Annotated in this window: 50 protein-coding genes and 1 pseudogene (1 of these 51 cut by a window edge); 16 read left to right on the top strand and 35 right to left on the bottom strand. The window is 73.0% G+C overall.

Features of this window, described 5'->3' with window-relative positions; all coding sequences use genetic code 11:
* Together ACIA6T_RS29605 and ACIA6T_RS29600 are read right to left on the bottom strand one after the other, a co-directional pair.
* Window positions 1-628, bottom strand: the 5' portion of a protein-coding gene (locus ACIA6T_RS29605; RefSeq protein ID WP_399449560.1) for a S1 family peptidase. Its footprint begins 278 nt before the window's first position; the window shows 628 of its 906 coding nt (coding positions 1-628); the start codon lies at window positions 626-628; the stop codon falls past the left edge of the window.
* Between the two features lie 299 nt (window positions 629-927).
* Window positions 928-2,097, bottom strand: a complete 1,170-nt coding sequence (locus ACIA6T_RS29600) for a DUF5685 family protein (protein ID WP_399449559.1) — start codon at window positions 2,095-2,097, stop codon at window positions 928-930.
* A gap of 293 nt (window positions 2,098-2,390) precedes the next feature.
* Between ACIA6T_RS29600 and ACIA6T_RS29595 the strand changes: the two genes are divergently transcribed.
* Window positions 2,391-2,828, top strand: coding sequence for a cell division protein SepF (locus ACIA6T_RS29595; protein WP_399449558.1), 438 nt, complete (start codon window positions 2,391-2,393; stop codon window positions 2,826-2,828).
* Window positions 2,829-2,865: 37 nt separating this feature from the next.
* On the opposite strand, the gene ACIA6T_RS29590 is transcribed toward ACIA6T_RS29595, so the two are convergent.
* Both ACIA6T_RS29590 and ACIA6T_RS29585 read right to left on the bottom strand, forming a co-directional pair.
* Window positions 2,866-4,056, bottom strand: a complete 1,191-nt coding sequence (locus ACIA6T_RS29590; protein ID WP_399449557.1) for an acyl-CoA dehydrogenase family protein — start codon at window positions 4,054-4,056, stop codon at window positions 2,866-2,868.
* Between the two features lie 340 nt (window positions 4,057-4,396).
* Complete coding sequence (locus tag ACIA6T_RS29585; protein ID WP_399449556.1) at window positions 4,397-5,998, bottom strand: MFS transporter; 1,602 nt, start codon at window positions 5,996-5,998, stop codon at window positions 4,397-4,399.
* A 265-nt stretch (window positions 5,999-6,263) separates the two neighbouring features.
* Between ACIA6T_RS29585 and ACIA6T_RS29580 the strand changes: the two genes are divergently transcribed.
* Window positions 6,264-7,631, top strand: coding sequence for a glycosyltransferase family 39 protein (locus tag ACIA6T_RS29580; protein WP_399449555.1), 1,368 nt, complete (start codon window positions 6,264-6,266; stop codon window positions 7,629-7,631).
* Between the two features lie 268 nt (window positions 7,632-7,899).
* On the top strand, window positions 7,900-8,901 hold the full coding sequence (locus tag ACIA6T_RS29575) for a phosphatase PAP2 family protein (RefSeq protein WP_399449554.1): 1,002 nt from the start codon (window positions 7,900-7,902) through the stop codon (window positions 8,899-8,901).
* A gap of 57 nt (window positions 8,902-8,958) precedes the next feature.
* Here ACIA6T_RS29575 and ACIA6T_RS29570 read toward each other — a convergent pair whose 3' ends face one another.
* Window positions 8,959-9,174 carry an I78 family peptidase inhibitor gene (locus ACIA6T_RS29570; protein ID WP_030867007.1) on the bottom strand — a complete coding sequence of 72 codons (216 nt, stop codon included), beginning with the start codon at window positions 9,172-9,174 and terminating at the stop codon, window positions 8,959-8,961.
* Between the two features lie 425 nt (window positions 9,175-9,599).
* Here ACIA6T_RS29570 and ctaD point away from each other — a divergent pair, with 425 nt between their 5' ends.
* Window positions 9,600-11,291: a cytochrome c oxidase subunit I gene (gene ctaD, locus ACIA6T_RS29565; RefSeq protein ID WP_399449553.1), complete on the top strand. Its 1,692-nt coding sequence runs from the start codon at window positions 9,600-9,602 to the stop codon at window positions 11,289-11,291.
* 75 nt (window positions 11,292-11,366) lie between these two features.
* Here the strand turns inward: ctaD and ACIA6T_RS29560 are convergent, their stop codons facing one another.
* Both ACIA6T_RS29560 and ACIA6T_RS29555 read right to left on the bottom strand, forming a co-directional pair.
* Window positions 11,367-12,665, bottom strand: a complete 1,299-nt coding sequence (locus ACIA6T_RS29560; RefSeq protein WP_399449552.1) for an ABC transporter substrate-binding protein — start codon at window positions 12,663-12,665, stop codon at window positions 11,367-11,369.
* Window positions 12,634-13,209 (bottom strand): hypothetical protein, encoded by a 576-nt coding sequence (locus ACIA6T_RS29555; RefSeq protein WP_399449608.1) that lies wholly within the window; start codon window positions 13,207-13,209, stop codon window positions 12,634-12,636. Before ACIA6T_RS29555 ends, ACIA6T_RS29560 begins: the two co-directional genes overlap by 32 nt.
* 82 nt (window positions 13,210-13,291) lie before the next feature.
* On the opposite strand from ACIA6T_RS29555, the gene ACIA6T_RS29550 reads away from it, so the two are divergent.
* Genes ACIA6T_RS29550 through ACIA6T_RS29540 form a run of 3 tightly spaced genes read left to right on the top strand, consistent with a single transcriptional unit; the run spans window position 13,292 to window position 17,512 of the window.
* Window positions 13,292-13,768, top strand: a complete 477-nt coding sequence (locus ACIA6T_RS29550) for a hypothetical protein (protein WP_399449551.1) — start codon at window positions 13,292-13,294, stop codon at window positions 13,766-13,768.
* 10 nt (window positions 13,769-13,778) lie between these two features.
* Window positions 13,779-16,853: an ATP-binding cassette domain-containing protein gene (locus ACIA6T_RS29545; protein WP_399449550.1), complete on the top strand. Its 3,075-nt coding sequence runs from the start codon at window positions 13,779-13,781 to the stop codon at window positions 16,851-16,853.
* Window positions 16,850-17,512 carry an ATP-binding cassette domain-containing protein gene (locus ACIA6T_RS29540; RefSeq protein ID WP_399449549.1) on the top strand — a complete coding sequence of 221 codons (663 nt, stop codon included), beginning with the start codon at window positions 16,850-16,852 and terminating at the stop codon, window positions 17,510-17,512. The genes ACIA6T_RS29545 and ACIA6T_RS29540 overlap by 4 nt, the downstream gene beginning before the upstream one ends.
* A gap of 184 nt (window positions 17,513-17,696) precedes the next feature.
* On the opposite strand, the gene ACIA6T_RS29535 is transcribed toward ACIA6T_RS29540, so the two are convergent.
* Complete coding sequence (locus ACIA6T_RS29535) at window positions 17,697-18,335, bottom strand: transglycosylase family protein (protein ID WP_399449548.1); 639 nt, start codon at window positions 18,333-18,335, stop codon at window positions 17,697-17,699.
* Window positions 18,336-18,874: 539 nt separating this feature from the next.
* Between ACIA6T_RS29535 and ACIA6T_RS29530 the strand changes: the two genes are divergently transcribed.
* Window positions 18,875-19,657, top strand: coding sequence for a hypothetical protein (locus ACIA6T_RS29530; RefSeq protein ID WP_399449547.1), 783 nt, complete (start codon window positions 18,875-18,877; stop codon window positions 19,655-19,657).
* Between the two features lie 88 nt (window positions 19,658-19,745).
* A complete protein-coding gene (locus ACIA6T_RS29525; protein WP_399449546.1) occupies window positions 19,746-20,150 on the top strand; it encodes a hypothetical protein in 405 nt (134 codons plus the stop codon).
* A 61-nt stretch (window positions 20,151-20,211) separates the two neighbouring features.
* On the opposite strand, the gene der is transcribed toward ACIA6T_RS29525, so the two are convergent.
* The 5 genes from der to aroH form a co-directional block, all read right to left on the bottom strand.
* Window positions 20,212-21,702, bottom strand: a complete 1,491-nt coding sequence (der, locus tag ACIA6T_RS29520; protein WP_399449545.1) for a ribosome biogenesis GTPase Der — start codon at window positions 21,700-21,702, stop codon at window positions 20,212-20,214.
* 242 nt (window positions 21,703-21,944) lie between these two features.
* The gene (locus ACIA6T_RS29515) at window positions 21,945-22,592 is read right to left on the bottom strand and encodes a lysophospholipid acyltransferase family protein (protein WP_399449544.1); all 648 of its coding nucleotides are present in this window, start codon (window positions 22,590-22,592) and stop codon (window positions 21,945-21,947) included.
* On the bottom strand, window positions 22,589-23,275 hold the full coding sequence (gene cmk / locus ACIA6T_RS29510; protein ID WP_399449543.1) for a (d)CMP kinase: 687 nt from the start codon (window positions 23,273-23,275) through the stop codon (window positions 22,589-22,591). Before cmk ends, ACIA6T_RS29515 begins: the two co-directional genes overlap by 4 nt.
* A 183-nt stretch (window positions 23,276-23,458) precedes the next feature.
* Window positions 23,459-24,544, bottom strand: a complete 1,086-nt coding sequence (locus ACIA6T_RS29505; protein ID WP_399449542.1) for a prephenate dehydrogenase — start codon at window positions 24,542-24,544, stop codon at window positions 23,459-23,461.
* A complete protein-coding gene (gene aroH / locus ACIA6T_RS29500) occupies window positions 24,541-24,903 on the bottom strand; it encodes a chorismate mutase (RefSeq protein WP_399449541.1) in 363 nt (120 codons plus the stop codon). The genes ACIA6T_RS29505 and aroH overlap by 4 nt, the downstream gene beginning before the upstream one ends.
* A 193-nt stretch (window positions 24,904-25,096) precedes the next feature.
* Between aroH and ACIA6T_RS29495 the strand changes: the two genes are divergently transcribed.
* Both ACIA6T_RS29495 and ACIA6T_RS29490 read left to right on the top strand, forming a co-directional pair.
* Entirely contained in the window at window positions 25,097-25,531 is a 435-nt protein-coding gene (locus ACIA6T_RS29495; protein WP_399449540.1) for a Rieske (2Fe-2S) protein, read from the top strand.
* Window positions 25,532-25,553: 22 nt separating this feature from the next.
* Window positions 25,554-26,297: a DNA polymerase beta superfamily protein gene (locus ACIA6T_RS29490; RefSeq protein ID WP_399449539.1), complete on the top strand. Its 744-nt coding sequence runs from the start codon at window positions 25,554-25,556 to the stop codon at window positions 26,295-26,297.
* On the opposite strand, the gene ACIA6T_RS29485 is transcribed toward ACIA6T_RS29490, so the two are convergent.
* The 12 genes from ACIA6T_RS29485 to ACIA6T_RS29430 all read right to left on the bottom strand — a co-directional run bounded on the left by ACIA6T_RS29485 (window position 26,223) and on the right by ACIA6T_RS29430 (window position 40,001).
* Window positions 26,223-26,975: a DNA polymerase beta superfamily protein gene (locus tag ACIA6T_RS29485; RefSeq protein WP_399449538.1), complete on the bottom strand. Its 753-nt coding sequence runs from the start codon at window positions 26,973-26,975 to the stop codon at window positions 26,223-26,225. The genes ACIA6T_RS29490 and ACIA6T_RS29485 overlap by 75 nt on opposite strands.
* A 3-nt stretch (window positions 26,976-26,978) precedes the next feature.
* Complete coding sequence (locus ACIA6T_RS29480; protein ID WP_399449537.1) at window positions 26,979-28,001, bottom strand: ADP-ribosylglycohydrolase family protein; 1,023 nt, start codon at window positions 27,999-28,001, stop codon at window positions 26,979-26,981.
* Window positions 27,998-28,717 (bottom strand): NUDIX hydrolase, encoded by a 720-nt coding sequence (locus ACIA6T_RS29475; protein ID WP_399449536.1) that lies wholly within the window; start codon window positions 28,715-28,717, stop codon window positions 27,998-28,000. The genes ACIA6T_RS29480 and ACIA6T_RS29475 overlap by 4 nt, the downstream gene beginning before the upstream one ends.
* Before the next feature lie 78 nt (window positions 28,718-28,795).
* The gene (locus ACIA6T_RS29470; RefSeq protein WP_399449535.1) at window positions 28,796-29,911 is read right to left on the bottom strand and encodes a pseudouridine synthase; all 1,116 of its coding nucleotides are present in this window, start codon (window positions 29,909-29,911) and stop codon (window positions 28,796-28,798) included.
* Window positions 29,911-30,564 (bottom strand): SMC-Scp complex subunit ScpB, encoded by a 654-nt coding sequence (gene scpB / locus ACIA6T_RS29465; protein ID WP_399449534.1) that lies wholly within the window; start codon window positions 30,562-30,564, stop codon window positions 29,911-29,913. The genes ACIA6T_RS29470 and scpB overlap by 1 nt, the downstream gene beginning before the upstream one ends.
* On the bottom strand, window positions 30,561-31,862 hold the full coding sequence (locus tag ACIA6T_RS29460) for a segregation/condensation protein A (RefSeq protein ID WP_399449533.1): 1,302 nt from the start codon (window positions 31,860-31,862) through the stop codon (window positions 30,561-30,563). Before ACIA6T_RS29460 ends, scpB begins: the two co-directional genes overlap by 4 nt.
* A gap of 18 nt (window positions 31,863-31,880) precedes the next feature.
* The gene (locus tag ACIA6T_RS29455) at window positions 31,881-32,438 is read right to left on the bottom strand and encodes a hypothetical protein (protein ID WP_399449532.1); all 558 of its coding nucleotides are present in this window, start codon (window positions 32,436-32,438) and stop codon (window positions 31,881-31,883) included.
* Window positions 32,423-33,559 (bottom strand): ParA family protein, encoded by a 1,137-nt coding sequence (locus ACIA6T_RS29450; RefSeq protein ID WP_079194887.1) that lies wholly within the window; start codon window positions 33,557-33,559, stop codon window positions 32,423-32,425. The genes ACIA6T_RS29455 and ACIA6T_RS29450 overlap by 16 nt, the downstream gene beginning before the upstream one ends.
* Window positions 33,560-33,971: 412 nt before the next feature.
* A complete protein-coding gene (ald, locus tag ACIA6T_RS29445; protein ID WP_399449607.1) occupies window positions 33,972-35,087 on the bottom strand; it encodes an alanine dehydrogenase in 1,116 nt (371 codons plus the stop codon).
* A gap of 145 nt (window positions 35,088-35,232) precedes the next feature.
* A complete protein-coding gene (locus ACIA6T_RS29440) occupies window positions 35,233-37,293 on the bottom strand; it encodes a tetratricopeptide repeat protein (RefSeq protein WP_399449531.1) in 2,061 nt (686 codons plus the stop codon).
* 312 nt (window positions 37,294-37,605) lie between these two features.
* A complete protein-coding gene (locus ACIA6T_RS29435) occupies window positions 37,606-38,232 on the bottom strand; it encodes an NUDIX domain-containing protein (RefSeq protein WP_399449530.1) in 627 nt (208 codons plus the stop codon).
* Between the two features lie 119 nt (window positions 38,233-38,351).
* The gene (locus ACIA6T_RS29430; RefSeq protein ID WP_399449529.1) at window positions 38,352-40,001 is read right to left on the bottom strand and encodes a CTP synthase; all 1,650 of its coding nucleotides are present in this window, start codon (window positions 39,999-40,001) and stop codon (window positions 38,352-38,354) included.
* 461 nt (window positions 40,002-40,462) lie between these two features.
* On the opposite strand from ACIA6T_RS29430, the gene ACIA6T_RS29425 reads away from it, so the two are divergent.
* Together ACIA6T_RS29425 and ACIA6T_RS29420 are read left to right on the top strand one after the other, a co-directional pair.
* Complete coding sequence (locus ACIA6T_RS29425; protein ID WP_399449606.1) at window positions 40,463-42,265, top strand: glycoside hydrolase family 15 protein; 1,803 nt, start codon at window positions 40,463-40,465, stop codon at window positions 42,263-42,265.
* 52 nt (window positions 42,266-42,317) lie between these two features.
* On the top strand, window positions 42,318-43,949 hold the full coding sequence (locus tag ACIA6T_RS29420) for a PucR family transcriptional regulator (RefSeq protein ID WP_399449528.1): 1,632 nt from the start codon (window positions 42,318-42,320) through the stop codon (window positions 43,947-43,949).
* Window positions 43,950-44,182: 233 nt separating this feature from the next.
* Here the strand turns inward: ACIA6T_RS29420 and ACIA6T_RS29415 are convergent, their stop codons facing one another.
* The 5 genes from ACIA6T_RS29415 to ACIA6T_RS29395 all read right to left on the bottom strand — a co-directional run bounded on the left by ACIA6T_RS29415 (window position 44,183) and on the right by ACIA6T_RS29395 (window position 49,385).
* The gene (locus ACIA6T_RS29415; RefSeq protein WP_399449527.1) at window positions 44,183-45,301 is read right to left on the bottom strand and encodes a glycosyltransferase family 4 protein; all 1,119 of its coding nucleotides are present in this window, start codon (window positions 45,299-45,301) and stop codon (window positions 44,183-44,185) included.
* A 188-nt stretch (window positions 45,302-45,489) separates the two neighbouring features.
* On the bottom strand, window positions 45,490-47,208 hold the full coding sequence (gene recN, locus ACIA6T_RS29410; protein WP_399449605.1) for a DNA repair protein RecN: 1,719 nt from the start codon (window positions 47,206-47,208) through the stop codon (window positions 45,490-45,492).
* 167 nt (window positions 47,209-47,375) lie between these two features.
* Window positions 47,376-48,281 carry an NAD kinase gene (locus ACIA6T_RS29405; RefSeq protein WP_073933519.1) on the bottom strand — a complete coding sequence of 302 codons (906 nt, stop codon included), beginning with the start codon at window positions 48,279-48,281 and terminating at the stop codon, window positions 47,376-47,378.
* The gene (locus ACIA6T_RS29400) at window positions 48,278-49,093 is read right to left on the bottom strand and encodes a TlyA family RNA methyltransferase (protein ID WP_399449526.1); all 816 of its coding nucleotides are present in this window, start codon (window positions 49,091-49,093) and stop codon (window positions 48,278-48,280) included. Before ACIA6T_RS29400 ends, ACIA6T_RS29405 begins: the two co-directional genes overlap by 4 nt.
* A gap of 7 nt (window positions 49,094-49,100) precedes the next feature.
* Entirely contained in the window at window positions 49,101-49,385 is a 285-nt protein-coding gene (locus tag ACIA6T_RS29395; RefSeq protein WP_399449525.1) for a hypothetical protein, read from the bottom strand.
* A 42-nt stretch (window positions 49,386-49,427) separates the two neighbouring features.
* On the opposite strand from ACIA6T_RS29395, the gene ACIA6T_RS29390 reads away from it, so the two are divergent.
* On the top strand, window positions 49,428-49,775 hold the full coding sequence (locus tag ACIA6T_RS29390; protein WP_399449524.1) for a sterol-binding protein: 348 nt from the start codon (window positions 49,428-49,430) through the stop codon (window positions 49,773-49,775).
* Here ACIA6T_RS29390 and ACIA6T_RS29385 read toward each other — a convergent pair.
* From ACIA6T_RS29385 to ACIA6T_RS29370, 4 genes are all read right to left on the bottom strand, one after another.
* Entirely contained in the window at window positions 49,759-50,637 is an 879-nt protein-coding gene (locus tag ACIA6T_RS29385; RefSeq protein ID WP_399449523.1) for an ABC transporter ATP-binding protein, read from the bottom strand. The genes ACIA6T_RS29390 and ACIA6T_RS29385 overlap by 17 nt on opposite strands.
* The gene (locus ACIA6T_RS29380) at window positions 50,634-51,671 is read right to left on the bottom strand and encodes a FecCD family ABC transporter permease (RefSeq protein WP_399449522.1); all 1,038 of its coding nucleotides are present in this window, start codon (window positions 51,669-51,671) and stop codon (window positions 50,634-50,636) included. The genes ACIA6T_RS29385 and ACIA6T_RS29380 overlap by 4 nt, the downstream gene beginning before the upstream one ends.
* Window positions 51,668-52,711, bottom strand: coding sequence for a FecCD family ABC transporter permease (locus ACIA6T_RS29375; protein WP_399449521.1), 1,044 nt, complete (start codon window positions 52,709-52,711; stop codon window positions 51,668-51,670). Before ACIA6T_RS29375 ends, ACIA6T_RS29380 begins: the two co-directional genes overlap by 4 nt.
* Before the next feature lie 73 nt (window positions 52,712-52,784).
* Window positions 52,785-53,813 (bottom strand): HAD hydrolase-like protein, encoded by a 1,029-nt coding sequence (locus tag ACIA6T_RS29370; protein ID WP_399449520.1) that lies wholly within the window; start codon window positions 53,811-53,813, stop codon window positions 52,785-52,787.
* Between the two features lie 72 nt (window positions 53,814-53,885).
* Between ACIA6T_RS29370 and ACIA6T_RS29365 the strand changes: the two genes are divergently transcribed.
* Window positions 53,886-55,184, top strand: coding sequence for a DUF1015 domain-containing protein (locus ACIA6T_RS29365; RefSeq protein WP_399449519.1), 1,299 nt, complete (start codon window positions 53,886-53,888; stop codon window positions 55,182-55,184).
* 58 nt (window positions 55,185-55,242) lie between these two features.
* On the opposite strand, the gene ACIA6T_RS29360 is transcribed toward ACIA6T_RS29365, so the two are convergent.
* Window positions 55,243-55,971 carry a hypothetical protein gene (locus tag ACIA6T_RS29360; RefSeq protein ID WP_399449604.1) on the bottom strand — a complete coding sequence of 243 codons (729 nt, stop codon included), beginning with the start codon at window positions 55,969-55,971 and terminating at the stop codon, window positions 55,243-55,245.
* A gap of 54 nt (window positions 55,972-56,025) precedes the next feature.
* Here ACIA6T_RS29360 and ACIA6T_RS29355 point away from each other — a divergent pair.
* A pseudogene (locus tag ACIA6T_RS29355) lies at window positions 56,026-56,274 on the top strand (hypothetical protein); the annotation flags it as partial.

Genomic DNA, 56,274 nt, shown 5'->3' with positions numbered 1-56,274 from the left:
TGCCCACGCTCGGGGTGGCCGCGCGGGTGATGTCCACGCCGTTCGCGGTGCCGGGCCGGCTGACGGACCCGGTGTACCGGACGATGCCGTAGTCGTTGCCCGGGAAGCTGGACCCGGCCGTCGAGCCGATGGCCGTGGTGCGCGCGGAGTTGGAGTACCAGGTGCCCGCGCCGTCGGTGCAGTGACCGGCGGTCAGGAAGTACTCGGCACCGCTGCTGCTGCGGACGTTGAAGCCGAGGGAGCAGCGCCAGCTGCTCGCGTAGATGGCGTCGCCGCCCTGGATGAGCTTGCTGATCGTGCCCGGGGTGCGCTTGACGGTGATCGCGGCGGCGTCGTCCCCGGCCTGCTGCTTGATCTTGTTGATCTCGGCCTGGGAGACGGTGCTGTCGACGGTGAGCAGCACTCGGTTGGTCTTGCTGTCGACGGCCCAGGCGGTGCCCGGGACGTCGGCCTCCAGCACCGAACCACTCACGCTCTTGAGTTCGGCGGAGCTGAAGGTGGTGGGGGTCTCGGCCGCGTTCGCGCTGGGGACCACGATCGCGGCAGCGGCCACCAAGCCGGTGGCTACGGCGATCAGCCGAGTCCGTCTCGAGATGCCGCTGCGGGGGGTGGTGCGCTTGATCCTCACTTCTCGTTCCTCCACAAAGGAAGTAGGGGGCCCTCGTGGGGTTTGTGGGCCCGTGAGGCGCAGCCAGGGAGCCGGGTGCCCGGATTCCGAACACGCCGTGCCCCTGACAAGCGCTGTGGGAAGCGAGTATTCGGCCGACCGACCGTTCGGCGCAAGGGTGCCTTTTGGCCGTCAACCTTTGAACCGTCTAGGAGATTTGGTCCGGATACGAGACCGCGTTACCAGTGGTCACACCCGCGGCACGGCCGGTCGAACAGCCGCGCGGTGTCCGGAATTCGCCCCTCCGGATAGCCGGTCCGTCAGCAGTCGCAGCCGCAGTCGCAGCCGCTGCAGCAGCCGTCCTCACCGCAGCAGTTGCAGCACTCGCAGCAGTTGCAGCAGTCGCCGCACCCGCTGCAGTCGCAGTTGGTGCAGGGCCCGTGCTTCTGCTCCCGGCTCCAGGGGTCGTCGTAGGAGTCGCAGCACAGCCGGCAGGTGCAGGCGAGCCCCAGCCACACGGCGCAGCCGGCCAGCAGTCCGCGCCGGTCGCGGCGCGGCGGTCCGGGGGGCAGCGGGGCGCCGGGGCCACCCGGGGTGCCGGGAGGCGCGTAGGGACCGGTTCCGTGGGCACAGGAGACCGTACCGAAGGCGCGATGGACGGAGTTGGGCAATTCATGGACGAGCAGCCGGTGCGCGAGACCGCCGTCCGTGAACTCCACCTCGCGCAGCGCGAGCCGGACGCCGTGCACCGCGTCGTCGGCGAGCCGACGGGCCTCCTCCAGCGGGGTCCCGGTGGCGGCGAGCGGGTTCCAGGCGCCCGAGGCCGCGTCGGCCTCCCGGTCCTCCACCGCGTCCAGGAGATGCGCGAGGCGCCCGAAGAGGCGTCCGGCCTCCGCGAGCGGTACGGCGTTGCGCGGCCGGCCGGCCAGCACCGCGGTGTGCGCGAAGGCCGCGGCCGTCGCGGTCTCGGTCGGCTCGGTGACGGTGAGGATCGGGGTGCCGGGCCCGGCGAGGGTCTCGATGCCGGTCTGCCGGTCCACGGCGTCGACGAGGACGGCGGTGTCGAACCCGACGTCCGAACCGGTCCGCGCGCCCGCCCGGTCCCAGCTCGCGGCGACCCGCCGCGCGGCGAGCGCCACCGGCCTGCGCGCCAGCATCCCGTCGCCGTCGGCGACATGGTCGCGCACCTTGGCGGAGGCGAGGACGAGGGAGACGGCCGCCGCGAGCCGCGCGCCCTCACCGTGCGCGACGGACGCGGTGCGCATACCGCGCAGCGGGCACGGCCCCGCGGTGCGCCGTCCCGCGTCCGGGCGTTCCGCCTGAGCCTCCGTCAGGACGGATATGAGGAGCCCGTCGTAGTTGGTGACGATCCGCGCGAGCTGCCCGTGGTCGCCGCGCAACGCGAGGCACAGCCCGCACAGATGGGCCATCCACTGGGCGGTGAGCTTCTCCCCGAGCCGGTGCCGACAGGGCCTGACCATTCCGAACACGACGTTCCCCCGTGCAGTTGTACGACGTCCAGCGGCGGCATCGTATCGACCCCGCCGTTCACCCGTACGCACCCTTCCTCACCCGTACGCCGGGAAGAATCATATTTCACTCACAGTCAGCAGCCGTTTACACCAGGACCCTTGGGAAACCCGGACTCTCGACGGATCAGCTGTGCACCAGTACCGTCACAAACCCCCCGCGCGGCGTCTATCCACTTGGCGCGACGTCCGCATCATGGACGACCATAGGGATGCGGAAAGCAAAAAAGAGACCGCTGTGAGAGGAGGCGTCCATGGGATCGGTACGCAAGGCGAGTGCCTGGCTCGGCCTCGTCGACGACAACGAAGACGAGCGTTACTACGACGACGACTACTCCGACGGGACCGAGCCCGGCGAGGCCTGGGTCACCGATCCGCGGGTCAGGGTGGCCGCGGACGTCGCCGAGGAGAGGGGGCGCCGGATCGGCACGGTCACCCCGGACAGCTTCCGGGACGCCCGCGCCATCGGCGAGCTGTTCCGCGAGGGCGTGCCCGTCATCATGAACCTCACGGCCATGGACGCCGGGGACGCCAAGCGCGTCGTCGACTTCGCCGCGGGCCTGATCTTCGGTCTGCGCGGTTCCATCGAGCGGGTGTCGAACCGGGTGTTCCTGCTCAGCCCGGCCGACACCGAGGTCGTCAGCGGTGAGCCGGCCGCGCACCGGTCGGACGGCTTCTTCAACCAGAGCTGAGGCAGGGCCGCCCGCCGGCCCTGCCTCCCCCGGAGGCTCACCGGAAGGCGTCGAGCCCGGTGAGCGCCTTGCCCAGCACGAGCTGGTGCATCTCCACGGTGCCCTCGTAGGTGAGCACCGATTCCAGATTGGTCGCGTGCCGCATCACCGGGTACTCGAGCGAGATCCCGTTGGCACCGAGGATCGTCCGCGCCGTGCGGCAGATGTCGATGGCCTCGCGGACGTTGTTGAGCTTGCCGAAGCTGACCTGCTCGGGACGCAGGCGGCCGGCGTCCATGCGCCGCCCCAGGTGGTGGGCGAGCAGGATCCCCTTGTGCAGTTCGACCGCCATGTCGGCGAGCTTGGCCTGGGTCAGCTGGAACCCTCCGATGGGCCGCCCGAACTGCTCCCGTGACTTCGCGTAGTCGACCGCCGCCTCGAAGGAGCTCCGCGCGGCGCCCATCGCGCCCCAGACGATCCCGTACCGGGCGTGCGACAGGCAGCTGAGCGGGCCCTTGAGGCCGGTCGCCTCGGGCAGCACGGCGTCGGCGGGCAGCCGTACGTCGTCGAGGACCAGCTCGCTGGTGACGGAGGCGCGCAGCGACCACTTGTGCTTGATCTCGGGCGCCGAGAAGCCGGGGGCGTCGGTGGGCACGACGAAGCCCCGGATCCCGTCCTCGGTCCCCGCCCACACCACGGCGACCCCGGCCACGGAGCCGTTGGTGATCCACATCTTGCGCCCGTTGAGCACCCAGTCCCCGCCGTCGCGCCTGGCGTGGGTGCGCATCGAGGCGGGATCGGAGCCGTGGTCGGGTTCGGTGAGCCCGAAGCAGCCGATGACCTCGCCGGACGCCATCTCGGGCAGCCACCGCCGCTTCTGCTCCTCGCCGCCGAAGCGGTGGATGGCGTACATGGCGAGCGAGCCCTGTACGGAGACCAGGGACCGGATCCCGGAGTCGGCCGCCTCCAGCTCCAGACAGGCGAGCCCGTACTGGACGGCGCTCGCGCCCGCGCAGCCGTAGCCGTCGAGGGACATGCCGAGCGCGCCGATCCCGCCGAGTTCCCGGGCCAGCTCCCGGATGCCGGGCAGCTCGCCCTTCTCGTACCAGTCGGCGACGTACGGGAGCACGCGGTCGGCGGCCCAGGTGCGCACGGTGTCCCGGACGGCCAGGTCCTCCGGCTCCAGCAGGTCGTCGAGGCCGAGGGGGTCGGCGGGGTCGAAGGGGGGCAACTTCGCGGACGCGGACATGGGGGCACCCTCCGGGAACGACAAAACTAGCAGTGCTAGTTACGGCTCTGGGCCGACGTTACGCGGCAGTCTCCCGCACGTCCACCCTGCTCTCCCAGCCGTGCGGCGCCGGTTCGCCGTTCGTCGGGAGGTGAACCTCTCCCACGGGGTACGCCGCCGGCGGCCTGCGGTGGGCGGGGCGCACGGGCGGCTGTGACGACGAAGGACCGCGTGCGGACGCCGGACGGCGAAGGACCGCGTGGGACCGCGCGCGGACGCCGATGGCGGCCCGCCCCCATGGGAGCCGGCCGTCTCTCGATCGATGGTGAACGGGTGGTGCGCGGACGGGAGACCGGTGCGGTCACACCGAGACGCGCGACTCCACCGCTTCCCGCGGCGCGGGCACCTCCACGGCCGCCCCCTCACACTGCATCGTCCGCGGCAGCCGCAACGCCATCAACGCCCCGAGCAACAACAGCCCCGCGCTGACCAGCAACGTCACATGCAGCCCGTGCACGAACGCGTGCCGCGCCGCATCCCGCAGCGCACTCCCCGCCGGCCCGCCGAGCCGGTCGGCCACCTCGTACGCCTCCCCCAGCGAGTGCGACGCCGCCGAGGACGCCACCCCCGGCACCCCGGGCACCCCGGCAAGGCCGGGCGCATACGCCGCGTTCATCACACTGCCGAGGAGCGCGATCCCCATGCCGGCGCCGAGCTGGTAGGAGGTCTCGCCGATCGCCGCCGCCCCGCCCGCCCGGTCCGGCGGCGCCTCGCTCAGCATCGACTCGTACGCCCCGAACAGCGTGGTCTCCAGGCCGAAGCCGAGCAGGACGAAACCGGTCAGCAGCAGCAGCCAGTCGTCCTGTCCGCCCATCGCGGTCAGGACCACCACCGCGGCGGCCGTCAGGCAGAAACCGGAGCAGACCATGCGGCGCGGGCCGAACCGGCGGAGCATCCGCGCGCCCGCCAGGCCGGCCGCCATCGCCGCGATCGTCAGCGGCAGCAGGCGCAGTCCGGTCTCCAGCGGGGAAAGTCCGAGCACGAGCTGGAGGTACTGGGCCGCGATCAGTTCCAGGCCCACCAGGGCGAGCATCGCCAGCACGATGCAGCCCACCGACGTACTGAACGCCGGCCGGGCGAACATCCGCAGGTCGACCAGCGGATGCGTACGGCGCCGCTGCCGGCGCACGAAGGCGGTCAGCAGTCCGGCGCCCACGAGCAGCGGCAGCACGGTCCACACACCGGCGGCGAAGGCGCCGCCACCGAGCCGCTTCACACCGAGGACCACCGCGAACAGTCCGACGGCGGCCATCAGCGCGCCGGTCACGTCCCAGGGACCGTCGCCCGCGCCCTTCGACTCGGGCAGCAGGAGCCGCCCGACCGGGAGGCTGACCAGCATCAGGGGGATGTTGACCAGGAACACCGAGCCCCACCAGAAGTGCTCCAGCAGGAAACCGCCGAGCAGCGGGCCGACCGCCGCGCCCACGGCGGCGACCGCGCTCCAGATGCCGATGGCCAGCGCCCGCTCGCGCCGGTCCGGGAAGACCTGGCGCAGGATCGACAGCGTCGCCGGCATGATCATCGCGCCGCCGACGCCGAGCAGCGCCCGCGCCACGATCAGCACCTGGGCGTTGTCCGCGAGGGCCGCCATGCCGGAGGCGACGCCGAACAGGGCGTAGCCGAGCAGCAGCACGCGTCTGCGGCCGACCCGGTCGCCGAGGGTGCCGAAGAGGATCAGCAGCGAGGCGCAGACCAAGGGGTAGGCGTCGACGATCCAGAGCAGCTCCATCGCGCCGGGCCGCAGGTCCTCGGTGACGGCGGGGACCGCGACGTGCAGCACGGTGGCGTCGACGGCGACCAGCAGCAGGCTGGCGCAGAGGACGACGAGCACCACCCAGCGGTTGGCACCGGCCCCGGCCGCCCGACGGCGCAGCGCGGCGGCGGCCGTGGTCGTCCCGGACATGTACACGTACCTCCCAGATGTTCCCTCGCGATCGGCGGGCTCACGGGGTCGGGGACTCCCCCGTGACTCGGCCGGAGAGGAGCGGTGGTCTCCGGCCCGCGCAGCGAACGGCGAGTGACACGTCAGAGTACGCGAGTGGGAGCCGGGGTCGAGTGGCGGACGTCTCACAGCTCCGGCGGATCGGTGTGGCGTACACCACTCCCCCCGTCGGGGTCACACGCCCCGCCGGGCGGGCCGGTTCCACTCCGGGTCGATAATCGGGCGCGTGAACGATCTCGACGCGCGCGTCGTCCCGGCCCGCTCCGGCGCACTGCGCCGGGCCGCACCGGCGCTCCTCGGGTACGCCGCCGTGCGTGCCCTGGGCCTGGTCGCGCTGGCCCTGTGGAGCGGGGTGCGCGGCAAGGACGCGTACACCCTGCTGACCGCCCGCTGGGACGCGCTCTGGTACACGAGGGTGGCCGAGCTGGGGTACGGCTACGAGGTGCGGCTGCCCAACGGGGACGTGCACTCCAACCTGGCGTTCTTCCCGCTGCTCCCGTGGCTGGAGCGGCTGGTGGCGGCGGTGTCGCCGCTGTCGTACGCCGACGGGGGCTTCGTGGTGAGCGTGCTCGCCTCGCTCACGGCGGCCTGGGGGATCTTCGCGGTGGCCGACCATGTGTACGGGCGCCGGGCCGGGGTGTGCGCGGTGCTGCTGTGGGCGGTGCTGCCGGTCGGGATCGTGCAGTCGATGGCGTACAGCGAGTCCCTGTTCACCGCGCTCGCCGCGTGGTCGCTGTACGCCGTGCTGACGGGGCGCTGGGTGACGGCGGGCGCCCTGGCGGCCCTGGCGGGGCTGACCCGCCCGGTGGGGCTGGCGGTGGTCGCGGCGGTGTGGGCGGCGGGCATCACCTCGTTCCTACGGGAACAGACCTCCGCGCGGGCGCACGTCTCCACGCGGGAACGCGCCTCCACGCGAGGAGACACCTCCACGCGGGAGTGCTCTTCCCCCGCGCGGGACCGGACCTCTTTCGCGCGGGATCGCAGCGCGGTGCCGGAGGGCGGCGCGCGGGCCGGGGAACGCGCCGGCGCGTCCGTGATCGCCCGGCGCACGCAGGCACCGGAGGGCGCCCCACGTACGACGGACACCTCCGGTGTGCGCCTGCGCCGGGTGCTCGGCATGTTCCTCGCGCCCCTCGGAGCCGCCGGTTACGTCCTGTGGGTGGGGCACCGGACCGGCGACGGGCCGCTGGGGTATCTCGATGTGCAGGCCGGCTGGCGGAACGGCTTCGACGGGGGCTACGCCTTCGCCCGCTTCGTCGCCGACAAGTTCACGTCGTTCCCGTCCGCCCTGGCGGGCCTCGGACTGGTGGTCGGTGTCGGCCTCGTGGTGTGGCTGTACGTCGTCTGCGTACGGCAGCGCCAGCCGCTCCCCCTGCTGGTGTACGCCGGGGTCGTCACCGCGCTCGCCCTGTGCGCGTCGAGCTACTTCGGCTCGAAACCGCGGCTGCTGCTGCCCGCCTTCCCCCTGCTGCTGCCCCTCGCCCTGGCCCTGGCCCGGCTGCGTACGCCCAGGTCCGCGCTGGTCGTGGGGGCGGTCGCGGCGGTCTCGGCGGCGTACGGGGCCTTCTGGCTGAACGGCTCCGGTCCGCCCTGACCCGCCCTGCCCCGCCCTGCCCCGCCCTGCCCCGCCCGGAGCGGCCGATGAGCGCCGAGGAAATTCCGCACCAGCCCCCGGTGAACGAATTCAAAAGCGCGATAAAACCCTCCTCCGGAATGATCAAAGGAATTGAAGTCCACAGCATCCGGGGTTTGTGGATTCGCCGGAGATAAAGGCCCTCCTGAGAGGAATGCCACATCACATCGTCATCACAAAGAGGCTGATTCGACGGGGTTCCGCGCTCACTCGCTGTAACGTCGATTGGGTGCGTACCGAACGGAAGCCCACCCGCCTGGACCGGGTGTTCGCGAGGCTGGATCGTGAGCCGGAACGACCGGCTCACGTCGGCATGCCGCGAATGAGCCGGCACCGCATGGTGCTGTTCGGCGCCGCCCTGGCCTTCTACCTGGCGATCGTGTGGGCCGTACTGGTCACCTCCTGGCTGGTCCGGCTGGACTGGCAGGTGATGTTCTTCCGTCCCTACCAGCAGTGGTCCGAGATCCACGCCTTCGTCGACTACTACGTGGTCCTCGGCCAGCGCGGCCCGACGGCGGTGATGGTGGCGGCCTGGCTGGGCTGGCGCTCCTGGCGGCAGCACACCCTGCGTCCGCTGCTCGCCCTCGGCGTCTCCCTGCTGCTGCTCAACGTCACCGTCGGTGCCGCGAAGTACGGCATGGGGCGCCTCGGACCGCACTACGCGACCGAGATCGGCTCGAACGAGATGTGGCTCGGCGGCGACATATTTCCCAGCGGCCACACCGCCAACGCCGTGGTGACCTGGGGAATCCTGGCCTATCTGGCCTCCACCCCCAGAGCGCGCCGCTGGCTGTCCGCGCTGTCGGCCGTGACCTCGCTCGGTGTGGGGCTGTCCACCGTCTACATCGGGACCCACTGGCTGAGCGATGTGGTCCTGGGCTGGGTCGCGGGCCTGCTGATCCTGCTGGCGCTGCCCTGGTTCGAGCCGGTGATCACCCGCGTGGAGACGCGGATCCTCGCCCTGCGCGCCCGCCGGCGGGTGCCCCGGGGAGACACGGCGGAGGCCGGCCCGCCCGGGCGGCCCGTCGTGCTCAAGCCGCTCCCCGACCGCGCGGGCACGGCTCACGAGCCGGTTCCCACGGGCCGCCCGACCCCCCGGTCGCCCGCCTATCTGGCGCCCGGGCCGCACACGGTCCGCGCGGAGCGTTCCCCGGTCACCCCGGCGGGCAGTCGCCGCCCGCAGCACGCCGAGCGCCACCCGCGCGGTACGACGTCGGCCACCCGTACCTGACGGGCGCGCACGCCACGGCCCCGGTTCCGGTGAGGGAACCGGGGCCGTCGCCGTGTGTCAGCCCTTCCAGGCGCGTGCCACCAGGCCGTCCTTCACCTCGAAGTTCAGCCGGCCCACGCGGTACTCCATGGTGATGATCGTCCCCGGGGCCAGCGCCCGCACGGTCGACCAGCCGCGCTCCCGCGCGAGGTGCTCGGCCCGGTCCGCCGCGAGGCCGACATAGGCGTCAGGACTGTCGTGGGGTTCCGCGGAGGGTGTCGGAATGGGTGCCATGCGGCCACGCTATGCCCTGGTCCGGGAGCGGGGAAGCCGGAAGCGGGAACACCCGGACGGATCCCCCGGCGGTCACACTTCTGTCACAGGATCACGACAGGCGTTCGTGACGGTGGCCGTCACCCGGACGGGCGGTTCGGTACGCCTTCCGCAGGCATTCGAACGTAATTCCCGCGTGTCACACCACTGGCGCGATTAACTCCGGCGGAAAGTGCCGGGGGAAGTACTCCCGGACCCCATCCCTTTTCTGTCGCCGCGCATGATCACGTAAGCCGGTGCGCACAGAAAATACGCCTTTCCGTCACACGATCCGCCACGTCCTCTGCCGGAGACCGGCAGGGGTGAGCATCATGGCGTGGGCCCGGAGGTACCTGTGGCGCGGGCTCCCGGCGGGGCCCGGCGCGCGAGAAGCGAAGGGACGAGCGATGGGGACGCAGACCGTCCAGGCGGCGGCACGACCGGCGCGCCGGCAGCGGCGAGGGCAGGTGGTGATCGACTGGCTGACCACCACCGACCACAAGAAGATCGGCCACCTCTACCTGGTCACGTCGTTCGTGTTCTTCCTGATCGCCGGTGTGATGGCGCTGCTGATGCGCGCCGAACTGGCCCGGCCCGGACTGCAGATCGTCGACAACCAGCAGTTCAACCAGCTGTTCACCCTGCACGGCACGATCATGCTGCTGCTGTTCGCGACGCCCAGCTTCGCGGGGTTCGCCAACGAGCTGATGCCGCTGCAGATCGGGGCGCCCGACGTGGCCTTCCCGCGGCTGAACATGTTCTCGTACTGGCTGTTCCTCTTCGGCGGGCTGATCGTGCTGGGTTCGCTGGTGGTCACCGGGGGGCCGGCCGCCTACGGCTGGTTCGCCTACGCGCCGCTGAACAGCGTGAAGTACTCCCCCGGCCTCGGCCCGGACCTGTGGACCATGGGCCTCGCGCTGTCCGGCTTCGGCACCATCCTCGGCGCGGTCAACTTCATCACCACCATCGTCGGGATGCGCGCCCCCGGGATGACGATGTTCCGGATGCCGCTGTTCACCTGGAACACGCTGTTCACGTCGATCCTGATCCTGCTGGCGTTCCCGGTGCTCGCGGCGGCGCTGCTGGTGCTGGAGGCGGACCGGCGGTTCGGCTCACAGGTCTTCGAGGCCGCCCACGGCGGGGCGCTGCTGTGGCAGCACCTGTTCTGGTTCTTCGGCCATCCCGAGGTCTACATCATCGCGCTGCCGTTCTTCGGCATCGTCACGGAGATCATCCCGGTCTTCAGCCGCAAGCCGCTGTTCGGCTATCTGACGCTGGTGGGCGCCACCATGGCCATCACGGGTCTGTCGGTGGTGGTGTGGGCGCACCACATGTTCGCCACCGGCGCGGTGCTGCTGCCGTTCTTCTCCTTCATGAGCTTCCTGATCGCGGTGCCGACGGGCGTGAAGTTCTTCAACTGGACCGGCACCATGATCAAGGGCTCGCTGTCCTTCGAGACGCCCATGCTGTGGGCGACCGGGTTCCTGGTGTCGTTCCTGTTCGGCGGACTGACCGGGGTGCTGCTGGCGTCGCCGCCGCTGGACTTCCATGTGACGGACTCGTACTTCGTCGTCGCGCACTTCCACTACGTGGTCTTCGGCACCGTCGTCTTCGCGACCTTCGCCGGGTTCTACTTCTGGTGGCCCAAGTTCACCGGGAAGATGCTCGACGAACGGCTCGGCAGGATCCAGTTCTGGACGCTGTTCGTCGGCTTCCACGCCACGTTCCTGGTGCAGCACTGGCTGGGCGCGGAGGGCATGCCGCGCCGTTACGCCGACTACCTCGCGGCGGACGGCTTCACCGCGCTGAACACCGTCTCCACCATCGGCGCGTTCCTGCTCGGCATGTCCACGCTGCCGTTCCTCTACAACGTCTGGAAGACGGCCAGGTACGGCGAGAAGGTCGAGGTCGACGACCCGTGGGGCTTCGGGCGGTCCCTGGAGTGGGCGACCTCGTGTCCGCCGCCCCGGCACAACTTCACGACGCTGCCCCGGATCCGTTCGGAGTCGCCGGCGTTCGACATGAACCATCCGGAGTACGCGGCGGTGACGTCGCAGCCCGAGCCGAAGAGCGAGCAGGCCGGCACCGAGCCGCTCTGACCACGCCGGGACCTCCGGCCTGCGGGCGAGTCCGACGGCCGTCGCGGACGGCCGCTGTCCTGAAGAGGACGGGGGTCAGGGCTCGTAGGCCAGGTGCGGCACCGTGAAGCAGGTGCGGTTCATGTCGCCCTGCGACACCCAGCCCTTGCCGTCCCGCCAGCGGGCCACGGACAGACAGGTCCGGCTCGTGGCCGGTGGCTCGGGCGAGCGTTCGAACGAGACGGGCAGCAGCAGTCCGCCCGCGGTGTAGTCCCGGGCACGGTTCACATGGGCGTCGACGCACGCGCGTGTGATGCCCGTACGGGCGCAGGACCGAGCCGCGTCGGTGAACCAGCGGGCGGCGGCCCAGCCCTCCAACTGCCACTGGGAGTGCGTCCTGAGGCCCTCGGTGGCGTCCCGGAACGCGCGTACGGCCGGGTGGCCGGTGTCCTCGAAGTTGCGGCTGGAGCCGGTCGCCCACAGGACGTTGCGGCAGTGCGGCGCGTCCTTGTAGTCCTCGGCGACGGTGGACGTCCAGTTCTGCACGTTGGTGACCTTGGCGGTGACCCGGGCGCCGATGTCGTCCATGGCCCGGCACAGGCGGGCGTTGCCGTGGCCGTCGATGGCGTCGAAGACCAGGTCGGCGCCCTGCTGCTTCAGGTCGGCGGCCACCGCGCGGAAGTTGGGCAGCGCGAAGTCGACCTGTTCGGTGACCACCTTGTAGCCCTCGGCCCTCAGGCCGCGTTCGACGAGGCGGGCGTAGGCGGCGGACGCGGACTGGTTGTAGGAGACGACGGCGGCCGTACGGGCGCCGTGCTCGCGTTTGAAGTAGCGGTACACCTCGGTGCCGCCGTACAGCTTGCCGTCCCAGCCGGGTGTTCCGTTCCTGGGCGCCTCGCTGCCGTGGACGCCGTAGAGGTGCGGGTAGGTGTCGTAGGCGGCGCCGATGGGCTGGCCGCCGATGTCGGGCACGCCCGCGCGGGAGACGCGGGGGGCGCCCGCGTAGTCCAGGACGGTGGTGGCGACCAGGGCGACGACCTTCTCCTCGTCGATCAGCCTGTGCACGCACTCGTTGTTGCCGACGCCGCTGCCGCCGTCGTCGCACAGCCGCACCTCGACGCGCCGGCCGTCGATGCCGCCGCGCGCGTCGAGCCGGTCGAACCATGCCTTCGCGCCGTCGCGCGGGCCGGTGAAGGCGCCGCCGCCGACCGGGCTGGTGGCGCTGGTGACGATGCCGACGCGGATCGGCCCGCCGGCGTCCCGGGCGGTCGCGGGCGGGCGGTCGTCGTGCTCGAAGTCGCTCTCCGGCAGACGGCTGCCGCAGGCCGCGGTCAGGGCGAGGAGCGCCGCCGCGGCGAGGGCCTCAGCAGCCCGGGATGTCCGGGGGTGATTCATCGCCGCTCAGTCGCACGAGCGCGCACAGGGACTTGACGGACACCTTCCAGGTGCCGTCGTCGTAGACGGAGACTCCGGAGGCGTCCGGGAGGGCGGTGGCTCCCCTGAGGGTCAGGGTGAACGTCACGTCCGCCTCGGTCGGTGAGGTGAACGCGATCTCGGTGACCTCCGCCTTCACCTGTCCGGCGCGGTTGTCACCGCTGAACGCCTCGAGCAGCGGGCCCAGCAGCTCACCGTTCTGCAGGAGCTTCTTCTTCTCGTCCACCGGGGTCCGGGGGTCGAAGAACTTCTCCCAGTTCTGCCGGATCTCCTGTTCGGCCTCCGCCTGGTTCGCGGGCGCGCTGCCCGGTGCGTTCGTCGTCCGGTCCGCCGACGGCGTGGAAGTCCCGCTGCCGCCGCCACCGCTGTCGTCGCCGCACGCCGCGAGGCCCGGCGCCAGGACCAGGAACAGGGCGGCGGCCAGCGCCGTGCCCCGTCCCGCCGTCCGTGGGCCGCGCCTTCCCGTCCCCGTGTTCCCCCGCCCGATGTCACTGCCGAGAACCATCTGGCTCACCAATCGGGTGTCGGTCCGGACCGTGTGCGCCCGGTGCTTTCAGGGTCGGGTCCCAGGGGGCATAGTGCAAGCCATGCGGACAGTCCGACTCCGGATCGCGCACCCCGTCCTCTGGGCGGGCTGGGCCGCGCTCGCCGCCGGCGCGGTGCTGTGCGTCATCGGCTGGTACGGCGTCTCGGGTGAGCGTTACACCGAACGGCAGCTGCCCTATCTGGCCTCCTGCAGCATCCCCGGAGCCGCGCTGATCGTCGCCGGGGCGGTGCTGCTCGCCCACGGCCGGGACGCGCTCGCCGCCACGCGCGTGGAGGAGCTGTACGGCCTGCTGGTCGCCGCCGATCCGGCCGGCGCCGACGAGCCGGGGCGGCCGGCCGGCGGGCCGGTGGCCGTCAGCCCGGAGGCGCTGATGGTGCCGGGCGGGACGCTGTGGCACCGCGCGGACTGCCCGCTGGTCGCGGGGAAGGCGGAGGCGGTTCCGGTGGACGGGAGGCCGGCCGCGGACGGCGAGCTGGAGCCCTGCCCGATCTGTGAACCCGCCGACGGGTCCGGCTGAGGCCCCGCCGATGTCCTCGCTCACGTACGACCTCACGCTGGCCGGTCTGTCGGTGGGCGCCGCGGCGGCGCTGACCGGGATCGGTCTGATCGTGACGTACCGGGCGACCGGGGTGCTGAACTTCGCGCACGGCGCGATCGCGATGGTGTGCGCGTATGTGCTGCGCGGCCTGGTCGTCGACCGGGGCTGGCCGCTGTGGTCGGCCGCCGCGCTGACGCTGCTGGTGGTGGCGCCGGGGATCGGGGTGGTGCTGGAGCGGTTCGTGTTCCGGCCGCTGTCCGTGCGGGGCGGCGATCCGGCGCGGGCGCTGGTGGCGTCCATCGGGGTGTTCGTGCTGCTGGTGGGCGGGGCGGCGCTGCTGTGGGGGCAGGGGGCGCGGGACGACGCGCCGGTGCTGGTGCCGGCGGAGCCGTGGGGGCAGCTCGCGGTGGTGGTCGTGCTGGCCGCCGGGGTCGGGGTGGTGATCCGCCGGACGCGGTTCGGGCGGGAGCTGCGGGCCGTCGTGGACGACCGGCGGCTGGCCGTGCTGGCCGGTGTGGACGCCGACCGGGTGGCGGCGGCGGGCTGGGCGTTCGGCTCGTTCACGGCCGGTCTGACCGGCGTGCTGCTGGCGCCGTACGTGCGGCTCGACCCGTACGGGCTGCCGCTGCTCGTGATGGAGGTGGTGGCGGTCGCGGTCGCCGCGCGGATGCGCGGTCCGACGGTGGCCGTGGTCGTCGCGCTCGGCATCGGGGTGGCGCAGAGTCAGCTGACGCGGTTGCACCCGTCCGGGTGGGGTGAGCCGTTGCTGCAGGCGGTGGGCGCCAACCTGTTCGTCGTGGCGCTGCTGGTCGCCGCCCTGGTGCTGCCCGGAGTCGGCACGCGCGACGCGTTCCCGCGCACGGCCACCGCGCGGGTACCGGCCCCGCCGGGCACCTGGGTCGTGGCCGGGGTGCTGTTCCTGCTGCCGCTGGGCCTCGCCGGGCGCGATCTGCACACGGCGGTGCAGGTGCCGGCGCTCGGGGTGGTGCTGCTGTCCCTGGTGGTGGTCACCGGCCGGGGCGGGCAGATCTCGCTCGGGCAGGCGGCGTACGCGGGTCTGGGCGCCCTCTTCACGGCGCTGCTGGCGGCCGGCCGCTTCCCCGGCCTGCCCCGGCTGCCGGAGCTGGCCGCGCTCGCGGTGGCGGTCGTCCTGGTGGCTCCGCTGGGCGTGCTGACCGGCTGGCCGGCGATCGGCCGCAGAGGCCTGGCACTGGCGCTGGCGACGTTCGCGGTGGGCGTCGGGGTGAGCCGTTTCGTCTTCGACCAGCCGTACGCCACGTCCGGACTGTCCCTGGGCCGCCCGGCGGGCTTCGACGACGACCGCGCGTACTACGTCCTGGAACTGGTCCTCCTGGCGTGCGCGCTGCTCGCTGCCCGGGCACTGCGCCGGGGCCGTACGGGCCGGGCCCTGGCGGCGATGCGGGACCACGAGCCCGGGGCGCGGGCGGCGGGCGTGCGCGTGCCGTCGCTGAAACTCCTCGCCTTCGTGTCCGGGGCGGCGCTGGCCGCGCTCGGCGGCGGCATGCTCGGCATGGGGCTGCGCGCCTTCGACCCGGCCGCGTACGACCCCGTACGGGGCCTGCTGTGGTTCGCCGCGGTGGTGGTCCTGGGCGCCGACAGCGCCCTGGGCGCCCTTCTCGCCGCGGCCCTCCTGGTCGGCCTGGACGCGGGCGCGCGCGGGGGCGTGGCAGCGGCGGTGATCGGTGTCCTGGCGGTCCTGTCCGGCCGCTTCCCGGACGGCCCGTACACGGCGCTGCGGGACGTCACGAGCCGGCTCCGCCCGGCGCCGACCCCCTTGGCCGTACGCCTCCGCACCCGCCCGCACCCTCCGGAACCGCCACCGAAGCCGCCCCGGTCCCCGGCGGGCGCGACGGCGACGAGCACCGGCTCCCGGACCCGGCCCCCGGGACGGGCCGCCCCGGGCGCCCGGACCGGCAAGCCGGGCACGGAGGCCGTCGGCCGCCCCGGAACCACCGGCCCACCGCGAACGGCGCCGCCGACGGGCCGCCCCGCCGACGCCCCGGCACGACGGCAAGGGGAGGGCACGGACCGGGAACCCACCGGGAACACCCGCGCCACCGGACAGCCACCGGAACGCCCGCACGAGGGAGAACCAGCGGCCGAAGGACCACCGGGCCACGGGCCGCCCGGTCGTGGGGCGTGGGGCCGGGCCGCCGGTCCTGCGGTGCCGGGGGAATCCCGCGGCGAGCGGTCCCGGGAGCTGTCCGGCCGGGAGGTGCCGCCCGCACCGGCGGAGCCGTACGCGCCGCACCGGCCCCCGGTGCCGGGCGCCGCGCCGGTGCGCGCGAGCGGCGGTGAGGCACCGGCGGGGCGCCGGCGCGCAGGGGGCTCCGCACCGGCCTCCGGCCCCCCTGTGCTCGCCGCCCGCGGTCTACGGGTCCGGTACGGCGGGTTCACCGCGTTGGACGGGGTGGATCTGGACGTCCCGGCCGGGCGGGTGACCGCTGTCGTCGGACCCAACGGGGCCGGGAAGAGCACGCTGTTCCACTGTCTGGCGGGGACCCTGCGCCCCGCGCGGGGGTCGGTCTCGCTCGGCGGGCGGGACATCACGCGGCTGCCCGCGCACGCCCGCGCCCGGCTCGGGATCGCGCGGACGTTCCAGCAACTGGCGGTCTTCCCGACGCTGACCGTCGCCGAGAACGTGCGTGTCGGTGCCGAGCGGGGCCGGCTGCGCGATCCCGGCGCGGTGGAGCGGACGCTGCGGCTCTTCGGGCTCGACGGGCCGATGAGGGCGCGGCCCGCCGCCGGGCTCCCCACCGGGACGCTGCGCCGGGTGGAGGCCGCGCGGGCCCTCGCCGCCGCCCCGCGCGTGCTGCTGCTCGACGAACCCGCCGCCGGTCTCGACACCGCCGAGGTCACCGCGCTGGCCCGGATCCTGAAGGCGCTGGCCGCCGACGGCACGGCCCTCCTGGTCGTCGAGCACGATCTCGACCTGGTCGCCGGCCTCGCCGACGTCGTGCACGTGATGACGGCGGGCCGGATCGTCGCCTCCGGACCGCCCGGGAGCGTCCTGGACACCCTCGGGGAGGCGACCGGCCCATGACCTCGATCTCCCTGCGCCACGCGCGCGTGCGGTACGGCCCCCTGGAGGCCCTGCACGGCGTCACCCTCGCCGCCCCCGGCCCCGGCATCACCGTGCTGCTGGGCCGCAACGGTTCCGGCCGTACGACCGCCCTGCGCGCGCTGGCCGGTGACGTGCCGCTGTCCGGCGGGGCCGTGGTGTGGGACGGGCGGGACGTGACCGGCGTACCGGCGTACGAGCGGGCCCGGCGCGGGCTGTGCCTGGTGCCGGAGCGGCGGGCGGTGTTCGGTTCCCTCACCGTGCGGGAGAACCTCGCCCTCACCGCCCCCGACCCCGCCCGCGCCCTCGACGCCTACCCGTCACTGCGGGCACTGCTGGAGCGCCGGGCCGGCACGCTCTCCGGAGGCGAGCAGCGGATGCTGGCCCTGTGCCGGGCGTTGTCGCCGCGCGTGCGCGTGGTGCTCGTCGACGAGCCCGCCCAGGGCATGTCACCGGCGGTCGCGGCCCGTACGTACGCGCTGCTGGCCGCGCTCGGCGTGTGCGTGGTCGTCGCCGAGCAGCGGCTGCCGCCCGCCCTGCACGGCCGTCCCGCCTTCGTGTACGTACTGCGCCGGGGTTCGGTGGTGTTCGCCGGGGAGACCGGCGAACTCGGCCGGTCCGCCTCCGCCCGGCAGCCGTAGGGCCCCGTCCGGCGGGCCGGCCGGACGGGGCCCCGTGCCCGGGATCCTGTCGGCGGCTCCGGCGGCAGGAGGCCGATGGGAGCCGATCTCCCGGCAGAACGGCCCGCCGGCGGCGTGCCGCCGGGGGGGGGTCGCTCCCGTCGTGGCCCGGGGCCCGCGTCCGGAGGGCGGGCCCGGCGACGGCTCAGACGTCGAGGCGCTGTCCGGGCACGATCACGTCGGGGTCCCCGCCGACGACGGACTTGTTGGCCTCGTACAGGCGCTGCCAGGTCGTGCCGTACCGCGCGGCGATCCCGCTCAGCGTGTCGCCCGCGCGGACGGTGTGGTCGCCGAGGGACGTGTTCCGGTCCGTGTGCCCGGAGGGTGCCGAGGTCCGGGCCGGCTCCGACTGCTTCGACGGCTTCGACGGGGCCCGCTCCGTGGTCACGGGGTCCGCGGCGGGTGCGCTCCCGGACGCCCCCGCGCGTGCCGAGCAGGTCGGCCAGGCGCCCCAGCCCTGGGCGCGCTGCACCTTCGTGGCGACCGCGATCTGTTGGGCCCTGGTGGCCCGGTCGGCCGTCGGCGCGTAGGCCGTACCGCCGTGGGCACGCCAGGTGGCGCCGGAGAACTGCAGTCCGCCGTAGTAGCCGTTGCCGGTGTTGATGTGCCAGTCGCCGCCGCTCTCGCACTGTGCGATGCGGTCCCACACTCCACTGTCCGCCGCCGTGGCGTTCCCGGTCGCGGCGAGCAGTCCGAGGGGCGCGAGCAGTGCCGCGCCGGCCAGGACGGCCGTCGTGCGGGTCGTGCGGAGGTGGTCGCGGGTGTTATCGGCACATTCGGACATGTAGGTCCTTCCCGAAGGCTCGGGGTCCCCGGGGCGGAGTGCCGCCCGCCGCGTCATGGGACGCGTGGGCCGCGCTCGCCCCGTCCGCCTTCGGGGTCGTGCGGTGGTGCCGTGTGGCGCGGTCGGCGGACGTACCCGAGCGGTGCTCGCTGCACACGGCGGAGGAATCTAAGGAGCCTCCGGCGCCGGGATCAACCAACGTCCCGTCATGCCAGGCCAGTTGCCGCTTACCTCGGGTAGCGGCGTTTTTCGGCCACCCACTTCATTCCCTGATTTCGGGATTTGTCGACCAGCGGACGGCGCGACCTGTGAGCCACCTCACCTCATCAACGGCATTACGGCAACGGGTAGTTGACGATGAGTGGCCGATTCCGCGCCGAGCGTGACCGTGCGCGCTGGATGGTTCGATTCCGTTCGCCCTGGGGCGTGACTACCGCCACAGATCGCCCGTTGTCTTCTTCATGAGCCGGGGATCCACCCGGACCACGGGCCGGGAGCCACCCGGCCTCGCCACGCACCGCATCCCGAGGGAGCCACCCGTGCCGCGCATGCTCGACGTCAGCGACGAGGTACGCGCCGAGATCGGCGACGAAGAAGCAGCCCGCCTGCTCGCCGGAGAGTCCGCCCCGGGCAGTTACGACTGCACCTCCTGCCGCACCCCGGGCGACCCGCGGCAGGAGCGCACCAGCACCGTCCTGTTCATCGGGGACGAGACCGCCGTCCTCGCCTTCGCCCACGCCGGCTGCCTGCCCTCGCAGGTCGTCCAGGTCACCGAGGAGCAGCTCCAGGGCGCCGTGCGGGCCATCGGCGGCGACACCGGGGAACCGGCGTCCGCGAAGGCCGTCCCCGAACAGGCCGTGCTCGGGGTGACCAGCGGACTGGTCCTGGTCTCCGGGGAGTTGCACCCGGCACTGGTCGTGGAGCCGACCGCGCCGGTCGCGCGGCCCGGTTCGCTCGGGGCCGGCGACGACTTCCTGCCGCTCCTCATCGAGCAGGGCTTCATGCCGCTGACCGAGCTGTCGGCCCTGCCGCCGGTGCTGCACGGCTGGTCGGTCCTGCTCGCCGCGGGGCAGCTGCACGCCGTGCTCCAGCCGAACCCGGCCGGCGGCCGTCCGGTCGCCTGGTGGCAGGCGCACCAGCCGCTCCAGGTCACCGACGGCTGGCGGTCGGCCGCCAACAAGCACCAGCAGGTACTGATGTTCGCGGCCCCGGTCGGCTCGATCGGCCGCCAGCCGCGCGAGGACCTGCTGCGCGACGCGCTGGACAAGGCGGCGGCGAACGGCAAGCTCGTCGCCGCGGCGCTGCCGCTGGCGGGCCTCTGACCGGCCCGGCGGACACGGCACCGCCGGACAACCGGCGAAAGCCGCAAAAACGCCGCATCCCTTACGGCACGGGGTCGTTTGGACATACGTGCACGCATACGACGTTCCCCGCCGCCAGTCCCTCGCCTCGGTCCCCGCACCCGTGCGCCCGGAGCGGGACTCCCGGAGCGGCCTCTCGGCCACGCCGATCTACGACGCCCTCTACACCGAGTACGTCAAGTCCTTCCGTTCGCTGCCGGGTGACCGCAGCGGCGAGGAGGAGCTGGGCTTCACCGCCTTCGGGAACATCCCGCGCGGTGCGGGCTCGCACGGCGGCCGCGGTCCGAGCACGTTCGGCGCCTCCCTCGTGAGCGGTGCCCACGGCGCGGGGGCGGGCGGCGGCCGGCAGGGCGCCGGACCGCAGTGGCAGCGGGTCGGCACGGTCGGCAGGCCCGCCTCCGGGATGCACCACGTGCCGGCCGGGCTGCCGCCGGCGCCGCGCAGAGGCGCCTGACCCGGAGTACGGCGAAGGGGCGGCCCCACCGGGACCGCCCCTTCGTCATGCCCGCCGTCGGCTACTTCTTCTTGCCGCGCTTCTCCCGCACCCGCACGGAGATGTGGATCGGCGTCCCCTCGAAGCCGAACTCCTCCCGCAGCCGGCGCTCGATGAACCGCCGGTAGCCCGCCTCGATGAAGCCGGAGGCGAACAGCACGAACCGCGGCGGCTTGGTGCCGGCCTGGGTGCCGAACAGGATGCGCGGCTGCTTGCCACCCCGCACGGGGTGCGGGTGGGCGGCGACCAGCTCGCCGAGGAAGGCGTTCAGCCTGCCCGTCGGCACCCGCGTCTCCCAGCCCTCCAGGGCCGTCTCGATGGCCGGGACCAGCTTCTCCATGTGCCGGCCTGTGCGCGCCGAGACGTTCACCCGCGGCGCCCACACCACCTGGCCGAGCTCGGTCTCGATCTCCCGCTCCAGGTAGTAGCGGCGCTCCTCGTCGAGGGTGTCCCACTTGTTGAAGGCGAGGACGATCGCGCGGCCCGCCTCCACGGCCATGGTGACGATCCGCTGGTCCTGCACCGAGATGGAGTCGGCGGCGTCGATGAGGACGACGGCCACCTCCGCCTTCTCGACGGCGGCGGCGGTGCGCAGCGAGGCGTAGTAGTCGGCGCCCTGCTGGAGGTGGACGCGCTTGCGGATGCCCGCCGTGTCGACGAACTTCCAGGTCTTGCCGCCGAGTTCGATCATCTCGTCGACCGGGTCACGGGTGGTGCCGGCGAGTTCGTTGACGACGACCCGGTCCTCGCCCGCGACCTTGTTCAGCAACGAGGACTTGCCGACGTTGGGCCTGCCGATCAGGGCGATGCGGCGCGGGCCGCCGACGGTGGTGCCGAAGGTCTGCGCCGGGGCCTCGGGCAGGGCCTCCAGGACCTGGTCCAGCATGTCGCCGGTGCCGCGGCCGTGCAGCGCGGAGACCGGGTGCGGCTCGCCGAGGCCCAGGGACCACAGGTAGGCCGCGTCGGCCTCGCCGCTCGGGCCGTCCACCTTGTTGGCGCACAGCACGACCGGCTTGCCGGCCTTGCGCAGCAGCCGGACGACGGCCTCGTCGGTGTCGGTCGCGCCGACCTTGGCGTCCACGACGAAGACGACCGCGTCGGCGGCCTCGATGGCGTACTCGGCCTGGGCGGCCACGGAGGCGTCGATGCCGAGGACGTCCTGCTCCCAGCCGCCGGTGTCGACGACCTTGAAGCGGCGGCCCGCCCACTCGGCCTCGTAGGTGACGCGGTCGCGGGTGACGCCCGGCTTGTCCTCGACGACCGCCTCACGGCGGCCGATGATGCGGTTCACCAGGGTCGACTTGCCGACGTTGGGGCGGCCGACGACGGCGAGCACGGGCAGCGGACCGTGGCCCGCCGCCTCGATGGCGCCCTCGACGTCCTCGAGGTCGAAGCCCTCCTCCGCGGCGAGCTCCATGAACTCCGCGAACTCGGCATCGCCCAGCGCCCCGTGATCGTGCTCGTGCGCACCCTCGTACGCGTCCGAGCCGTCGGGCTGGATGTGGTCGTTCATGAAGTCGGTACCTCGTCGTTCATCGTGGTGATCGGTGGAACGCCCGATATATGAGGCTGATCCACTACTCAGTGTCGCAGGGTCCGCCTCGGGTTCCCCCCCTGGAAGAAGGAGCGGCGTTCGGTGCGTGCTCTCGGTGTGCCGGACGGCCTTCGTCGTGGCGGGGCCACGTCGGAGGACGGCCGGTGCGGCGAGAGTGCGTGCCGGGCGTCGCGACGCCACGGGGGGACCCGAGGCAGACCCTAACGCCCGGTGAGGCGCCTGGCGTTTTCCAGGTGGGCGGTGAGCTGCTTCTGGACGCGTTCGGTCGCCTCGTCCAGCGCCTTGCGCGTCCGTCTGCCGCTGCCGTCGCCCGCGTCGAAGGGGTCGCCGAAGACGACGTCCACGCGGGAGCGCAGCGGGGGCAGTCCCTTTACCAACCGTCCGCGCCGCTCGGAACTTCCCAGGACGGCCACCGGCACGATCGGCGCGTCGCCGCGTACGGCGAAGTAGGCGAGCCCCGCGCGGAGCGAGGCGAAGTCGCCCTCGCCGCGCGTGCCCTCCGGGAAGATGCCGAGGACGCCGCCCTGCCGCAGTACGCCCAGCGCCCGGGAGATCGCCGTGCGGTCGGTGGTGTCGCGGTCCACCTTGAGCTGGCCGATGCCGGTCAGGAACGGGTCGAGCGGGCCGACGAACGCCTCCTTCTTGATCAGGAAGTGCGTCGGCCGGGGCGCCACGCCCATGACCATGGGGCCGTCGATGTTGTGGGAGTGGTTCACGGCGAAGATCAGCGGACCGGCCGTGGGCACCCGCCAGGCGCCCAGCACACGCGGCTTGAACAGCCCGTACATCAGGCCGACGCCGATACGCCGGCCGACCTCGGCGCTCCGCACCGATGGGACGTCGGTCACTTCCCGGCCCGCTTCTCCTCGACGAGGGTGACGACACACTCGATGACCTGCTGGAGCGTGAGGTCGGTGGTGTCCACCTCGACCGCGTCGCCGGCCTTGGCCAGCGGGGAGGTCTTGCGGCCGGCGTCGGCCGCGTCCCGCTTGATCAGGGCCTCGCGGGTGGTGTTCAGGTCGGCGCCCTTGAGCTCGCCGCTGCGACGGGCGGCACGGGCCTCCGCGCTGGCGGTGAGGAAGATCTTCAGGTCGGCGTCGGGCAGCACGGTGGTGCCGATGTCGCGGCCCTCGACGACGATGCCGGTGACGGCGGAGGCGGCGATGGACCGCTGCAGCTCGGTGATCCGGGCCCGCACCTCGGGGACCGCGGAGACCGCGCTGACCTTGGAGGTGACGTCCTGTCCGCGGATCGGGCCGGCCACGTCGACGCCGTCGACGGTGATCGTCGGGTCCTGCGGGGCCGTACCGGAGACGATCTCGGGCTTCCCGGCGACGGCGGCGATCGCGGACGGGTCGTCTATGTCGATGCCGTTGGTCACCATCCACCAGGTGATCGCCCGGTACTGGGCGCCGGTGTCCAGGTAGCTCAGGCCGAGCTGCGCCGCCACGGCCTTCGAGGTGCTCGACTTGCCCGTGCCGGAGGGGCCGTCGATGGCGACAATCACGGGCTGGGCGGCGCCGTTTTCCACGGGGGAACACCTTCCTGGTGCGGTGGAGTGGTGTGTACGGGGCGCGGACACGCCCCGCACCAGATTACCGGCCCCCCGGAACCCTTCCGACAAGCGGACGATCCGGCCCTCCGGGGGACGGGCCGCCCCCGGGCCTTCCCCCGCCCCGGCCCGTCACCGGCGTATCCGTCACCGGCGTATCCGTCACTGGCGGATCGCCCAGCCCCGCTCCCGCAGCCCCGCGGTGAGGGCCGGGGCCGTCTTGGGCTCCACCATGAGCTGGACCAGACCGGCCTGCTGTCCGGTGGCGTGCTCGATGCGGACGTCCTCGATGTTGGCACCGGCGCGCTCGGCGTCCGAGAAGATGCGGGCGAGCTGGCCGGGCTGGTCGTCGATGAGCACCGTCACGGTCTCGTAGACGCGCGGCGCGGAGCCGTGCTTGCCGGGGACGCGGACCTGCCCCGCGTTGCCGCGGCGCAGCACGTTCTCGATGCCGGTGCTGCCCTCGCGGCGCTTGTCCCCGTCGGAGGACTGCAGCGCGCGCAGGGCGCGCACGGTCTCCTCCAGGTCGGCGGCGACGTCCGTGAGCAGGTCGGCGACCGGGCCGGGGTTCGCGGAGAGGATGTCGATCCACATCCGGGGGTCGGAGGCGGCGATCCGGGTCACGTCCCGGATGCCCTGCCCGCACAGTCGTACGGCGGCCTCCTCGGCGTGCTCCAGGCGCGCGGCGACCATGCTGGACACCAGGTGGGGCATGTGGGAGACGAGGGCCACGGCCCGGTCGTGGGCGTCGGCGTCCATGACGACGGGCACGGCCCTGCAGTGCGAGACCAGCTCCAGGGCGAGGTTCAGCACCTCGGTGTCGGTGTCCCGGGTCGGGGTGAGCACCCAGGGGCGCCCCTCGAAGAGGTCCCCGGTGGCGGCCAGCGGACCGGACCGCTCACGGCCGGACATCGGGTGGGTGCCGATGTACGGGGCCAGGTCGAGCCCGCGCTCCTGGAGCTCGCGGCGCGGTCCGCCCTTGACGCTGGCGACGTCGATGTAGCCGCGCGCCGCGCCGCGCCGCATCGCGTCGGCGAGCACGTCGGCCACATGGGCGGGCGGGGCGGCGACGATCGCCAGGTCGACCGGCCCGTCGGGGGCCTCGTCCGTGCCGGCGCCGAGCGCGGCGGCCGTACGGGCCTGCTCCGGGTCGTGGTCGGTGAGGTGGACGACGACGCCCCGCCGGTTCAGGGCGAGCGCGGCGGACGTGCCGATGAGCCCGGTGCCGATGACGAGTGCGGTCCTCACTGGGCGATGTCCTTGCGCAGGGCGGCCGCCGCGCCGAGGTAGACGTGCGCGACGTCCGCGCGGGGCTTGTCGCACTCGATGTGCGCGAGGACCCGGACGACACGGGGCATGGCGCCCTCGATGTCCAGTTCCTGGGCGCAGATCAGGGGGACGTCGACGATGCCGAGCTTGCGGGCGGCGACGGCCGGGAAGTCGCTGTGCAGATCGGGCGTGGCCGTGAACCAGAGGCTGATCAGGTCGTCGGTGTGCAGGCCGTTGCGCTCCAGGATCGTGGTGAGCAGCGCGCCGACCCGCTCCTCCATGTGACCGGCCTCGTCCCGCTCCAACTGGACGGCCCCCCGGACCGCGCGTACCGCCACGACGATGCTCCTTGCTGACGTGCCTGTCTGCTGTTCGGTCGTCCAGCGTAGTCAGCCCGCGCGGGAGTGGCGCCGGGCGCCCGCCCGCTGAGACGGGCGATGTACGCGTTTGATGGCGTTTTGTTGCGGGTTGCTTCTTGTTCGGCGGATTCGGTGTCAGGATGCGGGAACCGCGACCTCCGGGAGTGACGACATGACCCCTCGTGCGACACGCCGCACGGTTCTGCTCGCGACGGGCGCGGCGGCACTGGCCGCGGGCTGCGGCTCGGACGGCGGGAACGGCGGAGACGGCAGGGACGGCAGGGACGGCGGCGGGGGCGGTACCTCGTCGGAGACCGCCGGGCAGGAGCTGATCTCGACCACCGGCGTCCCGGTGGGCGGAGGGACGGTCCTCCCGGACGAGAAGATCGTGGTCACCCAGCCTCAGGAGGGCGACTTCAAGGCCTTCTCGGCGATCTGCACCCACCAGAGCTGTGTCGTGGCCGACGTCGCGGACGGCGCCGTCAACTGCGCCTGCCACGGCAGCCGCTTCAGGATCACCGACGGCTCGGTGGAGCGGGGCCCCGCGACCCGGCCACTGCCCGAGGAGCCGATCACGGTGGAGGGAAATTCGATCCGCCGGGCGTGATCCACCGCGTACGCTCCCGGGCATGCGCCCCGAGACCCTGGTCGGCGACCACACGATCTACTCCTGTGTCATGGGTTCGCGCGCCTTCGGTCTGGCCACCGAGAGCAGCGACACCGACCGCCGGGGCGTCTTCCTCGCGCCCACTCCCCTGTTCTGGCGCTTCGAGAAGCCGCCGACGCACGTCGAGGGCCCGGCCGAGGAGCAGTTCAGCTGGGAGCTGGAACGCTTCTGCGAGCTGGCCCTGCGCGCCAACCCCAACATCCTGGAGTGCCTGCACTCCCCGCTGGTGGAGTACGCCGACGCCACCGGCCGCGAGCTGCTGTCCCTGCGCGAGGCGTTCCTCTCCCGCAAGGTCCACGAGACGTTCACGCGGTACGCCCACGGCCAGCGCCGCAAGCTGGAGGCGGACGTCCGCGCGCACGGCGCCCCGCGCTGGAAGCACGCGATGCACCTGCTCCGCCTGCTGATCAGCGCCCGCGACCTGCTCCGTACGGGCACCCTCACGATCGGCGTGGGCGAGGAGCGCGAGCCGCTGCTCGCGGTGAAGCGGGGCGAGGTGTCCTGGCCCGGGTTCGAGGCGCGGATGACCCGCCTGGCGCGGGAGGCCGAGCAGGCCGCCCACCACAGCCCGCTCCCCATGGAACCGGACCACCGGCGCGTGGAGGACTTCCTCGTCCGCACCCGCCGTGCCTCAGCCCTCCAGGCGGGTCCGTACGACGAGGTCGTGCAGGGCGTCGTACGCGGTGGGGGCATCGGGCAGGGCTGACGCGGCCTGCGCCTCGTCCAGTACGCCGTGCAGCCGCTCCACGTCGGCCCGTACGCGTGCGTGGTCGACGGGGGCGTCCCCGTGCTCGCGCTCCGCCTTGGCGGCGATCAGCTCCGGCAGGTGGTCCGGGGCGGCGTCGACCTCCCCGGCGAGGGTGGGCAGATGGGGCTGCACCTCGCCGGAGCGCATCAGGTGGATGCCGGTGAGCAGCACCCGGAAGGTGTAGAGCAGCGGTTTGAGTCCGCCGGTCCTCTCGAACAGCCGCCACTGGGTCCGGGCGAACCCCCGGTAGTGGTGGGCGTGGTGGCCGGTGAGGACGCCCGGGGCGAGCGCGGCCAGTTCGCGGTGGGTGCCGGTGGTGTGCACGACCAGCGGGGACAGCAGCTGTTCCAGGACGTAGCCGTTGCGGCGCAGCATCAGGCGGACGAACTTGCGCAGGTCGTGCGTGACCAGGTCCATCTCGACGCCGTCCCGGACCCACATCCGGGACCGGGTCTCGTCCGGCTCGCGCAGCCCGACGAGATCGGCGGCCGGCAGCAGGTGCACGCCCCGCAGGTCCACGTCGGAGTCGCGGGACGGGAAGCCGTACAGGTGCGCGCCGGAGACGGTGGCGAACAGCACCGGATCGGGCTGTTCGGCGATCACCGGGCTCAGGTCGAGGTCCAGGGCGTCGGTCATCGCTCAAGCGTCCCAGAGCGTTCCCAGCGCCAGCAGTTCGCCCCGGTACTCGATGCGGTCCGCCCACTCGGCGGGCCAGGCGTCCGCGCCCAGGTACGCGCCGGCGAAGGCGCCCGTGAGGCAGGCGATGGAGTCGGAGTCTCCGGCCGTGCAGGCGGCGCGGCGCAGGGCGGTGAGGGGTTCTTCGACGAAGAGGAGGAAGCACAGCAGGCCGGTCGCCAGGGCCTCCTCGGCGATCCAGCCCTCGCCCGTGGCCAGGCAGGGGTCGGTCTCGGGCGAGACGGTCCGTACGGCGTCCCGGAGGCGTTCCAGAACGCCCAGGCACTCGTCCCAGCCCCGCGCGATGAAGTGCTCGGGCGTGGGGTCCTGGGCGCGGGTCCACAGGTCGCCGAGCCAGAACTCGTGGTAGCGGGTGCGGTTGTCGTAGGCGTAGGAGCGCAAGCGTCCGATCAGGCCGGTCGGCTCGGCGCCCTCCGCGAGCAGCCGTACGGCGTGCGCGGTGAGGTCGGAGGCGGCGAGCGCGGTGGGGTGGCCGTGGGTGAGGGCGGACTGCAACTGGGCGGCGCCCGCGCGCTGTTCGTCGGTCAGGCCGGGGGCCAGGCCCACGGGGGCGACGCGCATGTTGGCGCCGCAGCCCTTGGAGCCGGTCTGGCTGGCGTCCTGCCAGCGCCGGTCCTCGCGGGCCAGCAGGTGGCACGCCTTGAGGCAGGTGTTGCCGGGGGCGCGGTTGTTCTCGGGCGAACGCCACCACTCCACGAACTCCTCGCGCACCGGCCGCTCCAGCCGCTTCGGGGTGAGCAGTCCCCGGTCCATGGCCGTGCGCAGCCCTCTGCCGAGCGCGAGGGTCATCTGGGTGTCGTCGGTGACGATCGCCGGCCTGGGCAGGTCCATCCCCCGCCAGGGTCCGAACTCGGCGAGGATCGACGGCACGTCGTTGAACTCGGTCGGGAAGCCCAGCGCGTCCCCCAGGGCGAGTCCGGTGAGCGCTCCCGTGGCGGCGCGCTTGGTGACGGTGGTCGTGGTCATGCGGGGCGTCCTTCCGGAGTGGGCCGGAGCAGGGGCGGGTGGAGGGCGGTGGCGGTGCCCGCGCGGTGGAGCGCGGCGGGTTTGCCCCGGCCGCCGGTGAGGCGCGCGGCGCCCGGAACGGCTTCGACGAAGCCCGGGGTGGCGAGCACCTTGCGCCGGAAGTTGGGCCGGTCCAGGGCGGTGCCCCACACGGTCTCGTAGACCTGTTGCAGCTCGCCGAGGGTGAACTCGGGCGGGCAGAAGGCGGTGGCGAGGCAGGTGTACTCGAGCTTGGCGCCGACGCGTTCCCGCGCGTCGGCCAGGATCCGGCCGTGGTCGAAGGCGAGCTCCCGCGCGGAGTCGTACGGCGTCCAGCGGGCCTGCGCCGCGTCGCTGCCGCCGTGTGCCTCGGGGGCGTCGGGCAGCAGCGCGGCGAACGCGACCGACACGACCCGCATGCGGGGGTCGCGGTCGGGTTCGCTGTAGGTCCGCAGCTGCTCCAGATGCAGCCCGGACACGTCCGTCAGCCCGGTCTCCTCGCCCAGTTCGCGCCGCGCGGCGTTCTCGGCGGACTCGTCCGGCCGGACGAAGCCGCCGGGCAGCGCCCACCGTCCGGCGTACGGCTCCTGGCCGCGCTCGACGAGCAGCACGTGCAGCGCGCCCGCGCGGAGGGTGAACACGGCGAGGTCGACGGTGACGGCGAACGGTTCGAAGGCGTACTTGTCGTAGCCGTCCATGACCCGCACCCCCCTTTAATAGTCGCGGTGACCATTAAAGGGGGGTGCGGGTCGGACACACAAGCCCTTGAGGGCTCTTTAGAGGTCGACCTCCTGCATCAGCATCCCGACCTCGGTGTTGGACAGCCGCCGCAGCCAGCCCGACTTCTGGTCGCCCAGGGTGATCGGCCCGAAGGCGGTGCGCACCAGCTTGTCGACCGGGAAGCCGGCCTCGGCGAGCATGCGGCGCACGATGTGCTTGCGGCCCTCGTGCAGGGTCACCTCGACGAGGTAGTTCTTGCCGGTCTGCTCGACGACCCGGAAGTGGTCCGCGCGCGCGTAACCGTCCTCGAGCTGGATGCCGTCCTTGAGCCTCTTGCCCAGGTCGCGCGGGATCGGGCCCACGATGGCCGCCAGGTACGTCTTCTTCACGCCGTACTTGGGGTGGGTCAGCCGGTGCGCCAGCTCGCCGTGGTTGGTGAGCAGGATGACGCCCTCGGTCTCGGTGTCGAGCCGGCCGACGTGGAAGAGGCGGGTCTCGCGGTTGGTGACGTAGTCACCGAGGCACTGCCGGCCCTCCGGGTCCTCCATGGTGGAGACGACGCCGGCGGGCTTGTTCAGCGAGAAGAACTGGTACGACTGCGTGGCGACGGTCAGGCCGTCGACCTTGACCTCGTCCTTCTCCGGGTCGACCCGCTTGCCCTGCTCGAGGACGATCTCGCCGTTGACCTCGACCCGCGCCTGCTCGATCAGCTCCTCGCAGGCGCGCCGGGAGCCGTAGCCCGCGCGGGCGAGCACCTTCTGCAGCCGCTCGCCCTCCTGCTCGGCGCCGGGGAAGGTCTTGGGCAGCTTGACGTCCTTCTTGCCCGCGTACCGCTCCCGGTTGCGCTCCTCGGCCCGCGTCTCGTACTCACGGGACGTGGCCGGGACCGAGCGCCCCCGCTGCAGGGGCTTCCTCGGCCCGCCCTTGGCGCCTCCGCGGGCCGTGGGCCCACGGCCCGACTTGGGGCCCTCCTGGGTGGCGCCGGGGCCCACGTCGTAGCGCCGCTCCTCCGGGCGCGGCTTCTTCGGACGGCCGCCCTGTCGGTCGTCACGGTTGTTGCCGGCGCCGCGGTGGTCGCCGCGGCCACCGCCGCTCCCGCCGCGGCCGCCGCTGTTGCCACCACGGCTCCCGCCGTTGTTTCCGCTGCTGTTCCTGCCGCTGCTGCTTCGCATCAAAGTTCCGTCTTGTCGTCTGCGTCCTCGGAATCCGGAGCGTCCGGATCGAACGACGGGACCGCTTCCAGCGTCTCGGCCTCGATCGCCTCCGCCTCCGGGAGGAAGGGCGCGAGCTCCGGGAGCTCGTCCAGACCGCGCAGGCCCATCCGCTCCAGGAAGTAGTTCGTCGTCGTGTACAGGATCGCACCTGTTTCGGGTTCCGTGCCCGCCTCCTCGACCAGACCGCGCTGCAGGAGGGTGCGCATCACGCCGTCGCAGTTGACTCCGCGCACGGCGGAGACGCGGCTGCGGCTGACCGGCTGGCGGTAGGCGACGACCGCGAGGGTCTCCAGGGCGGCCTGGGTGAGCCGGGCCTGCCGGCCGTCCAGGACGAAGCCCTCGACGGCGGCGGCGTACTCGGGGCGGCTGTAGAAGCGCCAGCCGCCCGCGACGAGGCGCAGTTCGAAGCCGCGGCCCTGGACGGTGTACTCGTCGGCGAGCGCGCGCAGCGCGTCCGCGACCTGGTGCCTGGGGCGCTCCAGGATCTTCGCCAGGTGCTCCTCGGTCGCGGGCTCGTCCACGACCATGAGGACCGCCTCCAGGGCGGGCCCGAGGTCGAGCTCCGCGACGGTGCGCGGCCCGGCGGGGGTGTCGGTCGTCTCCTCGTTCACGGCTTCCTCTCCTCCTCGGGCTGCTCCGGCGGCCGGTCGAACTCGTCGGTGACCGTCGGCGCGGCGTCCCCGTCCCCGCCGGTCCAGCGCACGGTCAGCTCGCCCAGCGCGGCCTCCTGGTCGAGGGCGACGGCCTTCTCGCGGTACAGCTCCAGCAGGGCGAGGAAGCGGGCCACGACGGTCAGGGTGTCGTCCGTGTCCTCGACGAGGGCCCGGAAGCTCGCCTCGCCCAGCTCCTTCAGCCGCGTGACGACGATCCCCGCCTGCTCCTGCACGCTGACCAGCGGGGCGTGGATGTGGTCGACGTACACCTGCGGCTTGGGCCTGGGCTGCATCGCCTTGACCGCGAGCCCGGCGAAGCCCTCGGCGCCGATGCCGATGACGACCTCGGGCAGCAGCTCGGCGTGGTGGGGTTCGAGTCCGACGGTACGGGGGTGGCGGCGGCCCTCGTCGTCGAGGCGCCGGCTGAAGATCTCGGCGATCCGTTTGTACGCGCGGTACTGCAGCAGCCTCGCGAACAGCAGGTCCCGGGCCTCCAGGAGGGCGAGGTCGGCCTCGTCCTCCACCTCGGCGGCGGGCAGCAGCCGGGCAGCCTTGAGATCCAGCAGCGTGGCCGCCACGACCAGGAACTCGGTCGTCTCGTCCAGGTCCCAGTCGGGCCCCAGGGCCCGGATGTACGCCATGAACTCGTCGGTCACCTTGGACAGCGCGACCTCGGTGACGTCCAGCTTGTGCTTCGAGATCAACTGCAGCAGCAGATCGAACGGCCCCTCGAAGTTCACCAACCGGACCTTGAACCGCCTGTCACCGTCCTCGGCGTCGTCCGCCCCCGGAGCACCGCCCGCGGACTCCGCCCCGGCCCCGGCGTCACCGGGCGCCGCGGTCCCCGCCCGGCCGACGCCGATCGCGCCGGTCCCGGCCCCGGACGCCTCCGCCACCGCGGGTTCCTGTTCGCCGGACGCGCTCACCGTCCCGCCGACGGCCGGAACGTCCCGCCCCGCCGCACGCGCGACGGTCTCCCGCGTCGGTGGCGTCCCCGGCTCACCCGGTGAAGCCCCTCCGGGGAGAACCTCGCCGCCCACCCGCCCTGCGGTCACCGCGCGGCCCCTGGGCCCCGCCTCTCCGGGCACGGCGGTCCTGCTCTCCGACGTCACCATCGGTGAGGGGCCCGCGGGAGTCTCCGCGCCCTCCTCGGGCGCCCCCCGCCCGGGCGTCGGCGGCGCCGCTCCCGGGCCGCGGCCCAGGGTGCGGCGACGGGGCGGGCGGGCGCCGGGGGCGGGCGTGTCGTTCGAGGTCATGGCCTCCGCAGGCTACCGCTACCGTCCACGGAGGCGTCGTACGAGGATGCTGGCGTCCCCACGGCTCTCCAGGTCGGCGAGGACCACGGCGACCGCCTCGCGGACGATGCGGCCCCGGTCCACCGCCAGCCCGTGTTCGCCGCGCAGCACCAGACGCGCGTGCTCGAGGTCCATCAGCTCCTCGGCGGACACGTACACGGTGATCTTCTCGTCGTGCCGCTCACGGCCGCTGGGCCGTCGTGACGCCGCCCGCCCCCGCTTGCCGCGCTGGGCCGCACCGTCCTGCGCCGGCTGACGCCGCCCGGAGCCCGCCGCGTCGCGGCTGCGGGACTCCCCGGCCCCGTCCGGCTCCGCGTCCGCCGCGACGTGCTCCGCGCCCCCGCCGTCGCCGCCCTGCGCGGGCACCGACTGCGGCGCGTCCTCCACGGCGGCCGCCGCCGCGTCGCCCTCCCCCGCGGGTGCGGGGACACGGGCGTCGCCGTTGGCCTGGCGCCGGGGGGTCGACGCCTGGAGCGCCGTCCCCCCTGTCGTACGGAAGAGTTCGTCGGCCCCCGGCAGACTCACTCGGCGTGACACCGGGCGAGCACCTCCCTGGCGAGCTGGCGGTAGGCGGCGGCACCGACGGAGTTGGACGCGTACGTGGTGATCGGCTCACCGGCGACCGTGGTCTCCGGGAAGCGGACCGTGCGCCCGATGACCGTGTGGTAGACGTGGTCGTCGAACGCCTCGACCACACGCGCGAGCACCTCACGGCTGTGCACCGTGCGCGAGTCGTACATCGTGGCGAGGATCCCGTCGAGCTCCAGGTCGGGGTTGAGCCGCTCCTGGACCTTCTCGATGGTCTCGGTCAGCAGCGCCACACCGCGCAGCGCGAAGAACTCGCACTCCAGCGGCACGATCACCTTGTGCGCGGCGGTCAGCGCGTTGACCGTGAGCAGACCGAGCGAGGGCTGGCAGTCGATCACGATGTAGTCGTAGTCGTCCATCAGCGGCTTCAGCGCCCGCTGCAGCGTGGACTCGCGCGCGACCTCGCTCACCAGCTGCACCTCGGCCGCCGACAGGTCGATGTTGCTGGGCAGCAGGTCCATGTTGGGGACCGCGGTCTTCAGCAGCACCTCGTCGGCCGCCATGCCCCGCTCCATGAGCAGGTTGTAGACGGTGAGGTCGAGCTCCATGGGGTTGACGCCGAGACCGACCGACAGCGCGCCCTGCGGGTCGAAGTCGACGAGCAGCACCCGGCGTCCGTACTCCGCGAGCGCGGCACCCAGGTTGATGGTCGACGTGGTCTTGCCGACGCCGCCCTTCTGGTTGCACATCGCGATGATCTTCGCGGGACCGTGGTCGGTCAGCGGACCCGGGATCGGGAAGTACGGCAGCGGGCGCCCGGTCGGGCCGACGCGCTCACGGCGCTGTCGCGCCGCGTCGGGCGCGAGCGTGGCCGCGTACTCGGGATCGGGCTCGTACTCGGCGTCGGGGTCGTAGAAGTGCCCCTCGGGCAGTTCGTCGTAGTCGGCGAAATGGTTGTGGGGCGCGCCACTTCCGTCGCCGGCCATGGCGTTCACGTGATGGCCATCCATGCTCTGGGGTGCTGGTTGAGTCACCACCGAAGTCCGGTGACTCCGGTGGGCTGCGAAGGTGCGCACAGCTACGGAGCCGACAGCAGCGAATCCCGCGGGCTCCTGGTCCGGCGCAGGCATTCCTGGGTGACCACCCCCGGGAGTAAATGTCGACTCATTCACAAGTCGTCTTACCTCCTTGGTGACCAGGAAACTTCTAGACAGGTCAGCGTGGCACCATGCCGACGATTGGCGACTCTATGGCGTGTCGGCCGTCCGCAGCAACACAATCCGCCGGACCCGGCCCGATGTGTCGGCAATGAAACATCCCTCTGTCAAGGGCGTACGGCCGTCGCACGGCAGGTTTCACGGGTGTGCGAATCGGTAGAAGAGTTACGTTCGAGGCGAGTTGCCCCGGAAACAGGAAGTGACCATACACACATCCGGCCGGACCTTGTCGGGCAAGGTCCGGCCGGGTACGTGACGTTGACGTCCGGTGTTGACGTATCGCCTTTGCTCACGGACGACTTGGTCGACTTACCGTCCTGGCGGCTCAGCCGAGCAGGGAGGCGAGCTCCACGTGCTCCAAGCCGTGTGCCTCGGCGACCTCCTTGTAAACCACCTTGCCGTCATGCGTGTTCAGCCCCTTGGCGAGCGCGGGGTCGCGGCGCAGCGCCTCCACCCAGCCGCGGTCGGCGAGTTCGACGATGTACGGCAGCGTGGCGTTGGTGAGCGCGTAGGTGGAGGTGTTGGGCACCGCGCCGGGCATGTTGGCGACGCAGTAGAACACCGACTCGTGGACCTTGAAGGCCGGCTCGGCGTGCGTGGTCGGGTGGGAGTCCTCGAAGCAGCCGCCCTGGTCGATCGCGATGTCGACAAGGACACTTCCGGCCTTCATCCGCGAGACCAGCTCGTTGGTGACCAGCTTGGGGGCCTTGGCGCCGGGGATGAGGACCGCGCCGATCACGAGGTCGGCCTCCAGGCAGGCCTTCTCCAGCTCGAAGGCGTTGGAGACGACGGTCTGGATCCTCGTGCCGAAGATCCTGTCCGCCTCGCGGAGCTTGTTGACGTCCTTGTCGAGCAGGGTCACGTGGAAGCCCATGCCGATGGCGATCTGCGCGGCGTTCCAGCCGGAGACGCCGCCGCCGATGACGACGGCCTTGCCGGCCAGCACGCCGGGGACGCCGCCGGGCAGCACACCGCGGCCGCCGTTGGCGCGCATCAGGTGGTAGGCGCCGACCTGCGGGGCCAGCCGGCCCGCGACCTCGGACATCGGGGCGAGCAGCGGGAGCGCGCGGCTGGGCAGCTCGACCGTCTCGTAGGCGATGGCGGTGGTGCCGGACTCCAGGAGGGCGTCCGTGCACTCCTTGGACGCGGCCAGGTGCAGGTAGGTGAAGAGGGTCTGGTCCTTGCGCAGGCGGTGGTACTCCTCCGCGATGGGCTCCTTGACCTTCAGCAGCAGGTCGGCGGCGGCCCAGACCTCGTCGGCGGTGTCCAGGATCCGCCCCCCGGCGGCGATGTACTCGCCGTCCGGGATCGAGGAGCCGACGCCGGCGCCGCGCTCGATGACGACCTGGTGGCCGTGGCGCACCAGCTCGTGCACGCCGGCGGGGGTGATGGCCACCCGGAACTCGTTGTTCTTGACTTCGCGGGGGATGCCGACCTTCACGTGGATCACGGTCCTTGGCTCAGAGGGTATGGGGGTATCGCTGCACATACCCGGGCACGCGTGGGCACACCGGGAGAGACCGCAGGAGATGGTGCGGCAGAGCCAGTTTAATGAAGGTGTTCTCGCTGTCTAGCCTTTCATTGCTTCAATCTTCTGCGGATGAGCTACGGATTTCGTAGGCGTTAGCTCCGTGTTCCGGCTCTGAGTCGTCCTCCAGGGCCTCCTCTGCCAGCATGCGCTCGGCCGTGTCCCGGTGCAGCGCGGCCGACGCGGGGTCGCCGAGGTGCCCGAAGGAGTCGGCCAGCCGCAGGTGCAGCGCGGCCTGCAGGCGGGTGTCCTCGGCCCGGCCCGCCCACTCCACGGCCTCCCGGCAGGTGCGCAGCGACTCCTCGAGCCGGCCCGCGTACTCCTGCACCCGGGCCAGTTCGCTCAGGGCCCGCGCCTGTGCGGCCACGTCCCCGTTCTTCCGGTGTCCGGCGACGGCCGCACGCCAGTTGCGCAGTGCCTCGCCGTAGCGGCCGGCGTAGGTGTGGGCGGCGCCGATACGGCCGTAGAGCCGGGCGGCGTCCTCGCGCTCGCCGCGGGCCAGCCGCTCGGCCAGGGCGCGGCCGAACCAGTCGGCGGCCCGGTCGTAGTCCCCGAGTTCCAGATGGGCGCCGCCCACGGATTCCATCGCGCGGCCGGTGGCGTACGGGTCGTTCGCCTCGCGTCCGGCGTCCAGCGCGGCCCGGTAGCGCCCCAGGGCGTCGGCGGTGCGGCCGGTACGGGCGTCGAGGTCGCCGAGGTTCAGCAGGGCCGCCGCCCGCTCGCGGGGCAGGTTCCGGCGCTCGGCGACGCCGAGGACCAGGCCGTGGATGTCGTACAGGTCGCTCGCGGCGGCCTGGGTGCCGAAGTGGGCCACCATGGCCCGCACGAGCTGGGACATCAGGCGCCGGGCGAGGGTGTCCAGCTCCCCGTCGGCGACCGCGAGCCGCGCGGAGGCCAGCAGTGCGGGGCGGCGCACCCGCAGCCAGTCGGCGGCGGCCCGCGGGCCGGGGAAGCGCAGGGCGCTCGGCATGCCGAGGAGCTTCTCGCGCGCCCGGGGGCTGTCGGTCTCGGTGATGGCCCGGCACGACTGGAGCAGCCGGACGGTCCGCTCCAGCATCCGGGCGCGGGCCAGCCGCAGCTCGGCGGGCCGCTCGTGGTCCTCCGCGAGGGCGCTGAGCAGGGGCTGCAGACAGCAGGGCACCTCGTACTGCGGCAGCGGCGAGCCGTCCACCGGGTGCAGCAGCCCGTGGGCGGCGAAGTCCTCCAGGGTGGCGCGGGCGGACTCCACCGAGCAGCCGGCGAGGGCGGCGGCGGTGTGCGGGTCGACCGGACCGGCCGGGGCGAGGCTGAGCAGCCGCAGTGTGCGGGCGGCCGGCGCGGGCAGTGAGTCGTGCACGAGCCGCAGGACGCGGCTGACGACGGTGTCCTGGCCGGGGTCCGTGTGCAGTTGCCTGGCGAGGTCGGCGACGGCGGCCTTGGGCCGGGCGGCGAGCCAGCCGCCGGCCAGCGCCAGGGCGGCCGGCTGGCCCTGGCACTGCTCGGCGAGCCGCTCGGCGGCCCGGGGGTCGACCGTGATGCGCACCGCTCCGGTGAACCGGGACAGCAGCTCCACCGCGGACTTGGTGTCGAGGCCGCCGAGGGTGCAGGGGCGGACGTCCGCGATGCCGGTCAGCGGCCCCGAGGAGACGGCGACGGCCAGGCAGTCCGGGTTGTCCGGCAGCAGCGCGTCGACCTGCCCGGCGTCGGCCGCGTCGTCCAGCAGGAGCAGCGCCCGGCGGTCGGCCAGCGCGGTGCGCAGGGCCTCGCTGAGCTCGTCCTCGGTGGCCCCGGCCGGGGCGGGCGCCGCCAGCGCGTCGAGCAGCTCCCGCGCGGCGCGCTCGACGGGCACGCGCGTGCCGTCGGGTTCGCTCAGCCGGGCGCGCAGCACGCCGTCGGGGTAGCGGTCGGCGACCTGGCGCACGAGTTCCCCGGCGAGGGCGCTGCGCCCCGAGCCGGGCCGGCCGGCGATGAGCAGGACGCGCGCGCGGGGCGCCTTGCGACCGGAGAGGGTGTCCAGTCCCGCGCGCTCGATGTCGGCGCGCAACTCCTTCAACTCCCTGGTACGGCCCAGGAATCGACCCTCGTCGGCGACGTCCCGAAGGAGCCGCGCACCGTCTGGGGCCACCGCCTGATCCGTCACGGGCCTCACTCCCGTCCCACCGCGCGCGCAAGCCCGCCGGGGCTCCGGACCGGGCGTTTTCCAGAGCCTAGTTCACGCTCCGCGACGTTCCGTGAGGAGCACTGCGCCGGGACAGGACTCCCCCCGATCGGATCAACCGATCGTAGGGCTGCCGCCCCTTCCCGTCCCCGTCCCCCGAGGGCGCTGCTCCGCGAACGCCGGAGGGGCTGAATCTCAGCCCCTCCGGCGTTCGCGGGGCGGGGTCCGGGGCGGAGCCCCGGGTTCGGGACGGGAAGGGGCGGCGGGGGCGACCAAAGGCACCCCCCGTCGGCGTCACGCCTCGAACGGCCGCGCCGGCCACGGCGCCTGAGCCGGACGCAGGGCGTCCAGACCGTCCCCACCCCGCGCGGCGACCAGCGAGAGGACACCCACCACCAGGCAGTTGTTGTGCAGCTCGCCGGCGAGCACGCCGCGCACCAGCTCCTCGACGGGGACCCGGGCCAGCTCCATGTCGGCCTCCTCGTGCTCGACCTCGAAGCGGTCGCCCTCCGCCTCGGACAGCCCCCGCGCGAGGAAGATCCGTACGGCCTCGTCGCAGCCGCCGGGCGTGGTGTACACGTCGGTCAGCACCCGCCAGTCCTCCGCCTTGACGTGCGCCTCCTCGTACAGCTCGCGCCGGGCGGCGTGCAGCGGGTTCTCGCCGGGCACATCGAGCAGGCCGGCCGGGATCTCCCACAGCTTGTGGCGCACGGGGTGGCGGTACTGGCGCAGCACCAGGACCCGGTCGGCGTCGTCGAGGGCGAGGACGGCCACGGACCCGGGGTGGACCTGGTAGTCGCGGTGGACCACGGTCCCGTCGGGCATGACCACGTCGTCGGTGCGGACGGAGGTCTTGTTGCCCACGAACGGGGTCCCGGTCCCGCGGACCTCCCACTCTTCCGGGGTGTCCTTGATCGTCATGGCTGTCCTTCCCGACGTACGGCGGCCGTGCGCGTGCCGTGCGTGAACATGTGCGAAAAAGTGGCCGGGGCGCGCACCTTTTGGAGGTTCGCGCCCCGGCCACCGTACAACCGGGTGTGTTACTTCGAGATCTTCCGCTCCACCGCGGCCTTCACCAGGCCCGCGAAGAGCGGGTGCGGACGGGTCGGACGCGAGCGCAGCTCCGGGTGCGCCTGGGTCGCGACCAGGTACGGGTGGACCTCGCGCGGGTACTCGACGTACTCGACGAGCTTGCCGTCCGGGGAGGTGCCGGAGAAGACGATGCCCGCCTTCTTCTCCAGCTCCGCGCGGTAGGCGTTGTTCACCTCGTAGCGGTGCCGGTGGCGCTCCTCCACGTACTCCTTGCCGTCGTACACCTCGCGCACGATGGAGCCCTCGGCCAGCTTCGCCGGGTACATGCCGAGCCGCATGGTGCCGCCCATGTCGCCCTCACCGGCGACGATGTCCATCTGCTCGGCCATGGTGGAGATCACCGGGTGGGCGGTGCCCGGGTCGAACTCGGTGGAGTTGGCGTCGGAGACGTCCGCGAGGCTGCGCGCGGCCTCGATCACGATGCACTGCAGACCGAGGCACAGGCCCAGCAGCGGGATGCGGTTCTCGCGGGCGTACTTGATCGCGCCGACCTTGCCGAGCACACCGCGGTCACCGAAGCCGCCGGGGATGCAGATGGCGTCGACGTCACCGAGCTGCGCCTGGGCGCCGGCCGGGGTCTTGCAGTCGTCGGAGGTGACCCACTTGATCTTCACGCGGGCCTTGTTGGCGAAGCCGCCCGCGCGCAGCGCCTCGGTGACCGAGAGGTAGGCGTCGGGCAGGTCGATGTACTTGCCGACCAGGGCCATGACGATCTCGTGGTCGGGGTTGTGGACGCGGTCGAGCAGGTCGTCCCAGGTCGTCCAGTCCACGTCCCGGAACGGCAGGTCGAGCTTGCGCACGACATAGGCGTCCAGGCCCTCGGAGTGCACGACCTTCGGGATGTCGTAGATCGAGCGGGCGTCGGGGCAGGCCACCACGGCGGCCTCGTCGACGTCGCACATCAGCGAGATCTTCCGCTTGATCGCGGTGGGCACCTCGCGGTCGCAGCGCAGCACGATCGCGTCCGGCTGGATACCGATGTTGCGCAGCGCGGCGACCGAGTGCTGGGTCGGCTTCGTCTTCAGCTCACCCGAGGGGCCGATGTACGGCAGGAGCGAGATGTGCACCACAAACACGTTGTCCCGGCCGACCTCGTGCCGGACCTGGCGGACGGTCTCCAGGAACGGCAGCGACTCGATGTCGCCGACCGTGCCGCCGACCTCCGTGATCACCACGTCGACCTCGTCGGTCGCCATGCGGCGGATGCGGTGCTTGATCTCGTTGGTGATGTGCGGAATGACCTGCACGGTGTCGCCCAGGTACTCGCCGCGCCGCTCCTTGGCGATCACCGTCGAGTAGACCTGGCCGGTGGTGACGTTGGCCGAGCCGTCCAGGTCGCGGTCGAGGAACCGCTCGTAGTGGCCGATGTCCAGGTCGGTCTCGGCGCCGTCGTTGGTGACGAACACCTCACCGTGCTGGAAGGGGTTCATCGTCCCCGGGTCGACGTTGAGGTACGGGTCGAGCTTCTGCATCACGACGCGCAGACCCCGGGCCTTGAGCAGCATGCCCAGGCTGGAGGCGGTGAGCCCCTTGCCGAGCGAGGAGGCGACACCCCCGGTGACGAAGATGTGCTTGGTCGTCGAAGATTTGGGCGGCATGGCCAAGAGGGGGCTCCCGTGGTCGCGGCTTGTGGGTGCGGTTCCGGGGCTTTCTCGCCCACCGGTCCACGGGCTACCAGCGTATCAGCGCCGCGGAGGGATGGCGCCCGGCCACGCTCCGCGCACGCGCCGCCACGGGCGAGTACCGCACACGGGACCCTCACCCGTTGGTCACTCGTTCGGCGGAGCCCGGTTTCCGCGGAGCGCACACAGATCATCTACGTGCGTCGTATCCTGCTCGGACACTCGCTGCCGAGCCCGGCCGGCCGAACGGCACCACCCCCGCCCGTGACCTCCGGAACAACGTGAGCTCGTCAGTTCGTTGAGCAGAGATGGCGCTTTGCATGCAAGGCTGGGCGACTGTTTCGCTTCACAGCTCAACGACGCATTTCAAAACCCCTTGACCGCACCAAGCGACAACCCCCTTGCGGGGTGACGTGGCCGTTCGACTGGAGTTGCACGTGGCCGGGCGCATCGAAGACTACGCACTCATCGGAGACATGCAGACCGCCGCGCTGGTCTGCCGGGACGGCACAGTCGACTGGCTGTGCCTGCCCCGTTTCGACTCCCACGCCATCTTCGCCGGTCTGCTGGGCACCGAGGAACACGGCTTCTGGCGGCTGGGTCCCGCGCACGCCGACGACGCCGAACCGCCCACGGCGACCCGGCGCGGCTACCGCGGCGACTCGCTGATCCTGGAGTCGGAGTGGGACACCCCGCGCGGCACGGTCCGGGTGACCGATTTCATGCCCCCGCGCGACGGCGCCCCGCAGCTGATCCGGATCGTGGAGGGCGTCTCGGGCCGGGTCCCCATGCGCTCGGCGCTGCGGATGCGGTTCTCCTACGGCAGGATCGTCCCCTGGGTGCACCGCCACGAGGGGCGCACGGTCGCCGTCGCGGGCCCGGACTCCGTGTGGTTCGACACCTCCGCCCCCACCTACGGCGAGGAACTGACCACGTACGCGGACTTCACCGTCGCGCCGGGCGAGCGGATCGCGTTCACCATCTCCTGGGAGCCCTCGCACAAGCAGCCGCCGCCGCTGCCGGAGCCGGAGCAGTCGCTGGAGGCGACCGAGGAGTTCTGGCGCGAGTGGGTGGAGCACTGTACGTACCACGGCCCCTACCGCGAGGCCGTGATCCGCTCCCTGATCACGTTGAAGGCGCTGACGTACGCCCCGACCGGCGGCATCGTGGCCGCGCCCACCACCTCCCTGCCGGAGGACATCGGCGGCGTCCGCAACTGGGACTACCGCTACACCTGGCTGCGGGACGCGGCGATCACCCTGTCGTCGCTGCTGCGCACCGGCTACCGCGAGGAGGCCCGCGCCTGGCGCGAGTGGCTGCTCCGCGCGGTGGCGGGCGACCCGGAGAACCTGCAGATCATGTACGGCATCGCCGGTGAGCGCGAGCTCGGCGAGGCGGAGCTCGACTGGCTGCCCGGCTACGAGGACTCCGCCCCGGTCCGGGTGGGCAACGGCGCCGCGCACCAGCTCCAGCTGGATGTGTACGGCGAGGTCACCGAGGCCCTGCACCTGGCCCACATGACCGGTCTGGCCCGCAACGACTACGCCTCGCTGCTCCAGCTCAAGCTGATCCGCTACCTGGAGAAGCACTGGCAGGAGCCGGACGAGGGCATCTGGGAGGTGCGCGGCCCGCGCCGCCACTTCGTGCACTCCAAGGTGATGGCCTGGGTCGCCGTCGACCGCACCATCAAACTGATCGAGTCCGGCGACGCCGACGGCCCGCTGGAGGAGTGGAAGGGGCTGCGCGACGACATCCACCGGGACGTGTGCGAGAAGGGCTACGACAAGGAGCGCAACACCTTCACGCAGTCCTACGGCTCGAAGGTGCTGGACGCCTCCCTGCTGCTGATCCCGCAGATGGGCTTCCTGCCGCCGGACGACAAGCGGGTGATCGGCACCATCGAGGCGATCCAGCGCGAACTGTCCACGTCCGACGGCTTCATCCTGCGCTACCCGACGGAGGGCGAGCACGAGGGCGTCGACGGTCTGCCGGGCGACGAGGGCGCGTTCCTCGCCTGCTCGTTCTGGATGGCGGACGACCTGGCGATGATCGGCCGGGTCGACGAGGCACGGAAGCTCTTCGAGAAGCTGCTCTCCCTGCGCAACGACCTCGGCCTGCTGGCGGAGGAGTGGGACCCGCGCCTGCAGCGCCAGGTCGGCAACTTCCCCCAGGCCTTCAGCCACGTCCCCCTCATCGACACGGCCCTGCGGCTGACGGCCTCGGGGGCGTACGGGGGCTGAGGCCCCGGCCCCGCGGATGTACCGCCGGCATCCGCGCAGGTAGCGTCCCGGTATGGACAGCGGATACGACACCCGGGGCGCCGGGATCACCGTGCGGCGGGCGCTGGAGCTGCCCGGGCTGCGCGGTGGGCTGCCGGAGGTCGTGGCGGGCACCGACCGGCTGGGCCGCACGGTGCGCTGGGTGCACGCCGGTGAGGTGCCCAACATCGCCTCGCTGCTCAAGGGCGGTGAGCTGCTGCTGACCACCGGGTACGGGCTCGGCACCCGCCCCGCCGACCAGCGGGCGTTCGTGCGCACGCTGGCCGAGCGGGGCATCGCGGCCCTCGTCGTCGAGCTGGGCCCGCGCTTCTCCCGGCTGCCCGCCGCCCTCGTCGACTCGGCCAGGGCGGCGGGGCTGCCGCTGGTCCAGCTGCACCGTGAGGTGCCGTTCGTGGCGGTCACCGAGGAGATCCACACCGAGATCGTCAACGGGCACTACGCGCTGCTGCAACGCGCGGAGGAGGTGCACCGCCGGTGCACCGAGGCGCTGCTGGGCGGCGGCGGGGTTCCCCGGGTGCTGGAGATCCTCGCCGGGTTCACCGGCAACCCGGTGTTCCTGGAGACGACCGACGGCCGGCTGCTGTACGCGGCCGGTGAGGGGCCCGAGGGCGCGGACCCGCTCCAGGTGTGGGAGGGGCTGCGCGACCGGCACCAGGACGCCCCGCCGGCCGGTTCGGCGCTCGTGGACGTGCCCGGTGGCGGCCCCGGCAGCGGCGGCGTACGGGCGCGGCTGGTACTGCTTCCGGTGCGCAGCGCGCCGGAACCGGTGCACCGCATGGCGGCCGAGCGGGCGGCCGGCCTGCTCGCCGTGGTGCTGATGCAGGCGCGTCAGGAGGAGGAGCTGGCGGCGCGGGGGCGCGGGGACTTCCTCACCGACCTCGCCGAGGGCCGCGTCGACGCGGCGGACGCGCCCGCGCAGGCGCGCGTGCTGGGCTTCAAGCCGGGGACCGGGCCGCTGCTGCCGGTGGTGATGCGGCTCGGCGACGCGTTGTCCCCGCAGGGCGGCGGCTGGGCGGTGCTGGTCCGCGCGGTGGGTGAGGAACTGGCCTCGCTCGGGGTGCCCGTCCTGCTGGGTGTGCGGCCGGTGGAGGGGCGGGTGCCGCTGCTGCTGGGGCTCCGCGCGGAGGCCGAACGGCCGGCGGTCGCGGACCGGGTGGCGGCGGCGCTGCGGGCGGGCGTGGAGCGGGCGGGGATGCTGCGGCCCGGGGGCCGGCCGCCCGTCGTGGTGGTCGGGCCGGCCGGCGGCTGGACGGCGGCGTCGACGGGGCTGCGGCACGCGGCGGAGACGGCGACGGCGGCGCAGGGGCTGCCGGACCGCCCCTGGTACGACGCCCGGCGGCTGGACATCGACCTGCTGCTGTGGCGGCTGCGCGACCACCCGGACCTGGCGGACTTCGTGGACCGCGCGATCGGTCCGGTGCTGGACCACGACCGCCGTTCCAAGCCGCCCCTGCTGCCCACCCTGGAGACCTATCTGGCGCACGCCGGACGCAAGGCGGAGACGGCCCGCGAACTCCATCTGAACCGGCAGACGCTCTACAACAGGCTCGCCCGCATCGGCGAGTTGCTGACCACCGACCTCGACGACCCGCACACGGCACTGGCCCTGAACCTGGCCCTACGCGCCCGACGGCACGTCCCCTGAACCCGGGGACCACCGCCTCGGAGCGGCCTGATCGGCGAGTTTCCGGCCACCGACCTCGACAACCCGCACACGGCACCGACCCCACACGCCCGACGACACGTCCCCTGAACCCGGGGACCACCGCCTCGGAGCGGCCTGATCGGCGAGTTTCCGGCCACCGACCTCGACAACCCGCACACGGCACCGACCCCACACGCCCGACGACACGTCCCCTGAACCCGGGAGCCGCCGCCTCAGAGCGGCCTGAGCTGCGTCAGCTCGTCGTACACGCTCAGTACTTGGGCGACCGTCTCGTCCTCGGTCGGCCAGGTGGCGGCCTGCCGTACCCCGCGCTCCTTGAGCAGTTCCCGGCGGTCGGGGTCGTCCAGCAGCCGTACGACGGCGTCCGCGAGCGCCCGCGCGTTGCCGTACGGGACGAGTTCGGCGGCGTCGCCGACGAGTTCGGGGACGCCGCCCACCTCGGTCGCGACGAGCGGCACGCGCGCGTGGAGGGCCTCCTGGGCGAGCGGGGAGCGCGACTCCCAACGGCTCGGCAGCAGCGCGATGTCGGCGGCGGCCAGCAGATCGGAGATGTCGTCGCGCCGGCCGACGAGCCGGACCGGCAGCTTCTCCTCCTCGATCCTGCGCTGGAGTTCGCCGCGCAGCGCCCCCTCCCCGGCGAGCACCACCAGCGGTACCGGGTCCAGGCGCCGCCACGCGTGTGTGGCGTCCAGCAGGACGTCGTAGCCCCGGTGCCGTTCGAGGGAGCCGACGGCGATGAGCAACGGGCGTCCGATGGCGCCGAGTTCGGCCCGAACCTTGGGCCGCAGCCGGTCGGGGTCGTCCGGCACCGGGGAGGTGCGGGGCCCGGGGAGGGACACGGCGGCCAGCCGGGCGTCCCGCGCGCCCGTGCGGCGCGCCCGGTCGACGAGGGCGGAGGTCGTCCCGAGCACCACCGTGGCCGCCTTGGCGACCCGCCGCTCCAGCACGCGCAGGAAGCGGGCGCGCGGGCCGTCGGCGTGCGCCCGGTCGTGCCAGGTGACGACGAGCGGGGTACGCCGTCCGCTCAGGGCGAGCACGGTGCGGAAGGAGGCGTGCAGCCCGTGCGCGTGGACCAGGTCGGCACCCGTGCAGGCGGCCCGGAGCGCGGCCACCGACCCCGGGTCGCTGCTGCGCGGCACGTGCACGTGGTCGGCGCCGACCCCGGTGAAGTCGTAGGTGTGATCCGCCTCGACGGGGGCGCACACCGTGACCCGCACGCCCCTCGCGACGAGCCCCGCGGCCAGCGAGCGCACATGGGCGCTGCTGGCGGCGTTGCCACCGCCCAGCACCTGCACGGTGCGCAGCGGTGAGTGGCTGCTCACGGGGGTCACGTGGCCGGGCTCCTGGTTCGGTTCGTGCGGTCCCGAAGAACGTACAGAAGGATCGGACGACGTCCTCGCCGTACTCCGTCAAGGATGCCAGGCCGTAAGGCCGTTCCGGCAACGCCGACGTCACGGGCCCGAGTCCGCACAGAACAACATGTCACCCACACGAGTGACGGAACCTCGCCCTCCCCCGGCTACACGTCCGCCCGGGCCGTCGCCAGCAGCTCCTCCGCGTGGGCCCGGGCCGTCTCGGAGTCCTCCTGGCCGGCGAGCATGCGGGAGAGTTCGCGGATGCGGTCCTCCCCTTCGAGCACCTTCACTCCGGAGCGGGTGACCGAGCCGTCGTTGGTCTTCTCCACCAGCAGCTGCCGGTCGGCGAACGCGGCCACCTGCGGCAGGTGCGTGACGACCACGACCTGCGCGGTCTTCGCCAGCTTCGCCAGCCGCCGGCCGATCTCGACCGCCGCCTTGCCGCCGACACCGGCGTCGACCTCGTCGAAGAGGTACGTCGGCACGGGGTCCGTACCCGCGAACACCACCTCCACGGCCAGCATCACGCGCGACAGCTCACCACCCGACGCGCCCTTGGCGATGGGCCGGGGCGGCGCCCCGGGGTGCGGGGCGAGCAGCAGCTCCACCTCGTCCACGCCCGACGGCCCGTAGGCCACCGTGCGCCCGTCCACCTCGACGCCCTCCGGGTCCTCGGTCTGCCGGATCTCGAACGACACGCGCGCGTGCGGCATGGCGAGCGAGGCCAGCTCGGCGGTGACCGCCGACGCGAACCGCTGCGCCGCCTCCGTCCGCGCGTCCGTCAGCTCCTGCGCCAGGACGCCCAGCTCCGCGCGGAGCGCGTCACGCTCGGCGGTCAGCTCCCCGATCCGCTCGTCGTCGCCGTCCAGTTCGGTCAGCCGCGCGGCGCCCTGCTCGGCCCACGCCAGCACCGACGCGATGTCCTCGCCGTACTTCCGGGTCAGCCCGGTGAGCGCGGCCCGCCGCTCCTCCACCGCCGCCAGCCGCAGCGGATCGGCGTCCAGGTCGTCGGCGTACCCCGCCAGCTCCCCGGCCACGTCCCGCAGCAGGATGCCGACCTCCCCGATCCGGTCGGTCAGCGCGGCCAGCGACGGATCGTGCGCCCGTACGGCCTCCAGGGCCCGCTGGGCGCCCGCGACGAGCGTCCCGGCGTCCACGTCCTCGGGGTCCTCCGGATTGCCCGCGAGCGCGGCGTGCGCGACCGCCGCGGCGGACGCCAGCGCCTCGGCGTGCCCGAGCCGCTCGGCCTCCTCCGCCAGCTCCACGTCCTCGCCCGCGCGGGGCTCCACGGCGGCGATCTCCTCCAGCCCGAAGCGCAGCAGGTCGGCCTCCTGGGCCCGCTCACGCGCGCGCGTGGTGATCTGCTCCAGCTCCGTGGCCACGGCCCGCAGCCGCTTGTACGCCTCGCCGTACTTGCCGAGCGGCACGGCGACCGCGTACCCGGCGTACCGGTCGAGCGCCTGCCGCTGCCGGGACAGCTTCAGCAGCCCCTGCTGGTCGGTCTGCCCGTGCACGGCCACCAGGTCGTCGGCGAGCTCGGCGAGCAGCCCCACGGGCACGCTCCGCCCGCCCAGGTGCGCCCGTGACCGCCCTTCGGCGGAAACGGTCCGGCTGACCAGCAGCGTCCCGTCGTCCAGCTCGGCCCCGGCCTCCTCGGCCCGTACGACGGCCGCGGCGCCCTCGGGCACGGCGATCCGTCCTTCGACCACCGCGTTCCGCGCGCCGATCCGCACCAGGGCCGCATCCGCACGTCCGCCCAGCAGCAGGCCCAGGCTGGTGACCACCATGGTCTTGCCCGCACCCGTCTCACCGGTGACGGCGGTGAAGCCGGGCGACAGCTCGACAACAGCGTCGTCGATGACCCCGAGTGACCGTATCCGCATCTCCTCAAGCACGCACACGACCTTACGAGGTCGAAGCCGGGGAGTGCGACCGCCCCGCCCTTGTCACCCGGGCGAGTGGAAGCGCCCCTCCAGGGGCGCGGGGAACTGCGCGACAAGCCACGACCCACCCGCAGCGCCTACGCTCCTCGCGCCCCACGGCGAAGCCGCTAATGAGGCGCACCCCGCCACCCGGACACGGGCAACGCGAACTTCGCGACCAACCGGTCAGTAAAGGAAGCATGGTGCAACCTTGCCAACCGCACCGGCACGGCCCCCCGCCGCACCTCCACCCGCGCACCGACCGGCAGCTCGACGGTCCGTCGCCCGTCGCACCACAACACCCCCGGAGGGACATGCGGCAGCATCTCCACCGCCAGCACCGAGTCCGGCGAGGTCACCAACGGCTTGGCGAACAGCGCGTGCGCCGAGATCGGCACCATCAGCAGCGCCTCGACCTCGGGCCACACCACGGGCCCGCCGGCGGAGAAGGCGTACGCGGTGGACCCGGTCGGGGTCGCGCACACGATCCCGTCGCAGCCGAATCCGGTGACCGGCCGTCCGTCGATCTCCAGGACGACCTCCAGCATCCGCTCGGCGGACACCTTCTGCACGGCCGCCTCGTTCAGCGCCCAGTCCGTGTGCACGATGTCGCCGTTGCGGTGCACCACGACGTCGACGGTCATCCGCTCCTCGACCTCGTACGCCCGGCTCACCACCCGGTCGACGACCTTGTCCAGGTCGTCCCGCTCGGCCTCGGCGAGGAACCCGACCCGCCCGAGGTTGACGCCCAGCATGGGCACCCCGGAGGCGCGGGCGAACTCGGCGCCGCGCAGCAGGGTGCCGTCACCGCCCAGCACTATCAGCAGCTCGCAGTCGTCCAGGCACTGCGGGGTGGCCTCCTTGACGGTCTCCACGTCGTCCGGGAGCGGCAGGTCGCGGGCCTCGTCCTCCAGGACCCGCACCCCGAGACCGGAGCGCAACAGGCCCTTGACCACGAGCTCGGCGCTGCGGATGGCCGCGGGCCGCCCGGTGTGGGCCAGCAGGAAAACAGTACGAGCTCGGTTCTGTGTCAACGCGGCCCCTCCGCCACAGCACGGTCAACGTCGGCCGGGTCCAGTTCCGGAGCCCCGGCCCGTAGCCACAGGAAGTATTCGACATTCCCGGAGGGTCCGGGCAGCGGACTCGCCGTCACGCCCTTCGCTCCGAGCCCCAGCTCCCAGGCCTTCGCGGCCACCCCGCGCACGGCCTCGGCGCGCAGCTGCGGGCTGCGGACGACTCCGCCGCTGCCCAGCCGTTCCTTGCCCACCTCGAACTGCGGCTTCACCATCATCACCAGGTCGGCGTCCGGCTTCACGCATCGCTTCAGGGCGGGCAGCACCAGTCCGAGCGGGATGAAGGACAGATCCCCCACGACAAGATCCACAGGCTCCCCATCGATGACCTCGAGCGTCAACTCCCGTACGTTCGTACGGTCCTTGACGGTGACGCGTTCATCGTTCCGCAGAGTCCAGGCGAGTTGTCCGTATCCGACGTCCACGGCGACCACGTGCGCGGCGCCGGCCCGCAGCAGGACGTCGGTGAAGCCACCGGTGGAGGCGCCGGCGTCGAGCGCCCGCCGTCCCTCGACGACCAGCCCCTGCGGCACGAACGCGTCCAGGGCGCCGGCCAGCTTGTGGCCGCCGCGCGAGACGTAGTCCGGGTCGCCCGCGTCCTCGACGACGACGATCGCGGCGGCGGTCTCCACCTGCGTGGCGGGCTTGGTCGCGACCGTCCTGCCGACGCTGACCCGCCCGGCGGCGATCAGCTGGCTGGCGTGCTCACGCGAGCGCGCGAGCTTACGGCGGACCAGCTCCGCGTCGAGACGGCGGCGTGCGACTCCTGCCACGTTCGGTTCAGCTCCTGTGTTCGTGTGCCGACGGGGGACCCGGAGGCCCCGGGGGTCCCGGGCGGGCGTCGAGCGCGGTGAGCGCGTCGCGCAGCCCCCGGTGTACATCCTCGTACACCTCGGCATGGCCGTCCGTGGTGAGGTGGTCGGCGTCGGCCAGCCGCGCCACGTGGGCGTCGACTCCGGGGTGCCCGGTGGGGGTGCGCGGCACGTCCAGGGGCGCGGGGGCGGCGGGGCCGTCGTCCTGGGGCGGCGCCTGCTCGGGCTCCGCCTCCGGCACTGCGTCGTTCATGCCCCGACGCTACCGCGAACGGCTGCGGTACCGTCGTCCGCGATGGCCACGATCGAGGAGTGCCGTACCGCACTCGACAAGCTTTCGGACAACATGGCGAGCGCCGAGGGGGACGTCCGCGCGGCCGTGGCGATGGACCGTTCGGTCAGCTGCCACATCACCGACCTGGACGTGACCTTCGCCGGCCGGCTCACCGGCGGCCGGATCGAGGTGCACGAGACGTTCCCCGGCCCGCCGCGCGCGAGGGCGCAGATACGGCTCGCGATGACGGGCGACGACCTGCTGGCCCTGGTCGACGGCGAACTGCACTTCGCCAGGGCCTGGGGTTCGGGCCGGGTGCGCCTCGAGGCGGGTCTGCGTGACCTGTTCCGCCTCAGGAAGCTTCTGTAGCGACCGCCTTCCGCGCCGTGTCCTTCGCCCGCGCGGTGCGGGCCGCCGGCACCACCAGCGGGGTGCCCGTCTCGGGATCGTCGATGACCTGGCAGCGCAGTCCGAAGACCTCCTCGACCAGATCGGCGGTGACGATGTCCTTCGGGGCGCCCTGGGCGATGACCTTGCCCTCGCGCAGGGCGATGAGGTGGGTGGCGTACCGGGCGGCGTGGTTGAGGTCGTGGAGGACGGCGACGAGGGTGCGCCCCTGCTCCTCGTGCAGGTCCGCGCAGAGGTCGAGTACGTCGATCTGGTGCTGGATGTCCAGGAAGGTCGTCGGCTCGTCGAGGAGCAGCAGCGGGGTCTGCTGGGCCAGCGCCATGGCGATCCACACGCGCTGCCGCTGACCGCCGGAGAGCTCGTCGACGTAGCGCTCCGCCAGCTCGGCGACGCCGGTGCGGGCCATCGACTCCTGGACGACGCGCTCGTCCTCGGCGGACCACTGGCGCAGCAGGCCCTGGTGCGGGTAGCGGCCGCGGCCCACCAGGTCGCCGACGGTGATGCCGTCGGGCGCGATGGACGACTGGGGCAGCAGGCCGAGGGTGCGGGCGACCTTCTTGGCCGGCATCGACTGGATGACCTGCCCGTCGAGCAGGACCCGCCCCTCGCTCGGCTTGAGCATCCTCGACAGCGCCCGCAGCAGCGTCGACTTGCCGCACGCGTTGGGGCCGACGATCACGGTGAAGGAGTTGTCCGGTATCTCCACCGACAGCTGTTCGGCGATGACCCGCTGGTCGTAGGCCAGGGTGACGTTCTCGGCGGACAGTCGGTTCACGGTGCTCCTTCGGTGGTTCGTCCCGCTGCTGGTGATGCCGGCGCTCATATCCGGCCCGCCCTGCGCTCGGTGACCAGCAGCCACAGCAGATAGACACCGCCGAGCACGCCGGTGACCACGCCCACGGGCAGCTGCTCGGCGCCGAACGCCCGCTGCGACACCCAGTCGGCGGTGACCAAAAGGGCGGCGCCCATGCACAGCGACGCGACCAGGTTGGGGCCGGGCGAGCGGGTCAGCCGCCGGGCGAGCTGGGGCGCGGTGAGTGCGACGAAGCTGACCGGTCCGGCGGCGGCGGTCGCGGACGCGGTGAGCAGGACGGCCGACAGCATCAGCAGCAGCCGTACGCGCTCCACGCGCACGCCGAGGGCGTACGACACGTCGTCGCCCATCTCCATCATCCGCAGGCCGCGCGAGTTGGCCAGAACCAGCGGTACGAGGACGGCGCACAGGGCGAGCAGCGGCCAAACCTGGTCCCAGTCCCGGCCGTCGAGGGATCCTGTCATCCACACCACCGCGCGGGCCGCGTCGACGATGTCGGACTTGGTGAGCAGATAGCCGTTGACCGCCGTGACGACCGCCGAGACGCCGATGCCGACCAGGACCAGCCGGTATCCGTGCACGCCCCGCTTCCAGGCGAGCGCGTAGATGGCGAACCCGGTCACCAGTCCGCCGGCGAGCGCGCCGAGGGCGACCTGGTTGGCGGTCCCGGAGAACAGCACGATCACCGTGAGGGCGCCGGCCGTCGCCCCCTGTCCGAGGCCGAGCACGTCCGGGCTGCCCAACGGGTTGCGGGAGACGGACTGGAACAGCGCGCCGCCGAGCCCGAGGGAGGCGCCGACGAGCAGCCCGACCAGCACCCGGGGCAGCCGCAGTTCGGTGACGATGAACTCCTGGCCGGCGTTGCCCTCGCCGACGAGCGTCCTGAGCACGTCGCCGGCGGGGATCGGGAAGTCGCCGGTGCCGATCAGCACCACGCTCGCGGTGAGCGCCGCGAGCAGCAGCAGGACGACGACGGTGAGGGCGCGCACGTCCAGCCGGACCGAGAGGCCGCCGGGGGTCCGCACCGCGCGGTTGGTCTTCACAGCTGGGCCGTCCTCCGCCGTCGTACGAGAAAAATGAAGACCGGGCCGCCGAGGATCGCGGTGACGATGCCGACCTGGAGTTCGGCGGGCCGGGCCACGATCCGGCCGATGACGTCGGCGCCGAGCAGCAGCACGGGCGACAGGACCGCGGCGTACGGGAGGATCCAGCGCAGGTCGGGTCCGGTGAAGGAGCGCACGATGTGCGGCACCATCAGGCCGACGAAGACGATGGGCCCGCAGGCGGCGGTCGCGGCCCCGCACAGCACGGTCGCGGCGAGCATGGACAGCGCGCGGGTGCGGTTGAGGTTGGCGCCGAGCGCCTTGGCGGTGTCGTCGCCCATGGCCATGGCGTTGAGCGGCCGGGCGAGCGCCAGCGCCAGGACGGAACCGGCGAACAGGAACGGCAGCACCTGGACGACGGTCGAGTCGGTCCCCGAGGCCAGCGAACCCACCGTCCAGAAACGCATCCTGCCGAGCGCCGCGTCGTCGAGGATCATGATGGCCTGGAGGTAGCCGTACAGCGCCGCGCTGATGGCCGTACCGGCGAGCACCAGCCGCACCGGCGTCGCGCCCCGGCTGCCGCCGAGGAACCACACCAGCGCGCCGACGGCCGCCGCGCCGAAGAAGGCGAACCACACGTATCCGGACAGTGAGGTGACGCCGAAGAAGGTGATGGCGGTGACAACGGCGGCGGACGCGCCCGCGTTGATGCCGAGCAGTCCGGGGTCGGCCAGCGGGTTGCGGGTGAGCGCCTGCAGAACCGATCCCGCCAGGCCGAGCGCGGCGCCCGCGAGCACTCCGAGGACGGTTCGTGACAGTCTGTCGGCCACGACGACGTCGCCGTAGGTGCCCGAGTCCTCGAACAGGCCGTGCCAGACCTGCTCCAGGGACAGCTCCTTCGCCCCGATCGCGATGCTCGCCAGCGCGACGAGCACCAGGATCACGACGGAGAGGAGCAGCCCGAGGACGCGTATCGCCCGGCGGTTCGGGGGCGCGGGGGCGGTCTCCGCGCGCTGTTCGGGGGGACTCTCGACCAACACGCAGTTAGGTTAGCCTACCCTCCCATTCGATCACGATCCCGAGGTCCGGCCTCCCAGGTGACACGGAGGGCTCTCACCACCCCAGTCGTGCCAGTGCCTTCCCGCCGTCCAGCTCGCACGCGCCGTCCCCGGCCGCCGTCCACGCCGCCGCGCACAGCGCACGCAGCCCGTCCAGCGCGCCGCCGTCGCCCTCCAGCTCCAGCTCCCCCGCCCCGGCCGTCGCCGTCCAGCCACCGCACCGGAACCCGTCACCCGCCCCGACGACCTCCGGCTGCCCGGTGAGCATCCCGCGCAGATCGGCGTCGACATACGTCGGCCGGTGCCGCGGCGGCGCGGCGAGCAGCCGGGCGCCGTCCGTCACCCCGGTGAGCACCAGCAGCGAGTCCACCTCGCCGTTGAACGCGCCCTCGATGTCCGTGTCCAGCCGGTCCCCCACCACCAACGGCCGCTCGGCGCCCGTCCGCAGGATCGTCTCCCGGTGCATCGGCGGCAACGGCTTGCCCGCGACCTGCGGCTCGGCGCCCGTGGCGATCCGTACGACCTCCACCGCCGCGCCGTTGCCCGGGGCGATGCCCCGGCCGCTGGGAATCGTCAGGTCGGTGTTGGACGCGAACCACGGCAGCCCGCGCGCCACGGCGTACGACGCCTCCGCGAACCTCCCCCACGGCAGTTCGGGCCCGCCGTACCCCTGGACGACCGCCACCGGGTCGTCGTCCGCCGACTCCACCGGCACGAGCCCGCGCTCACGCAGCGCCACCCGCAGCCCCTCGCCGCCGATCACCAGCACCCGGGCGCCCCGCGGCACCTGTTCGGCGACCAGCCGCGCGACCGCCTGCGCGGAGGTGATGACGTCGCCGGCCTCCGCCGGTATCCCCAGCTCGGTCAGATGGGCGGCCACGACGTCCGGGGTGCGCAGGGCGTTGTTGGTCACGTAGGCCAGACGCATACCGCCCTCGCGGGCCGTGGCCAGCGACTCGACCGCGTGGACGATCGCGCTCCCGCCCGCGTACACCACACCGTCGAGGTCGAGCAGCGCCGTGTCGTACGCCTCGCTCAGGGCCTGCCCACTGCCCTCGGGCCTCGTCCTGACGCTCCGGCTCATTCCGCATCGCTCCTCGTTCGACGGCTTTCCCCCGATCATCCCCCATGCCACCGACACCCGTACGATGCCGGGATGAACACTGCAGGTCACTCGACGGCAAAGGCGCCCCGGGGCCTGGAACTCACCCCGTTCCGAGGCCTTCGTTACGACCCCGACCGGGTCGGCAGCCTGGCCGCCGTGACATCCCCGCCGTACGACGTCGTCGTCCGCCCCGACGGCCTGCACCATCTCCAGTCCGCCGACCCGCACAACATCGTCCGGCTGATCCTCCCCGAGGCAGGCACGCCCGAGGCGCGCAACGCCCAGGCCGCCGACACGTTGCGCCGCTGGCGCGCGGAGGGGGTCCTGACCGCCGACCCGGCGCCCTGCCTGTACGTCTACGAGCAGCGCCACGGCGAGGGTTTGGTGCAGCGCGGCCTCATCGGCGCGCTGCGCGTCTCCGACCCCGACGAGCGGCTGGTCCTGCCGCACGAGGACGTCATGCCGCACATCGTCGCCGACCGCGCGGACCTGATGCGGGCCACCTACGCCAACCTCGAACCGCTGCTGCTCACCTACCGGGGCGAGGGGGGTGACGGCTCGGCGACCGTCACGGCCGCCCTGATCGAGCGCGCTGCCGAGCGGTCGCCCCTGCTGGCGACCACCACGGAGGACGGTTTCCACCACCGCCTGTGGTCCCTCACCGACCCCGCCGACCTGACCGCGGTCCAGCGGGAACTCGCCGGTCACCAGGCCCTCATCGCCGACGGCCACCACCGCTGGGCGACCTACCGCCGCCTCCGCGCGGAGCACCCCTCCCCCGGCCCCTGGGACCACGGCCTGGTGCTCCTCGTCGACACGGCCCGCTATCCCCTGCGTGTGCGCGCCATCCACCGGCTGCTGCACGGCCTACCGGTCGCGGACGCCCTGGCCGCGCTCGACGGCCGGTTCCGCGTCCGCCGTCTCGACGTACCGCTCGCCGAGGCGATGGACGCGCTGAGCGGGGCGGCCTCGGCGGGCAACGCCTTCCTCCTCGCCGGGGACGGCGCCTTCCATCTCGTCGACCGCCCGGACCCGGAGCTGCTGGCCCGCACGATTCCGGCGGACCGCCCGGTGGCCTGGCGCACTCTGGACGCGACGGTCCTGCACGCCACGCTCCTCGACCACGTCTGGCGTATCCCCGACTCCCCCGCCCACATCGCGTACATCCACGACACGGCGGCCACGGTCGAGAAGGCGGAACGCGACGGCGGAACGGCCGTCCTGATGCACCCGGTACACGAGGACGTCGTCCGCGACCTCGCCCGCCAGGGGGTCACGATGCCGCGCAAGTCGACGTCGTTCGGCCCGAAGCCGGCGTCGGGCCTGGTCCTGCGCGCGCTCGACCTGTGACGAAGGGGCGGGCCTCCGCAGAGACCCGCCCCTTCATGCCCGTACCGCGCCTCGGACGTCAGTCCTTGTCCTTGTCGTCCTCGTTCGCGGCGTCGTCGGCCTCGTCCTCGTCGAGGGCGTCCGTGAACTCCACGCCGTCCAGCTCGGCCAGCCGGTCGGAGGCGTCCGTGCTGCCGTCCCGGTCGGCCTCCACGGCCTTGGCGAACCACTCCCGTGCCTCGCCGCTCCGGCCGGCGGCGTGCAGCGCGTCGGCGTAGGCGTAGCGCAGCCGCGCGGTCCACGGCTGGACCGAGTTGGACGCCAGCTCGGAGCTCTGCAGCGTCACGATCGCCGCGTCCAGCTGCCCCATGTCACGCCGGGCGCCGGCCGCGACGAGCCGCATCTCGACCTGCCCGGCCTTGTCCAGCTTCTGCACCTCGGGCGCACCGGCCATGTCCAGCGCCTTCTCCGGCCGGCCGAGCCCACGCTCGCAGTCGGCCATGAGGGGCCACAGTTCCACGGTCCCGGTCATCCGCCGCGCGGCCCGGAACTCGGCGAGCGCCTCGGCGTACTTCTGGTTCGCGTACGCGGCGAATCCGGCGGCCTCCCGTACGGCGGCGACACGCGACGCCAGTCGCAGGGCCACCCTGGAGTAGCCGTACGCGCCCTCGGGGTCCTCGTCGATCAGCCGGGCGACCATCACCAGGTTCTTGGCGACGTCCTCCGCGAGCGTCTTGGGCAGGCTCTGCAACTCCTGCCGTACGTCCTTGTCAATCTCCTCGCCGGTGACGTCCTCGGGGATCGGCAGCCGCTTGATCGGCTCGCGGTCCCGGTCACGGTCCTCACGGAAACGCCCGCCACCGTGCCGGTCGTCCCGTCCACGGAACCCACCGGGCCGCCCACCGCGGTCGTCACGCCGAGGCCCACGTCCACCACGGTCGTCACGGCCGCGGAAGCCCCCACGGTCACCACCCCGGCTGTCCTCACGCCGGCCGAAACCACCACGCTCACCGCGCTCACCACGGCTGTCGTCACGACGGAACCCACCGCGGTCACCGCGGTCGTCCCGGCGGAAGGACGGGCGGTCGCCACTCCGGTCATCACGACGGAA

Source organism: Streptomyces sp. NPDC051740 (assembly GCF_044453165.1).
In the GTDB taxonomy this organism is placed as follows: Bacteria; Actinomycetota; Actinomycetes; order Streptomycetales; family Streptomycetaceae; genus Streptomyces; species Streptomyces atrovirens.
Note: the sequence above shows the minus strand (reverse complement) of the source record. Positions and strands in the feature narration are given on the sequence as shown.

What these genes read in the sequence shown, in the direction of transcription:
- ACIA6T_RS29595 (WP_399449558.1), top strand. Translation starts at nt 2,391, where the DNA reads ATGGGATCGGTACGCAAGGCGAGTGCCTGGCTCGGCCTCGTCGACGAC.
- ACIA6T_RS29590 (WP_399449557.1), bottom strand. Translation starts at nt 4,056, where the DNA reads ATGTCCGCGTCCGCGAAGTTGCCCCCCTTCGACCCCGCCGACCCCCTC.
- ACIA6T_RS29585 (WP_399449556.1), bottom strand. Translation starts at nt 5,998, where the DNA reads ATGTCCGGGACGACCACGGCCGCCGCCGCGCTGCGCCGTCGGGCGGCC.
- ACIA6T_RS29570 (WP_030867007.1), bottom strand. Translation starts at nt 9,174, where the DNA reads ATGGCACCCATTCCGACACCCTCCGCGGAACCCCACGACAGTCCTGAC.
- ctaD (WP_399449553.1), top strand. Translation starts at nt 9,600, where the DNA reads ATGGGGACGCAGACCGTCCAGGCGGCGGCACGACCGGCGCGCCGGCAG.
- ACIA6T_RS29560 (WP_399449552.1), bottom strand. Translation starts at nt 12,665, where the DNA reads ATGAATCACCCCCGGACATCCCGGGCTGCTGAGGCCCTCGCCGCGGCG.
- ACIA6T_RS29555 (WP_399449608.1), bottom strand. Translation starts at nt 13,209, where the DNA reads ATGGTTCTCGGCAGTGACATCGGGCGGGGGAACACGGGGACGGGAAGG.
- ACIA6T_RS29550 (WP_399449551.1), top strand. Translation starts at nt 13,292, where the DNA reads ATGCGGACAGTCCGACTCCGGATCGCGCACCCCGTCCTCTGGGCGGGC.
- ACIA6T_RS29545 (WP_399449550.1), top strand. Translation starts at nt 13,779, where the DNA reads ATGTCCTCGCTCACGTACGACCTCACGCTGGCCGGTCTGTCGGTGGGC.
- ACIA6T_RS29540 (WP_399449549.1), top strand. Translation starts at nt 16,850, where the DNA reads ATGACCTCGATCTCCCTGCGCCACGCGCGCGTGCGGTACGGCCCCCTG.
- ACIA6T_RS29535 (WP_399449548.1), bottom strand. Translation starts at nt 18,335, where the DNA reads ATGTCCGAATGTGCCGATAACACCCGCGACCACCTCCGCACGACCCGC.
- der (WP_399449545.1), bottom strand. Translation starts at nt 21,702, where the DNA reads ATGAACGACCACATCCAGCCCGACGGCTCGGACGCGTACGAGGGTGCG.
- ACIA6T_RS29495 (WP_399449540.1), top strand. Translation starts at nt 25,097, where the DNA reads ATGACCCCTCGTGCGACACGCCGCACGGTTCTGCTCGCGACGGGCGCG.
- ACIA6T_RS29490 (WP_399449539.1), top strand. Translation starts at nt 25,554, where the DNA reads ATGCGCCCCGAGACCCTGGTCGGCGACCACACGATCTACTCCTGTGTC.
- ACIA6T_RS29485 (WP_399449538.1), bottom strand. Translation starts at nt 26,975, where the DNA reads ATGACCGACGCCCTGGACCTCGACCTGAGCCCGGTGATCGCCGAACAG.
- ACIA6T_RS29480 (WP_399449537.1), bottom strand. Translation starts at nt 28,001, where the DNA reads ATGACCACGACCACCGTCACCAAGCGCGCCGCCACGGGAGCGCTCACC.
- ACIA6T_RS29475 (WP_399449536.1), bottom strand. Translation starts at nt 28,717, where the DNA reads ATGGACGGCTACGACAAGTACGCCTTCGAACCGTTCGCCGTCACCGTC.
- ACIA6T_RS29470 (WP_399449535.1), bottom strand. Translation starts at nt 29,911, where the DNA reads ATGCGAAGCAGCAGCGGCAGGAACAGCAGCGGAAACAACGGCGGGAGC.
- ACIA6T_RS29460 (WP_399449533.1), bottom strand. Translation starts at nt 31,862, where the DNA reads ATGACCTCGAACGACACGCCCGCCCCCGGCGCCCGCCCGCCCCGTCGC.
- ACIA6T_RS29450 (WP_079194887.1), bottom strand. Translation starts at nt 33,559, where the DNA reads ATGCCTGCGCCGGACCAGGAGCCCGCGGGATTCGCTGCTGTCGGCTCC.
- ACIA6T_RS29435 (WP_399449530.1), bottom strand. Translation starts at nt 38,232, where the DNA reads ATGACGATCAAGGACACCCCGGAAGAGTGGGAGGTCCGCGGGACCGGG.
- ACIA6T_RS29430 (WP_399449529.1), bottom strand. Translation starts at nt 40,001, where the DNA reads ATGCCGCCCAAATCTTCGACGACCAAGCACATCTTCGTCACCGGGGGT.
- ACIA6T_RS29420 (WP_399449528.1), top strand. Translation starts at nt 42,318, where the DNA reads ATGGACAGCGGATACGACACCCGGGGCGCCGGGATCACCGTGCGGCGG.
- recN (WP_399449605.1), bottom strand. Translation starts at nt 47,208, where the DNA reads ATGCGGATACGGTCACTCGGGGTCATCGACGACGCTGTTGTCGAGCTG.
- ACIA6T_RS29395 (WP_399449525.1), bottom strand. Translation starts at nt 49,385, where the DNA reads ATGAACGACGCAGTGCCGGAGGCGGAGCCCGAGCAGGCGCCGCCCCAG.
- ACIA6T_RS29390 (WP_399449524.1), top strand. Translation starts at nt 49,428, where the DNA reads ATGGCCACGATCGAGGAGTGCCGTACCGCACTCGACAAGCTTTCGGAC.
- ACIA6T_RS29385 (WP_399449523.1), bottom strand. Translation starts at nt 50,637, where the DNA reads ATGAGCGCCGGCATCACCAGCAGCGGGACGAACCACCGAAGGAGCACC.
- ACIA6T_RS29370 (WP_399449520.1), bottom strand. Translation starts at nt 53,813, where the DNA reads ATGAGCCGGAGCGTCAGGACGAGGCCCGAGGGCAGTGGGCAGGCCCTG.
- ACIA6T_RS29365 (WP_399449519.1), top strand. Translation starts at nt 53,886, where the DNA reads ATGAACACTGCAGGTCACTCGACGGCAAAGGCGCCCCGGGGCCTGGAA.